We start from the raw sequence: 43465 nt of genomic DNA, 5'->3' as shown, positions 1-43465 counted from the left end.
GCCTACTGCGGCTTGTTCACAGTCAAACTTTCATCAACGCTCCTCCCTAAAAACAGTCCACCGGACTGTTTTCTTTACGGTCGGCTTCAAATCCCTTAGATTTCTTTGTGTTACAAAAAAGCAAAAGACACCACAACTATGGTGTCTTTTATTTTTTTGCCCACCCGAAGTACTTTTTGCGTTTTTTCTACTTTCCACCTCGCCTACTGCGGCTTGTTCACAGTCAAACTTTCATCAACGCTCCTCCCTAAAAACAGTCCACCGGACTGTTTTCTTTACGGTCGGCTTCAAATCCCTTAGATTTCTTTGTGTTACAAAAAAGCAAAAGACACCACAACTATGGTGTCTTTTATTTTTTTGGCCCACCCGAAGGGATTTGAACCCCCACTCTCCAGAATCGGAATCTGTTGCGTTATCCAATTGCGCCACGGATGGATATAAGCCGCATTTTTCATACGGCTGTTTTTTATTATCAAATACAATCAATCAGAGAGTTCTTCCCAAATTGCGTACTGCTCTTCCTGCTCGTTTTGGAGATCCTCAAGCTTTTTGGTAAGTTCAATCAGCTTTTCGTAATCTGCCGCTACATCTTCGCTTGAAAGCAACTCCTGAGTTTGAGCAATCTCTTCGTCAAGTCTTTCAATAGCCTCTTCTGCCTTTTTAAGTCTTGTCTGTCTTTTTCGCTCCTCGCTCTGTCTTTGCTTTTGCAGGAAATAATCATTCTGCGGTTTTTCTTTCTTTACCGCAACCTCTGCTTTAGCCTCTGTCTGCTCTGTTCTTATATGCTCAACATAATAATCATAGTTGCCGAGATATTCGGTTATACCGTTTTTATCGAGCACAAGCACTCTGTCGGCAAGTTTATTGATAAAGTAACGGTCATGACTGATTATAAGCAAAGTGCCGCTATAATCGGCAAGCGTTTTTTCAAGTTCTTCTCTTGATGCTGAGTCAAGGTGGTTTGTCGGCTCGTCAAGCAAAAGGAAATTACTGCCCTTGAGCATAAGTTTTGCAAGAGAAATTCTTGCTCTTTCGCCGCCGCTCATCTTTGAAAGCGGTTTAAACACCTCGTCCCCTCTGAAAAGGAATGAGGCAAGCGCACTTCTTACCTCGGTTTGCGTCATTTGTGGGAAAGTATCCCATATTTCGTCTACGGCTGTATTCTCCAAATTGAGATTTTGCTGTAACTGGTCAAAATATCCCACAGTAACATTTGTGCCATATTCATATTCGCCTGTATCTTGCGGACATTTTCCTGTCAAAATTCTAAACAGGGTTGTTTTTCCGCAACCGTTTCCGCCGAGGATAAACACCTTTTCGCCCTTTCTGATATGTATGTTTACATCAGAAAACAGCTTTTTATCACCAAAGGCTTTAGAAAGATTACTGCACATCAAAACATCGTTGCCGCTCTCAATCTTCGGAGTAAAGTGCATTTTAACGGTATCAAGCTCGCTTTCGGGTTTAACAAGCTGAGCCTTTATGCGGTCTGCCTCTTTCTGCTTGCTTGCGGCGGTGATAAAGTTTCTCTCTCTGCCCCAGCGCTTTTGCTGTTCAACAATGCCTTCGATTCGCTTTATCTCGCTCAAGTCATTCTCATATTTATTCTTTAAAGACTCGTTATATGCCTCTTTTTTCTTAATAAATTCGGAATACGAACCCTTGTAGCACATTGTTTTGCAATGCTCAAGTTCAATCGTCTTATTCGTTACATTATCAAGAAAATATCGGTCATGGCTAATGATTATCATTGCGCCCTTAAAATCACGCAAAAAGCTCTCAAGCCAATTTACTGCGCTTATATCAAGGTGGTTTGTCGGCTCATCGAGCAAAAGAAAATTGCTCTTAGAAAGCAACAGCTTTGCAAGGCTGAGTTTTGAGCGCTGACCGCCGCTTAAATTACCGACAGGCATATCAAGCTCGGATTCCATAAATCCAAGTCCGAGCAATGCCGAGCGTGTGCGGCTTTTGTATGTAAGTCCGCCGAGCCTTTCAAACTCGTCAATAAGCCTTGTCTGTCGCTCTACAAGCGCATTTAGGTCGCCGTCCTTATTTTCTATTGCGTTAGTTACCTCGGCTATCTCCTGCTCCATATCGGTGAGATAATCAAACACCGACAAAAGCTCGTTATAGATGCTTATTCTCGGATTGTTGCAGGCGTGCTGTTCCATATAGCCGACAACGGTATCCTTTGCAAATACAACATTGCCCGAGGTAGGTGAAATTTCACCGTCCAATATTTTAAAGAGAGTTGTTTTGCCCACGCCGTTTGCACCGATAAAGCCGATTTTATCTCTCGACTCCACTTCAAACGATACATCGGTAAACAGGTTTCTCTCTATAAATGTCATTGTAAGATTACTTACTGATAAAGCGGGCAAAAACAACACCTCCATTTTTACTCATACTTTATTATTTTACATTAAAATACGAAAAAGAGCAATACAAAATTGAAAATATGCCAAAGATTTACGAGCATGTATATAGAAATGCCCACATACAGCATTATGTTTATTACACGACTGTCGCCTGCATTTGCCCATTTATTCACCAGACAGCACACCAAAATGACCGCAAGAGGAATCACTCCTTTAATTATGACGGTTTGCCAAAAATTATTCAGTACAGGCTGCATTACAGGATTTGCCTCTGCAAAACATCCGCTTGCAAGCAAAGCCTCGGTGCATATCCAATCTGTAATATTTAAAAAATACAGAAAAAATATTTTCTGATAAAATGTAAATTTTATCCTTTTTTGCTTTGCTGTCTTTTGGGCGGCTATGTTAATTGCCTCTGACATTAAAAAATCACCTCACAACTATTATTTGCTGTGAGGTGGTTAAATATTACGATTTTTTCCATGCAGACGGTGCAAAAAGGAGCAAGAGCGGGTAAATCTCAAGTCTGCCTGCCAGCATATCGAAAATAAATACTATCTTTGACAAAATGCTGAAATCGGCATAATTTCCTACAGGGCCAACAGCACCAAGGCCCGGGCCCGTATTGTTAAGATTTGCCGCTACCGCCGTAAAACTTGTTGTAAAGTCCATATTGTCTATGGAAACAAGCAAAAAGCTAATGGCAAACACACCTATATAAAGCACCAAATACATTGAAGTGGTACGCATAATATCGTGATTTACTGCCTTGCCGTCCATTTTTACGAGTTTAACATTTCGTGGGTGTACAAGGAGAGAAAATTCCTTTCTTACCTCCTTAAAAAGCAGGATAATACGGGAAATTTTAAATCCGCCGCCCGTACTGCCTGCCGACGCACCTATGAATGTAAGAATTATAATAATGGTTTTGGAAAGTTCAGGCCATTTGTTCACATCTGTAAGTCCAAAACCTGTTGTTGAAATAATAGAGGTCACATAGAAAAAGCTCTGATGAAAAGCGTCATACGGCTTGTAAATAGAGCTGATATTAAACGCAATAATTGCAGTTGAAACCGCTACTATTCCGAGGTATATCCACAATTCCTCAAATTTAAGCGACTGCTTAAATTTTCTTGCGATAAGGCAAAGATAAACTGAGAAATTCACACCGAACAAAAGCATAAATACAGCGATTACCATTTGCACATAGTAGCTGTCAAAAGCCGCTGCGTTGCTGTTGTAAATACCGAAACCGCCTGTACCTGCGGTTGAAAAGCTCGTGTTTATCGCCTCAAATACATTAAGTCCGCCAAACAATAGCAAAATAAACTCAAGTGCGGTAAGAGTAATATAAATGCCGTAGAGCATAGTGGCATAATTTCTCATTCGTGGCACTGCCTTGCCGATAATCGGACCGGGGCTTTCTGCTTTCATAAGAAAAATATTCTGCTGTCCGCCGAGTTTAGGGATTATTGCGAGCAAAAAGACGATAACACCCATACCGCCTAACCAGTGAAGAAAACTTCTCCACATAAGCATACCTTTGCTAAGCGCCTCTACATCATTGAGAATTGTTGCGCCGGTTGTAGTGATGCCCGATACGGTTTCGTAAAAAGCATCTATAAAAGACGGGATTTCTCCGCTAAGCCAAAACGGCATACAGCCTACAAGCGAAAGCAAAATCCAACTAAGCGCCGTTGATGCAAAACCTGCTTTTTGGTAAAGCACCATATTTTTAGGCTTTTTAACCTTTATAGCAAGTACACCGAGTATTGCGCTTACAACACCGGTAAGCACAAAATACCACGCCTCTTTTTCACCGTAAATTAAAGATGTAATTGTGCCTATCTGCATTGCAACGGCATCAACTATAAGCACCCAACCCAAAATATAAATAATACTTCGTTTATTCATAGTTATTTAACCTCAATGCTTTAAAATATCATCAAGGTCGCTAAGGCCTTTATGCTTAGTAATTACAACTACGGTATCGTCACACATAATTTTATCGCTGCCTTGCGGAAGTATAATTTTTCCGTGACGATTAATGCTGATAACCTGCAAGTTATCTTTTAAATTAAGTTCCTGCAAAGGAATACCCGTTACTCTTGATGTACTGCGCACTCTGAATTCAAGCGCCTCTACAGCGTCATCATTGAGTTTGTACAATGTTTCTACATTACTGCCGAGTGAATTCTGCATTGCACGGATATAACTTGCAATATACTCGCCCGTAAGATTTTTAGGGTGAATAATTGTTTTTATTTTCAAGCCGTGAAGAATAGAGTCAAAAGAAGTATTATTTACCTTAGTAATAACCTTTGCCTTTGACACGCTCTGAATATAAAGAGAAATAAGGATATTCTCTTCATCATAGTCCATAAGTGCAGCCACACCGTCGGCGTGTTCAACACCTTCGCTTAAGAGAAGATCCTGATCCATACAGTCACCTTGAATAACAACGGCCTCGGGAAGTATGTTTGTAAGTTCCCAACAGCGATCAGAATTTTTTTCAATAATTTTTACGCTTGCACCCGAAGCAATAAGGTTTTTTGCAAGATAGAACGAAATCTTACCTCCACCAAGCAAAATCACATCTCGGCTTTTACCGATTGATACGCTGATACGCTTAAAGAATTTTGCCGCCACATCGGCCTTTGACGCAACAGAAATTCTGTCACCACCAAGCAGCACAAAGTCACCGTTAGGAATAAATACCTCGTCACCTCTTTCGACAAGGCAAATTCTGACTTTACCTTTTAAAATATCAATCTGGCTTATCTTTTTATTCGCTATTGAAGAATTCTCGGGAAGAGCGACTTTTATAAGTTCAACCGAGCCTCTGGAAAAAGTGTCGATTTCAAGAGCACCCGAAAATCTGAGAAGTCTGCTCATTTCTTTTGCCGCCGTAAGCTCCGGATTGATAGACATTGAAAGACCGAGAGTATCTTTAACACGGTGAATATCCGCCGCATATTGCGGATTTCTTACTCTTGCTATAGTGTGTGTTGTACCCGCAGCTTTTGCCATAAGGCAGGTATAAAGATTTACTTCATCGAGAGCCGCCGCCGCAATAACAAGGTCAGCCTTTTCCGCCCCTGCCTCCGCAAGCACCTCATACGATGCACCGTTACCCTCTATTCCCATAACATCAAGGGAATTAGAAAGATTTTGCACAGCGTTGCGGTCAATATCCACTACAACAATGTCGTGCCCCTCCGCATTAAGCTGGGACGCTATAGATGTGCCGACTTTACCGCATCCGACAATTACTATCCTCATATTATTACCTCATAAAATTAATTGGACAAAATATGTCAATTATAATTCTAACTAATCATACACCAATTAAATATGAAAATCAATACATACTCGGTAAAATCTCTGTTTATTGAAGTTACAAATCCGTTACAAATCAAAAAGCCCTCAAAAGAGAGCTTTTATACTGTTACGGCATTCCTACTATATAATAAACAAGTACAGAAGAAACGCTGAATACCGTTACAAGAGTGTAAATTGCTCCTCTTGCAACAGATTTATATTTTTTGTCTGAAGCTTTGCCTAAACACTGCACCGCAAGTCCCGTAAAGAATGCTCCGAGTATTATAAGCGGTACTGCATATCTTATGTTTTCTGTACATACAAATGGGAATTGGAAACAGAAAATATAATATGATACAAAGAATACTGCATATATCAAAGCAATAAATATTTTATGCGCATTGTTAAGGGCTGAATTTTTCCTTTTACAAAAAGCATAAATCATTGCCGCAAATCCGAATATTCCGATAATAACCGCAGACCAGAACAAAATAATGTTAAACCCTGCAATTTTCGGATAATTGTTTGTATTTATAAGTTCGTCAAACATTGATGTCTTGAACAATGCCACAAGCGGGTTGTACTCATTATATGACGCACCGTAGGTGACAAACTGATCGCCTACATTTGCATACTGATTTAAACCGAAGTCAAACAGTCTTTTTGCATACGGCAAATTTCCGATATACTGGTCGCTTGTAATTGAAAGTGCCGGCACATAGGTAAGCGGTACTCCGAATTTCAAAAGATTTCTTACCTGCCACCACAGTGCAAGAGGTGCACACACAACGCCAAAGCACAGAAATTGAACGAGGTACTTTTTAAAGTCCTTTAAATTCTTAAAGAAAACATATAAAAATACAAACGCAATTGCAGGTGCTACCATCCATACGGAAAGCTTTGTCATCATTCCCAAGCCAACACAAAGAGAAATTGCCATAATTCTCGGGAAAGTCGGATTTTTATACCAATAAAGCGTATTTAAAACAGCCGCAAGCATAAAGGCAATCGAAAGAATATCGTTGTTTACGCTGCCTGCCATTATGTAGAAAGTGGGGCAGAAAGCCACTATTGCGACTGCACATACAAGACCTCTGCCTTTCAAACCCAATTGTCTGAAAATCTTATATGAAAGGACCATACAGATTGATGAATAGAAAAGTGTGAGAATCTGCACATTTTCGCCCGCAGCATAGTAATCTATACCTAAAAATGTCTGCAAACGCATCCATAATGCCGCTATAATATGGTGGAACGGAGGATGATAGAACTGCCAGTAATTTCTTACATCAAAATCAGGCAGATTAAAGTTTTCGTAAAAATATCTTATATATCCGCAATGACCTATTTCCATATCGAAATTTCCGACATCGTGTTGTCTTACCGAAATATCGGTATAAAGCACATAGGCAAGCCTTAACACAAAGCCGAGTGCAAAAATTACAACCACAAAAGCCTTATCCGTCAGTCTGTCTGTACAGGCAAGGTAAATAAGCACAAGCGCCGACACAAGCAAACCGTAATTCAGAATATGAAAAGCCGTTGAGCCTTTCATAAGTATTATTAAAAACAGCCCTATCGCACCTGCAAATGAGGCGACAGACATAAACAAAGCCATCTTTTTTCTGCTGTCGTCATCGATTGTGTTTTTTGAACTGAAATAAATTCCGACAGGAACTCCCGCAAATAATACAACGAGCATAGGAACAATCGCAAATATCGGCAAAAGACTTCCGAATGATGTGCTCGTTGTAATAAACGTGCTTGCAAGGCACAATATTGCAACCGCAATGTACGGATGTGAAGTTACAAATTTTATAAAACCGTTGCAAGGATGATTTTCCCTTTTTACAAGGCTGTGCTCATCCTGCACCAAATGGTTAGGTTTAAATTCCATCAGATTACCTCCAAAACCGATTACTTTGTTTCGTGGTATTCTTTTTCGGTATTTACATTCCAAATTGTGCCCTTGTCTGTTTTGCCTGCCTTTATAGCCTCAGCGGCACGAATAGCGGTAAGCATAGAGTGGTCCATATTATTGTAACGATGCTGACCGTTTCTGCCGACGCAGTAAAGGTTTGTGTATGTATCAAGATACTTGATAAGCTCGTCCATTTGAGCATAAGTATCAAAATAAGCGGGATAAGCCTTTTTGATTTTCTCACGGTGAGAGTCGAGAACTTCGCTTGAACTGATAACGCCCATTGATTCAAGTTCTTTTGTAGCAAGCTTAATGCACTCTTCATCGCTTAAATTCCAGAAATCGTCTCCCTCGGCGCAGAAATATTCAAGTCCGATCCATACTGTATTTTCCGGGTCTTCCACCATATACGGCGACCAGTTGTTGAAAATCTGAATTCTGCCGAGTTTTACGCTGGTTTCCTGAACATAAATCCAGCAATCGGGTACGATATTGTTAAGAGTTTTCATCTTGGTTTCATTCTTAAGGTTAAGTTTATTAACAAGAAGTCCGACCGTAACAAAATCTCTGTAAGGAAGATTCTCTGCAATATACTTAATCTCCTTTGAAGGCTCATCGCCTGTCATACCTGCAACAAGGTCTTTAACAGGCATTGACGATACAAAAATATCGCCCTCAATAGTCCTTTCGCCTTCGGGAGTATTGCAAATAACGGCTGTAATCTTGCCGTCTTTGCATACAATATTCTTTACACTATGATTTTTAAGAAGTTTTGCGCCTCTTTCAATCGCTCTGTCGGTTGCAATCTCCCAAAGCTGTCCCGGACCGTACTTTGGGTACCAGAACTGCTCAATAAGCGAGGTTTCCACCTCTTTTGATGATTTTTTGCCGCCGAATGCCTTTGAGAACATATCCTTTAATACGGCTCTGATTGAAAGTCCCTTTACACGCTGTGAACCCCAGTCTGCCGAAATCTCGCTTGGGTGTCTGCCCCACAGCTTTTCTGTATAGCCCTCAAAAAACATTGAATAAAGTACCTTACCGAAACGGTTAATGTAGAAATTCTCAAGAGAATCTTCGGGCTTTTTGAACATTACGGATTTAAGATAGCTGAAACCTGCTTTCATTGTGGTGAGAAAGCCCATATTTTTAATTGTTGCCGCCGACATTGTAACGGGGTAATCAAAGAAGTGCTTGTTATAGTAAATTCTTGAAACTCTGTCACGCACAAGAATAACCTTGTCGTCCTTTTCGGGGTCAGGGCCGTTTTCAACCAGCGGCTTTTCTCTGCCGAGAATTTTATCGTCAAAAGACGGCTTGCCCTGTACAGGCATAAGCTCGCTCCACCAATTCATTACCTCGTCGCTCTTTGAGAAAAAGCGGTGACCGCCGATGTCCATACGGTTGCCGTTGTAGCGTACCGTTTGAGAAATACCGCCTATACGCTCTGTTTCCTCAAGAATTGTAACATCATATTCGCCTTTTGTATCCTTTAAAAGCTCATTTGCCGCTGTGATACCTGCAGGGCCCGCTCCGATAATAATTACTTTTTTCATTATATTTCCTCTCTATCTGTAACAAAATTATTTTTTGCTCTTATCAAATAAAATAAATTTTCTGCCGCAGAAGTTCCATAAAAATACAACTACAGTAGAAACTATCTTGCCGATGTGGTAATACTGAATACCCCAAAGCCAGAAATACTTTGTTTCGCCGTTTACCACAGCAGATTCACCGCCAAACACAAGACCTGTCGCAAGCGGATTTTGGAAAAGCCAGATAATTGCGGCATTAATTCCGAGACCGATTACACCGATAAGTGCAAAGGCAAGAAATTCCGCAAATCTGTTTTTTATTTTTGAATTTTTAAATATCCAAAATGTACTGAGCAGGTAGTTTACCACAAGTCCGGCAATGAATGAAATTGTCGACGATACAACAGGGTAAACCGAGAACACCTCGGTTAATAATGTCATTACGCCAAAATCAACAACAAAGGCAAAACCGCCTACAAAGCAATACCTGAAAAACTGAATAAAAGTATTGTCGGTATCACCGACAAACAGGTTTTTAAACTTCATAAATAGTTCCTTTCACAACGCAATAACGCTGTATTTTTACGCACTAAGCTATTTATATTATTTTAATTCAAATAGCGCAAAAAGTCAACGATTTGTGTTATTTTTATACAGTTTTGTCGCAAAAATAAATACCGTTACAGAAAAACTGCAACGGTATGTTAATTGTGTAGATTTTTTAGAATTAAAATCTGTTTTGCTCCTTAATGGCACGCTCCATATCTCGTTTTGCAGAGCGTTTTGCCATATCCTCTCTCTTATCGTAAAGTTTTTTACCTTTGCACAGACCCACCTGCACTTTAACCTTGCTGTCTTTAAAATAAAGACTTATCGGTATAAGCGAATAGCCCGTCTGTTTTACAATACCAAAGAGGCGGTTGATTTCTTTTTTGTGCATAAGCAGTTTGCGCACACGCATTGGGTCACGATTAAAAATATTGCCGTGGTCATAGGGAGAAATATGCATTCCGTTTATGAAAATTTCGCCCTCAACTATAGAGCACCAACTGTCCTTAAGGTTTACTCTGCCTGCACGGATTGATTTTACCTCTGTTCCGCAAAGCTCAATGCCTGCCTCAAAAGATTCTTCAATAAAATAATCGTGATGTGCCTTTTTGTTCTGCGCTACTGTTTTTAATGAAGCCATTATATTTCACTCCTGCCTTCAAGAGCCTTTGCAAGTGTGTATTCGTCTGCATATTCAAGGTCGCCGCCGACAGGAATACCATAGGCAAGCCTTGTAACCTTTACGCCGAGCGGCTTTAACAGCTTAGAAATATAAAGTGCTGTTGCGTCGCCCTCAACGGTAGGGTTCGTTGCCATAATGACCTCTTTAACATCATCACCGCTAAATCTTGCCAAAAGCTGTTTTATGGTAATGTTGTCAGGGCCGATTCCGTTAAGCGGAGAAATTGAGCCATGCAAAACATGGTACACACCCTTGTACTCGTGTGTTTTTTCGATTGCTGAGGCGTCACGGGGAGTTTCTACCACACAAATCACTGACTTATCCCTTGTCGGGTTTGCACATACAGGGCAGAGCTCTTTGTCCGTAAGGTTACAACACTCTGCGCAATAGTGAATTTTTGTGTGAGCATCGGTTACAGCCTTTGCAAGTGCCTCTGCATCTGTTTTTGACAGATTAAGCACATAATACGCAAGCCTTTGCGCTGTTTTGTGGCCGATACCGGGCATTCTTTCAAACTGCTCCACCAATACTTCAAGCGGAGCTACATTATATTCAGGCATTATCAGAACATTCCCGGAATGTTAAGTCCGCCTGAAATAGTTTCCATTGTGTCTTCCTTTTCCTTATGAGCAGCTCTTAAAGCCTCGTTTGCAGCTGCAATAATAAGGTCAGAAAGCATTTCTACATCTTCAGGGTCTACAACATCAGGAGAAATCTCTACCTTTGAAAGTTCCATCTTACCTGTAACTGTTACGCTTACTGCGCCGCCGCCCGAAGTAGCTGAATACTCTTTTGCCTCAAGCTCCTGTGATGCCTGCTCCATATCGTCCTGTAACTTCTGTGCCTGACGAGCGAGCTGCTGAATATTGTTTGCGCCGCCGTTGCCGTAGCCCTTTGGTAATCTTGCTTTCATATTAAAAACATCCTTTCAATTTACAAATTATTCTTGTGTTATTTTCACTCCGCTGCCCTCAAGGCTTTGCACCAAAGAGTTTAGCGGATCTGTTTTTTCTTCTTTTTTAGGTGTTGACCTTTTGTAAGGTCCAAGACTGTAATTTTTGCCCGTCAGCTCTAAAAGTGCCGACTTAATCTCTGCTCTTCTGCCGTTTTGCCTAAGCAAATCAAAAGCAAGCTCATTGTTTGTGTCAATCAAAAGATAGTTTCCGCTTTCATATGCGGTTGATCCTGCAAACGCTGCGGCTATTGACCTTGAAACCGACCTTAAGCTGTTTACCACCTCTACCCACCTTGTAAAGGGTACTGCGTTGTCGTAAAGCTCATCAAGATTTACGCTTGCTCTCTGCACAACAGGTTTAACCTCCGGTGCAGGCTTTGCAACAGGTGCTTTCTTGTGCTCCGGTTCGGGTTTTGCAAACGGTTCTTCAACTTCGGTCTGTGTATTCGGTACACTTGCCGATTGCGCAACTTCCGCCTGTACGCTCTGCTGTGCAGGCTGTGCGTAATTTACGGTAATTCCACGCTTTACCGCTTTTTCAAGTGCAGTAACTCTTGCGGTCAATGCCTCTACCGTGCCGTCAAGTTCGGTTGCCGACAGCTTTACAAGAGCCATCTCAAGCTCTGTTCTGTCGCCTGTTCCCCTGCCCATTCGCTGATATGCCCTTGAAAGCACATCCATATAGAAAACTATATCTGCAAGCGAAAGATAATCCGACTGCGTAACCGCCTGCTCAAACTCATCGTCCGACATTATCAGAATATCTCTCGGATTTTTGATTGTTTTAATAAGCATCAATGCTCTGAAATGTTCAACAAGTTCATCACAAAGCCTTGCCATATCCTTTGACTCGGAATACAGCCTGTCTATTATCTCAAGCGACTTTGTGGGATTCTTGTTAATTATAGCCGTTGCAAGTTCAAAAAGATATGTTTTGCTTACAAGTCCCGCTGCATTGCGGACTACTTCCTCATCAATATGAGAACTTACGGCAAGACAACTGTCCAAAAGCGAAAGTGCGTCACGAAGTGCGCCGTCTGCAACAGATGCAAGCATAAGCGCCGCCGACTCGGTAATCTCTGCATTTTCCTGCGAAACCACATACTCTACTCTGTCTGCTATCGCCTTAGGCGGTATTCTGTGAAAATCAAATCGCTGACATCTTGAACGGATTGTCTGCGGCAGCTTGTGAACCTCGGTAGTGGCAAGTATAAAAATTACATGCTCGGGCGGTTCTTCAAGCGTTTTAAGAAGAGCGTTAAAAGCCTCTGTGGTAAGCATATGTACCTCATCGACAATATACACCCTGTATTTGCACTTTGCGGGCTTAAACTGTACCTCGTCAATTATCTGACGAATATCATCAATTTTACGGTTAGATGCGGCGTCCATCTCGACAATATCAAGAATACTTCCGTCATCAATGCCCTTGCAGATTTCACATTCGCCGCAAGGATTGCCGTTTTGCGGATTAAGACAGTTTACAGCCTTGGCAAGAATTTTTGCGCAGGTGGTTTTGCCTGTTCCTCGTGAGCCTGTAAAGAGGTAAGCGTGGTTAAGTCTGCCGGACGAAACCTCGTTTTGCAAAGTCGAGGTAATATGCTCCTGTCCCGAAACATCGGTAAACACGGCAGGTCGCCACTTGCGGTAAAGCACACGGTACATACAAAACACCTCTCTTCAATAAAAAATGCAAGCCGTCAGCCGAATATTATACGGCGTCATGCAAATAAGTGAACGACAGACTTACTGCATCGCATCGGCAATACTGCTTAATGCTGCTCGGTTCCCCGCCTGACATGATTCACAGACCCCAATCGTACAGGGCCTGCCGCTCACTTAATTGCATGCATATGGCTTGCAATTACTTTGTAATTATAGCATAAAATTTTATCAAAATCAATACCTTTTTAATAAAAATGCAAAAGGTCGGCAATTTATACAACTGCCGACCGAATATTTTTACATATAAATGTTATATTCAAATTTTATTTTTTAACTTTTTCCTTATACATTACAGTAAATGCTCTGAAAATAACAGAACCGACTCCGTTTGCAACCGATACTATTAATATGTAAACAAACATCTGCGCAACCTGTTCAAGTGATGACGCTGCATAAGAAAAATAGCAAATATCTGCAATACTATGCTCGAAGCCTGCAAATATAAAAGCAGGAATACCGAGAAAAATACCGAGATATTTACCCAGCGGACTGCTGTTTGTGCTGTAATTTTCAACAACAATATACATAATCATACCGCAAAAAATGCCGAGAATGAATGTCTGCAAAAAGTTCTGCGAAAGTTTGTTTTCTGCAATTACCTTTGCCGCCTCAGTGTACTTTGGACTTGCAAATCTGAGCGGAACTGTTGTTATAAGACAACCGACAAGGTTGCCGAGCCAAATCATAAGACAATTCGGATTATTTTTTGTAGGGATAACATATCCGATTTTACCTGTAAAAAGATTAAAGCCGAATGCGCATATACCAAAAAGTCCCAGACAGAACAAAATTGAACCGAATACCTTGTTTTCTGACGAAATAAAAGCCGTAACGCCCAAGCCGATCATTACGCCGGCAGGTACAGACTTTAAAAATGTGTTCCAATTACTCATATTATAACCCCTTGTTATATACTTTGTATAAATCCGAACTCAAAACGAGAGGTCACAGAAAAAACTCTGCGACCTCCCTAATTGCATTAACCGAAAGGTAATTTATTTATTTAAACCCTCGTAAACTGCAACTGCACATGCAACTGTTGCGCCTACCATTGGGTTGTTACCCATACCGATAAGACCCATCATCTCAACGTGAGCAGGAACTGAAGATGAACCTGCAAACTGAGCGTCACCATGCATTCTGCCCATTGAGTCTGTAAGACCGTATGAAGCAGGGCCTGCACCCATATTATCCGGGTGAAGTGTACGACCTGTGCCGCCGCCTGAAGCAACTGAGAAATACTTAACGCCGTTCTCGATAGCCCACTTCTTGTATGTACCTGCAACAAGGTGCTGGAAACGAGTTGGGTTAGTTGAGTTACCTGTAATAGATACGCCAACATTCTCATGCTGCATGATAGCAACGCCTTCACGAACATCGTCTGCACCGTAGCAGCGAACAGCAGCTCTCTCGCCGTCTGAGAAAGCTCTCTCTTCAACGATCTTGAGCTCTGATGTGAAGTAATCAAACTGAGTCTTTACATATGTAAAGCCGTTGATTCTCGAAATGATGTAAGCTGCATCCTTGCCAAGACCGTTAAGAATAACCTTAAGTGGCTCTTTTCTTGCCTTGTTAGCGTTACGAGCAATACCGATTGCGCCTTCAGCGGCAGCAAAGCTCTCGTGACCTGCGAGGAATGCAAAGCACTTTGTTTCATCTCTGAGGAGCATTGCGCCGAGGTTACCGTGACCACGACCAACATTTCTCTGCTCAGCAACTGAACCCGGGATACAGAAAGCCTCAAGACCGATACCGATGCACTCGGCAGCCTCTGCTGCTGTCTTAACACCCTTCTTAATAGCTACTGCACAACCAAGTGTGTAAGCCCAACCTGCATTTTCAAATGCGATTGGCTGAACGCCCTTAACGATGTCATAAGCGTCAAAACCCTTGCTGTTGCAAAGCTCTCTTGCCTCTTCAAGACTTGCAATACCGTATTCGGCAAGGCACTTCTCAATTTTAGGCATTCTTCTTTCCATACTTTCAAATGTAACTGCCATTATAGTGTCCTCCTACCGAATTATTCTTCACGAGGGTCAATGTACTTAGCCGCATTATCAAAACGACCGTACTGACCGATGTTGTTTTTGTAAGCTTCGTTTGGCTCTACACCGTGACGAATGTCCTCGAGCATTTTGCCGAGCTTTACGAACTGATAGCCACAAACCTCGTCGTTCTCATCAAGAGCTGTCTTGATTACATAGCCTTCAGCCATTTCCATATAACGAACGCCCTTAGCGTTTGTGCTGTACATTGTACCAACCTGTGAACGGAGTCCCTTACCGAGGTCCTCAAGACCTGCGCCGATTGGAAGACCACCCTCTGAGAAAGCTGTCTGGCTTCTGCCGTAAACGAGCTGCTCAAAAATGTTTTTCATAGCTGTGTTGATAGCATCACAAACAAGGTCAGTATTAAGGCACTCGAGTAATGTTTTGTTAGGGAGAATTTCAGCAGCCATAGCAGCTGAGTGAGTCATACCTGAACAACCAATTGTTTCTACAAGAGCCTCTTCTACGATACCGTCTTTAACATTAAGTGTGAGCTTGCAAGCACCCTGCTGAGGTGCGCACCAGCCAATACCGTGTGAAAGACCTGAAATATCCTTAATATCATAGGATTTTACCCACTTACCCTCTTCAGGAATAGGTGCAGGACCGTGTTTTGGACCTTTTGCGACAGTGCACATCTTTTCTACTTCATTTGAATAAATCATGTGTACTTCTCCTTTCGATTATTGTTGAGCCTCTACACTCATACACATTTATTATAATGCGAAATAACGCATTTTTCAAGCATTTTTTACAAATTTTATCCTGCTTTTAATTTGTATATTTTGGATATATGTGTGGCATACTCAACAAAAAAGCACCTGTGCAAAGCAAAGCAATAGTCAAAATTTACTCTGTTATATCAAAAATTTTCACTGGAAATTTTAAAAATATTGCAATTTTAACATAAGTATAAAATATAGTTGAAATAATCAATAAATTATGCTATAATTTATAGTACGAGCGTGTACTCGCACAAAATAATAAAAAAGGCTGATGAGGATGAAAAAATTTTTCGAAAATAAGCTAAATACCGTACTTACCGTTATTCTCGGAGTGCTGATATTCACACTTTTGGGTCACACTGTAATATCTGCGCTTACGCCGCAAACCAAAAGACCTGCCGTATCCACTTCGGATGTGGCACTGAAAAATCGCATAAATCCTAATATTTCAAAGATTGCAACAGCTGATACGGCAACAAGTGAGCCTACCGAAGCTCCTACAACAAAGCCTGCCGCTACTCAGAAAGCAACAACAAAACCCACAAGCAAGCCAACAACAGCGCCGACAACCAAACCAAAGGCTACAAAGGCGTCTACCAAGGCAACAACACAAAAGGCTACTGTTCAGTTTGCAACAGCCATTCCCGTTGCCGAGCCTGCCGACTACAACGAACAGTGGAATGCAGGATATCTTGTAGCCATTGATAATCCCGATAAATCCTACCAATGCGGACAGGTTACTTTAAACGATGCCGACAGAGATTTGCTTGAGCGACTTTGCATGGGCGAATTTGGTTCGGGCGGATTTGTAGGTGCGTCACTTATTGCCCAGTCGGTAAAGGACGCAATGTGCTTTGACGGATTTTCAAGTGTAGCCGAAATCATTAAAGAATATCACTACACAGGCAGTACGGATATTCCTGCCAACGATTCATGCAAGCAGGCAGTAAGCTATATTTTTGATCAAAACCACGATGCGGTTCAGCACAGAATACTTTATATGTATAATCCTTTGCTTGTTGACAGCGAATTTCACGAAAGCCAAAACTATATTCTCACTTATGAAGATGTAAGATTCTTTGACCGTTGGGGATATTGATTTTTCACTCATCATCTTAATTAAATATTTTACTCCCTTTTGCAGATAATAGTGCAGAAGGGAGTTTTTTTATGATACGAAGAATAGGAGGACACACTCTCGGCTTTGAAGAAATGCCGACTATAATCGGATATGCCTCTGTGGCAGGCAAAAAAGAGAGTGAAGGCCCGCTTGGAAAAGGCTTTGACAAAATTATTTATGACAGCTACAACGGCAAAAGCACCTATGAGCAGGCGGAAAGCACATTGCAGTTTACAGCGGTTGAAACCGCTATGCAAAAAGCTGATGTAAAAGCTGAGGACATCGACTATATTTTTGCAGGCGATTTGCTTAATCAGTGCATATCCTCAAGCTTTGGACTGCGTGACCTTAATATTGCTTATCTCGGGCAATACGGCGCTTGCTCTACCATGGCGCAGGGATTGCTGATGACAGCCGTATTTGTTGAAAGCAAGGCGGCAAATATCGCTGCGTGCGTGACCTCTTCACATTTTGCATCAGCTGAGCGACAGTATCGCTTTCCGCTTGAATACGGCGGAGTTCGCACACCTACCGCACAATGGACAGTTACGGGTTCGGGGTGCTGCATTGTAAGCAACGCAAAAAAAGGCGCTTGCATAGCAAGGGCAACAGCCGGAAAAATAGTTGACCTCGGCGTAACCGACGCAAACAATATGGGCGCTGCCATGGCGCCTGCCGCCGCACAAACATTCATTGATTATTTTAACGACACAAACACAAAGCCGTCTGATTATGACGCTGTTTTTACAGGAGATTTAGGTTTGGTGGGCAGTCGCTCGCTGTATGACTTACTTAGCCTTGAAAACATTGACCTTGAGCCAAAGCACTATGACTGCGGTATGATGATTTTTGATTTAGAAGGGCAAGATGTGCACGCAGGCGGTTCGGGGTGCGGATGTGCAGGCTCGGTGTTTTGCTCTGAAATTCTAAATTCCGTAAACAGCGGAAAATACAACAATATACTTTTTATGGCAACAGGTGCGCTGATGAGTCCGACATCGGCAGGACAGGGTGAGAGTATCCCCTCTGTTGCACATTTGCTCAACATAAAATTAAGATAAATTTTATAAAAGCTCTGTTCAAATCAAAACTCTTGTGATATAATAAAGATGTGTAACGATATTGTTCAGCAGTTGGTAATTATTTGCTACTAATATTAACAGCTTTTGGAAATTTAGCAATATCAGCGTTGATTAGGAGTTTTGTTATATGTTCGGACGCATTCAAACAGTTGACAACAAAGTTCTATATAATATCAGCAGAATGCACAAGCCTGCTTTAACCAAGATTATGGTGGCATCTTCAAGGCTGGGCAATGCCGGCTTTGTATGGTGGGCGATCTGCATACCGTTCTTTGTTGTACCGGAGTGGAGAAAAACAGGCTTTAACTTTGTTTTCGCCCTCTGCCTTGCTCACCTTATGGGCGAAATCATTATTAAGCATCTTGTAAAGAGGACACGCCCTTGTCATCTTCTTGAGGACGAGGAGCAGATTATAAACAGACCGAGGTTCTACTCGTTCCCGTCAGGTCACACTACGGCATCATTTGCATTTGCCACAACGGCGCTGTTAAGATGTCAGCCTGCGGCTTGCCTGCCAATTCTTATGCTTGCATTCTTAATTGGCTTTTCAAGAATTTATCTGAGAGTTCATTATCTTACAGATGTAGTCTGCGGTATGTTACTCGGCTCAACCTGCGGTGTTATCTCGGTAATTCTTTTCAACAACATTTTTGTTTAACCAATAAAAAATCGGCACTCTTTGAGTTAATTCTCAAGGAGTGCTTTTTGTTTTGCTATTTTAATTTTAAGTCGGCATTTTTAACGCTTATTAATATATGACAGGGTGCAAAAATCAGTGACATAATAATTAAAGGTACATTCAACAGCATTACTGCGCAAAACAGAAAAAGTACAGACGGAATTACCGAGAGTGCTACCGCCCTGAATAAGCAATTTCTTCTGAAAAATATTACCCATACAAGGCAGTAAGCTGTAACAAGCACTGTGCATACTATTATATATACAGCTAATGCGTTGTCGAACCAAAATCCAATGTAAGTATATGGTATGTTAAATATCATTAGGCCAAAACAACCAAATCTGCCGATTTGCTCAAGTGTTTCCACAATTTTGTTATGCCATAGATTTTCAAATCCATTTTGTATTTTTATGGCAAATACTATATTCGGTATCATTATTAGGGCAATTATTATTAAGCCGTATATGTTAAACCAACCCATTATAATTTCACTCGTTTCTAATGTAAAATTACATGCTTTTTTCTTAAAAATTTTTTCGCTCGGTTCGTCAGAATAATGTCAAAAATTTTAGCTTAAATTTTTATCTTTGCACTTTGCCAAATACAACATATGGTGTTCATAAGCAGACATAAGTTCTTTATCTGCCATTGCTGATTTCAACACTGATTTTATTTGACTTTTTTAGTCCCCCACATATGAATTAATCGCATAAATTTTTTGTTTAATTTTATTACTTGACACTAAAATAATACTATTTGTAATCAATTTCTTTTAACATTCAACTATTAACATTGATGTTGAAAACTTCTGCATTAATTGTTGAATTGTTACATTTCTGTAAAGTATTGGGTGTTACTTGTAAGAGGGCTGTAATTTCAACGGTGTTTTAACATCTGTTTTCACACTTTCCACATAGTTTTCAACATTTATGTTAAAAGATGTGTTAAATACAATTTGTATAATTCACAAATTTCTGTTGTTTTTTCTTTTATCAAGATAATTCTGTAAAATGATAGTTGCGGCAACTTCGTCCACAACATTTTTCCTTTTTTTGCCCCTTGTATTGGTATCGTTCAAAAAGTTGTGTGCGGTAATGGTAGTACCTCTTTCGTCCTGCAAATCCACCTGCAAACCTGTTTCTGTATGAAGTCGCTCGGCAAAGGCTCTTGCATTCTGCGCACTTTCGCCCTCACTGCCGTCCATATTCTTAGGAAGTCCCACAACTACTATTTCAGCCTTTAAATTCACAACGGTTTCTTTCACTTTTTCAAAAAGTTTTTCGGGTGACTTTTCAAAAATTACCGTGTGCGGCGAGGCTAAAAACTCCGTCTTATCGCAAACTGCTATACCTGTTCTTGCTTTTCCCAAATCAACTGCCGCTATTATCATATTAACATCCTTTCAAAAAAGGGAACCCTGCCGAGTTCCCCCTATTCATATTATCGTAACGGTCTTTTTACATTCGATGCAACCTTGAACACATCACTTGATTTGCCAAGCACTACAAGGTGGTCGTTTTCATCAAAGACATAATCGCCGCCAAGGTTCAGATTAAGTTCATTATCATTTTTTACCGCAATAATATTAATGTTATGTTTGCGGCGAACATCAACATCCTCTACCTTTTTTCCAATCCACGATGATACAACGGGAATTTCAAAGATAGAATACTCCGATGTAAGTTCAATATAATCAAAAATATTGTCTGCATTGTATCTTACCGCAAGGTTTTCGGCAATCTCTTTGCTGGGGTATACAACCTCGTCAGCGCCTATTTTCTTTAAAAATTCAACCTGTCTTGACCTTTTAGCCTTTGCAATTACATACTTTGCACCGAGTTCCTTTAAAATGGAAGTAATTTCGAGAGAGGCATAAAAATCCTCACCGATTGTCACAAAGCAATAATCAAAAGTATTAACTCCTATAGATTTCAAAATTCCGTCTGTCGAGCAATCACCGCAAAAAGCATCGCTGAATTCAGGTGAAAGCTCCTGTATGAGTTCCTCGTCCTTGTCTGCAATCATTACTTCATTGCCGAGGTCCTGCATTTTTCGTGCAAGATAAATACCCATTGTTCCCATTCCGATTACAAGTACCGACTTCATAAATATTTCTCCTTAACCGATTAATATCTGTTCTGTAGGGCGCTTTACAGGTGCTTCGGGTTTTCTTTGTCCAAACACAAGCACAAGCGAAAGTCCGCCGATTCGTCCGCCATACATCATTATCATTAATATTATTTTTGAAATTGCCGAGATTTGGTTTGTTATGCCTTTTGACACTCCTACTGTGCCTGCCGCCGAGGCGGTTTCAAACAATACCTGCGACATGCCCAATCCCTCTACGCTGCAAATAATCATTGACGAAAGCATAACCGCAAAGAGATAAATCAAAATAATTACCGCCGACTGCTTAACCACATCAGACGCAATTCTGCGCTTAAAAGTGTTTATATCGTCACCGCCTTTCGCCATTGCAAATACCGCAATCACAACCACCGCTATTGTAGTTGTTTTCAGACCGCCCGCCGTTGAACCCGGGCAGCCGCCTATAAGCATAAGAATAAGCGAAAGCAATGTGCCGGAATCCGAGAGATTTGAAAGGTCAATTGTATTAAAACCTGCCGTTCTCGTGGTTACCGACATAAACATAGCGTTTACAATTTTTTGCGGAACAGTCTTGTCGGCAAGCTCGCCGTTGTATTCAAAAATAAAAAAGCCAAGTCCGCCTGCGACAAGCAAAATTGCCGTTGCAACAAGAACTATTTTAGTATGAAGCAAATATTTAGAAAAATGAAATTTATTTTTTAAAATGTCATTCCACACAATAAAGCCGATACCGCCGATTACAATAAGCGACATTATAATTATGTTTACATAGTAATCATTTGTATAGTAAGTCAGCGAAGAATACGGTTGGCGAAATCCCATAAGGTCAAAGCCTGCGTTGCAAAAAGCAGAAATGGCGTGGAAACAGCTATAATATATTCCCTTTAACATTCCCATTTGCGGACAAAAGCGGAATGCGAGCAATACTGCTCCTATTCCCTCAAATATAAAAGTACCTCCGACTATTTTCTTAACGAGTTTTAAAGTACCGTCAATCTGAGTATTTCCCGATGACTGCATCATCATTTTGCGCTCACGCATATTGATTTTTTTGCGCAGAAATATGGAAACCATTGTAATTATGGTCATAAGTCCAAGACCGCCGATCTGAATCATTGCCAAAATAACAAGCTGTCCGAAAATTGTCCAATGAGTAAATGTATCAAATACAACCAATCCCGTAACGCAGGTTGCACTTACCGATGTGAAAAGTGAATCAATAAAATTTGTCCATTCCCCTGTTTTCGAGGAAATCGGCAGGCACAAAAGGAAAGTTCCAATCAGTATTACAGGAATAAAGCTCAGCGCTATTATTCTTGTGTAGCCGAGCTTAGATATTAACTTGCTTATCATTAAGCATTCACCGCCTTAAATTCTATTGTAACATATTATATAACAATTCACAACAATAAAATGCCCCTGCAAGCATTTTTGCAGGAGCATAAATTCAAAATAAATAATTAAGACGCAATATGAAGTATAAGCGTTACGATTCTGATTGCAAAGAGAGCAGCTGCAACCCACATAACAGGGTGAATCTGCTTGATTTTGCCTGTAACGATCTTGAGAACAACCCAAGAAATGATACCGAACATAATACCTGTTGCGATTGAATATGCAAATGGCATCATAATAATTGCAAGGAAACCGCCAACTGTATCGGCAATGTCAGACTCAAAGTCCATCTGAGTGATGTTTTTGAGCATTAAAAGACCAACGAATACAAGAGCCGGAGCTGTTGCAAATGATGGAATTGCAAGGAAAATAGGATAAAGCGGAATTGCGATAATGAAGAGAACACCTGAGGTCAAAGCTGTAAGACCTGTTCTGCCGCCCTCTGCAACACCTGTGGTTGACTCAACATAAGAAGTTACAGTTGAAGTACCAAGGCAAGCACCTACGCAAGTACCTACGGCGTCAGCCATCAAAGCCTTGCCAACTCGTGGGAGTTCGCCTTTTTCGTTAAGAAGGTTGCCCTGCTGAGCAACACCGATGAGTGTACCTACTGTATCGAAAAGATCTACAAAGAGGAATGCAAATACGATAACAGCGAAGTTTACTACATTCTGAGCCACATAAGCAAAGTCAAACTTAAACAAAGTTTCTGTTGCCATATTCTGAACAGGAGCGAACGCCATATAATTTGAGAAATCAGGAAGAAGTGATGTGCCCTGATACCAGCCGCAAAGCTGAGCAATAATACCTAAAATATAAGTAACGATGATGCCGATAAGGATTGAACCCTTAACCTTGAAGTGCCACAAAGCGGCAACTACAAGAATACCTACAATAGCAAGTACAACATTTGCAGAGCCTAAATCGCCAAGAGTTACGAGTGTAGATGACTGAACAGCTGTACCGTCATAGTAAGCATCGGAAACGATAACGCCTGCACCCTTTAAACCTACAATTGTAATGAAAAGACCGATACCTGCCGAAATACCGAGTTTTAAGTTCTTAGGTACTTTATTAACAAGTGTTTCACGGAATTTGAAAAGTGAAAGGATAATAAAGATAATACCTTCAACAAGGATTGCTGTAAGAGCAACCTGCCATGGATTTGTAATACCCTGTGCTGCAAGCTGTGGAACTACTGTGTATGCAAAGTAAGCATTAAGTCCCATACCTGATGCAAGAGCGACAGGATAGTTAGCAAAAAATGCCATAATAAGTGTTGCAAATGCTGCCGACACCGCTGTTGCGGCAAAGACCGCACTTGAGTCCATTCCTGCGGCACTGAGCATACTTGGGTTTACGGCAAGTATGTAAGCCATTGCAAGGAATGTGGTAACGCCGGCAACAACTTCTGTTTTTACCGTGGTACCGTTTTCTTTGAGTTTAAATAGTTTTTCCACTTAGAAAACCCCTTCATTAAATTTTTTATACAAAAGCCAAAAGGCTATTGTTTACCGCATTAATACTAAAAGTATGACATCTTTCGAGCAAAAAGTCAATGCTTTTGCGATTGGAAAATTTTTTTTGTAGGATACTATAAAATATTCCGTTAATTTTTTAACATTAACACAATAACATATTAATATGATAATTTAATATACTGTATTTCACAAAAATTTTTATCAGATTATGGGCAGCAAAAAATTCCGACCCTTGCAGATCGGAATTTTTATTTTAGCTGATTTTTAAAAATTATAAATCCTTACCGCAGCACTTCTTGTACTTTTTGCCGCTGCCGCATGGGCACGGATCATTTCTGCCAACCTTTTTGCCTTTACGGATTGTCTTATTGGCAGTGTCTGTACCGTCACCGGAAGTTTCTACCGGCTGAGCAACCTGCTCACGCTTTAAAGCAACTTCAATAGGGCTTTCCTGCGGCTCTTCGTCCTCGCCGTTATTAAGTACAACCTGATGTGCAGCCTGAGCCTGCTTTAATGCCATACGCTTTGCAGCCTCGATAGCGTCCTGACGCTTTTTAACCTCATATACTTTTTTAGGCATAATAAGCATCATCTTTACTGTATCTTCTCTGATGCTCTCGATCATCTCGTCAAACATATCAAAGCCTTCAATACGGTACTCAACAACAGGGTCGTGCTGACCGTATGAACGGAGTCTGATACCTGACTTGAGCTGATCCATATTATCAATGTGATCCATCCAGTGTGTATCAACATTCTTGAGGAGATATACACGCTCCATTTCACGAATTGTTTCGGCAGGTAAAAGCTCCTCGTTCTCTTTATAGATAGCTGTTGCATCTTCAATAAGCATATTCTTGATGTCTTCAGGCTCCATATCTTCGAGGTCTTCCAGATCGAAGTCATAGCGGCTCTCATCCCTGATAAGCCAATCCTTGTAGTAGTCCTTAAGGCTCTGGAGATTCCAATGTTCACGAGGTCCTTCAGGGAGATACTGCTTAACGCTTGTTGCGATTGTATCCTCAATCATCTTGTAGATTGTATCGTGTAAATCCTCGCCGTTAAGCACCTGATCACGCTGACCGTAGATAATTTCTCTCTGCTTGTTAAGAACATCGTCGTACTGGAGTACATCTTTACGGATACCAAAGTTACGGAGTTCGATTTTCTCCTGCGAGCTGTCTATGATATTTGAAATCAACTTAGCATCAATCGGAGTGTCCTCTTCAACATTAAGTCGTTCCATAACCATCTTCATTCTGTCACCGCCGAACAAACGCATAAGATCGTCCTCGGTAGAAAGGAAGAACTTACTTACACCGGGGTCACCCTGACGACCTGCACGGCCCTTAAGCTGGTTATCAATTCGTCTTGATTCGTGGCGCTCTGTACCGATAATGTAAAGACCGCCTACTTCTCTTACCTTTTCAGCCTCTTCCTTGATTTCTTCTTTATATTTTGAGTTAAGCTCATCAAATGTCTTTCTTGCGTTGAGGATTTCCTCGTTGTCTGTTTCAGCATGACCTGTTGATTCCTCAATAAGCTCATCTGTAAAGCCCTGCTTACGCATAGATGCCTTAGCCATAAACTCAGCGTTACCGCCAAGGATAATATCGGTACCACGACCTGCCATATTTGTTGCGATTGTAACCGCACCGAGCTTACCTGCCTGTGCTACGATTTCAGCCTCTTTTTCGTGCTGTTTTGCGTTGAGCACATTGTGCTTGATGCCACGCTTTTTAAGCATTCTTGAAAGCTCTTCCGACTTTTCGATAGAAATTGTACCAACGAGTACAGGCTGACCCTTTTCGTGAGCCTCCACAACCTGATCGATTACATTCTTAAACTTGCCCTTTTCTGTCTTAAATACTGCATCGGGGAGATCTTTTCTCTGAACAGGCTTGTTTGTAGGAATTTCCACAACATCAAGCTTGTAGATTTCCTGGAACTCCTCAGCCTCTGTCTGGGCAGTACCTGTCATACCCGAAAGCTTTTTGTAAAGGCGGAAGTAGTTTTGGAATGTGATTGTAGCAAGAGTTTTGCTCTCGTTCTGAATCTTAACGCCCTCTTTTGCCTCGATTGCCTGATGCAAGCCCTCGTTAAAGCGTCTGCCGTACATAAAACGACCTGTAAATTCATCAACGATGATAACCTCGCCGTCCTTAACAACATAGTCAACATCGAGCTTCATAATGCCATGAGCCTTGATAGCCTGATTAACATGGTGCTGAATTGTAAGGTTTTCAGGGTCTGTAAGGTTTTCAATGCCAAAAAATTCCTCGGCTTTCTTAACACCGTTCTGTGTAAGTGTTGCGGTTTTCTGCTTTTCGTCTACTACATAGTCAATGTTGTTTTCCTTGTAGTAATCCTCCATATCCTCTTTAGAGTCAAGCTCCTCAAAGCGCTGAACCTTTAATGTTCTTGCAAACTTGTCAGCCTTTGCATATAAATCGGTAGACTTGTCGCCCTTACCTGAAATAATAAGAGGTGTTCTTGCCTCATCAATGAGGATTGAGTCAACCTCATCGACAATAGCGTAAGCGTGACCACGCTGTACCTTCTGCTCCTTGTAAACAACCATATTGTCACGAAGGTAGTCAAATCCGAGTTCGTTGTTTGTACCGTATGTAATGTCAGCGGCATAAGCCTTTTTTCTGCCGTCATTGTCAAGTGAGTGAACGATAAGACCTGTGCTGAGTCCGAGGTATCTGTAAAGTTTGCCCATCCACTCGGAGTCACGGCGAGCAAGGTAATCGTTGACTGTTACGATGTGTACGCCCTCGCCTGTAAGACCGTTGAGGTAAGCAGGAAGTGTAGCCACCAAAGTTTTACCTTCACCTGTTTTCATCTCGGCGATTCTGCCCTGATGAAGTACAATACCACCGATAATCTGAACAGGGTAATGTTTCATACCAAGCACACGCCATGCGCCCTCTCGGCATACAGCAAACGCATCGGGTAAGATGTCATCTGTGGTTTCGCCGTTTGCAAGACGCTCTTTGAGAACAGCAGTCTGATTTTTGAGTTCGCTTTCGCTCATAGCCGCATACTTGTCCTCAAGTGCAAGCACCTTATCGCAAATCGGCTGAATTCGCTTTAATTCTTTTTTACTGTAATTGCCAAACAAGGCTTTGAGAATATTCATATATTAATGTCCTTTCGGTATAAATTCTATTTTACTGAACAGCGGCTGCGCCAAGTGACTTTGCCGCCTGTATCATTGCCGCCTCAACAACCGGGCCCGCATAGGTAAAGCCAAAGCCGGAATCCTCTACAACGCAGGCAAACGCAAGCGGACAATCCTCGTCCTTTGCATAGCCTACCATCCAGCCGTTAGGGCCTTTATCCTCGCCTACCTCGGCAGTACCTGTCTTTGCGCACACTGTAAGTCCGCCAAACAGGTCATCGCCATAGTAATCGGTCATTGTAAAGCGCATCATATCGTCGAGTGCCGCCGCTGTACTGCCGCTGAAAAGCTCGTTTGTGCTGTCTGAGCCGCCAAGTCCGAGCACTCCAAGAATTGAACCGTCCTTTATCATATACGGTTCTTTTGTTTTGCCGCCGTTTGCGATAGCTCCGCAAATAACAGCCATCTGCATTGGGTTTACCTTGTCATTGTACTGACCGACGCCCGACCAACCGAGCTGGTTGGTGTTTGCATCGCTTACATCGTAATTTCCCTTTGCGGTTTCGTTGTCGTCAACCTTAAAGCTGCTGTTTATGCCGGCTTTATTTGCGGTGGCAGTCATTTTTTCTTCGCCGAGTTCAACCGCAAGCTCTGCATATACAATGTTGCACGAATGTGACATTGCCTCTTTAAAATTGATTGTACCATGCGCCTCAACACAGGTTACATCACTTCCGCCGATATCTTCTTTTCCCGAGCAATACCATGTGCGGTCATAAATATCAGGAAGATTTTCGATAGCGCAGGCTGAAGTAATTATCTTAAAAATTGAACCGGGCGCATAGGTTGAAGAAATTGTGTTGTCAAGATACACACCATCGTAGTCTTTTTCGTTTTCCTCGGTAATTTCGGGAGGCGCTTCCGGATCGTAAGCCTTTGTACTTACGGAACAGATGACCTCACCCGTTTTGTAGTTATATACAACGCAAGCACCGTCTTTGCCGTAGCCTGACAACACATCATAGGCCGCTGCGCAGGTGTCTGCGTCTACTGTCAGATTAATGTCATTGCCCTTTCTGAGCGAATCGGGCATATTCAGTCCCCAAATAAGATTATATCCGATAAGCTGGGAACGGTATCTGCTCTGTAAAGCAGTAGAAATATTAGAAGAATTATCGCCTATTGTGTGCAAAAGCGAAGTTCTGACGCTTTGGTTTTCATTATAAACTCTTTTTCCGTCAACACTTTGAGCAAGAATATTGCCGTTGCGGTCATAAATTGTACCTGCCTTTGCAAGTCCGTCAGTTCCTGCGATGTGGTAGTTATAGTGCTGATCTACCCAATCGCCCGAATTTGCAACGAGCTTGTAGGCGAAAAAGCCCATACCGCCGATAAAGGCTACCGTAACCGCAAATATAAGCGTACTTCTCCGTAATACTCTTTTCATTCAAACACCGTCCTTTCTCTGATTTATTCAGAGGGTACTGCAAAGCAATACCTCATTCGGTTTTGTAAGATTATTTTTTCACCGCATATGTTCTTTCGTCTGCCGCCTTGATAAATGCAATAAGTCCCCAACAGGAAAGCACACTTGAACCGCCACAGCTGATGAACGGGAATGTTACACCTGTAAGCGGAAGAATATCGGTTGCGCCAAAAACATTGAGTGAAAGCTGTATTACAAGCAAACCCGCAGCACAGCAGGCAGAAATAGAATAAAATGTACTTCTGCTTCTTGTTGTGATTGCTCTTGCATATATAACAAGGCAAGCTACCGCAACGGCGAGAGTAATTGCAACAATTACACCCATTTCTTCGGAAACCAAGCCAAAGACGAGGTCACTCTCCGATGCTCCGACGCCCTTTAAAAAGCCGTTGCCTATGCCGACGCCGAAAAGTCCGCCGCTTGCTATATATGTAAGCACATGAGTTTGCTGATAACCTAAGTCATTTGCGTATTCCCACGCATGTCCCCAAGCCTTAAAACGGTCAAGAACATAAGATTTAAAGCGCAACACAATAGACACACCGAATACAGCCGCCGCAATGGCAAGAATTACTGTTTTAAAGTCGCCCGAACGCATAAATGAGATTAAAAGGAAGGTCATAAAGAAAATAAGCGCCGTACCAAAGTCACCCATTAATGCAAGCAATCCTACACAAACAGCCGAGAATATAATAAACTCAAGCAAATTCTTTTTTGTCTGTAATCTGTCAAGTGTGTTTGCACCTATAAATATGTATATAATTTTTACGATTTCCGACGGCTGAATTGAAATTCCGCCAATTCTGATCCAGTTAGCCGCACCGTAAGTAATTTTACCGAACACAATGCTTACGCCGAGCAGTCCTACTGCGGCAATCATAAGTCCGTATCGCAACTTTGTAGATGAGGTTCTGTCGGGATCTTCAATAAACTTTATAATAACGCAAAACAGTGCCATTCCCACAACTGCGGCTATAAGCTGAACATAAGCTGACCGCTCTACCTGCCGCACAAGCAGCATTACGCCCACGCCCGTTAAAAACAGTGCAAGGCTTTCAAGCTCAAAGCTAACTCGCTTGAGCACCTTTGTGGAAACGAAGAAAAATGTCCATTCTGCCACTGCAAGGCATCCGAAAAGTACGAGCGGTGAATACTTGTTGGTACCGTCCTGCCAAAATACCGCCTCTACGCACATAAAGAAATGGAAAAGCGTAATTAAAAGCATAAGTTTCCAAGACTTCATTGCAGGCTTGTCGTTTACCTTTTTAAAGAACCAGCTGTAACGGAGATTTTCGTCATAATCTTCGCCACGCAAAAACTGAAACTGCGAATTGCCGACATTGATAACATCATCAATAAGCACTCTGGTTCTGCCCTCGGCAGCCTCACCGTTTACATAAGTACCGCCTTTAGAGCCTGTATCACAAATATACCAACCGCTTGCTCTTCTCAAAAGAACGCAATGGTTTCTTGAAACGGCAGGATCATCCACAACAATGTCGCTCGACTTACTTCTGCCGATGGAATTTTCCCAAAAAATAACAGGAAGTTTTTGTCCTGTAACTGTATTGTAAAGTGTAACAAGAGGCTTTTCGGGCCTTCTGCGACGACGCATTGCCGCATAGCACTGATATACAATTATAATAGCGTATACAGGCATTAACACTCTCAGCGCAACAATGGCTAAATCGTAAATTACCGTCATATCAAGCACAGGCATCCTCCTTGTAATCATAGCTAAAGTTATACATTTATCATAATACCGCATTTTGGTAAAAAAGTCAATAAAAATTACGGATATTTAGCGGTGCAACGCAATATATCAGTTGTTAATCAGCAATATATTTTTATATTTTAAGTTGATAATTATTTATAAGTTTATAAAAAATCAGTACATATTTGATAATATAACGCAAAGCAAAGCAGGCACAATAAAAATATCGTACCTGCTTTTGCTTACTATTTTTCAGAGATTAAGTTTTGAAAGTTCCTTTGCGGTAGCGTCAACAAGCTGTTCACACTTTTTAGCATTACCACCAAGCATTGAGCCAAAACCGAAAATTCCGTTTGTTAAGGAATCAAGAGCCATATTCTTAGCTGTGTTGCCAAGCCCTGCCTCCTCCGATTTTTGTATGGAAAACTTTTGAGATTCCTTTGAAAATCCGCTTTTCATTATCCAAACCTGATTTTGACTGTCAAGTGCCGGAAATGTAATAATAGTGGCAGCTCCGTGCTTAGTTAATGACGGTTTGCCCGCCGTAAACTCTACATCTTTGATAGCCTCGTAAAGACTCTCAATAGTATAGGAATTATTAGTTTTAATGTTTTTGATTTTTACTCCTAAAGCCATCGGTAACTCCTTTCAGCTATGTATAAAATCAGTTTGTACCCCAAACATTGCCGTTTTTGTCGGTATATTTGCCCATAATAACCATTATAAAGTCAATAAGCCAGCCGATACCGCAAACGCCGCCTGTAAGCAGCCAAATTATGCCTGTGCCGATTTTGCCTGTTAAAAATCTGTGAACACCTAAACCTCCAAGGAAAAATGTGATTAAAATTGCTCCTGCTTTACTCATAAATAAATACCTCATTTCTTGAATTTTGATTACAGTTAATATAATACATACTAAAAGCAATAAATGCAACAATTTGGCAAAAAGGTCGATTTTCGGGCAAGAATGGCATAAATCTGATATTATTTCAAATATTGACAATCGTAACTTATGTAATATATAATTTTTTATATATATAACGATAAGTGATGTTTATTATGAGAATTGCATTGGCACAAATGGCTATGAGCAAAAATATTGACAGTAACCTTCAAAAGTAGCTTGATTTTTGCGACAAGGCAAAGGATTGCGATTTGCTGTTTTTCCCCGAAATTCAGCTTTCGCCGTTTTTTCCGCAATACGAAAAATCGGATGTAACAGAATATGCAATGAATACAAATTCCTTTGAAATTATAAAGCTTGCCGAAAAAGCCAAGGGAAACAGCTTTTATCTCTCGCCTAACATTTATCTTGAACAGGACGGAAAGTTTAGCTTTTTCTTTACTTTGTTACCCGACCGATAATTTTCTAAACTCTAACCCCAAAAACTTTGACAAATAATAAAAAGCCGACAAACATAGTACAAAACTAAGTTTGTCGGCTGAATTTTTATATCATATTATGCTGTTTCGGACAATCACATTCTTGGTTCTTTAACTTCAAATGTAAATGTTTCCTGTGCGGTTTTGCCGTCTGCATCCTTTACTTCTACAAGTACAGTGTGCTCACCTATTTCTAAAGATTTGCCCTGTTTTTTAAGTTCAGACATCTCAATAGTGAAATCGGCACTTTCGGAATAATCCTGAACTAAAAATCCGTTGTCAAGTGTGAACTTGTACTGATACGGCGCTGTTCCAAAAATTGCGTTTGCAGATATTGTAAGAGAATATTCATCATAACCTATATAATCGACATCTGTATGAATACCCACAATAACAGGATCTTCACTTTCATATGCGTCAACTACCGTATAATTATACAGGGTTTCCTCTGTGCAATCATCAATAGCGTTATAACTCCTTACCGAAACATCATAGCTGCCACTTTCACTAAATGTATAGGTAAATGTGTTTGACTCTGATTTTTGCTGAACAACCTCGCCGTTAATCAAAAATTCATAGCTGAACGGTGTAACGCCCGAATCCATTGTTGCGGTAAATGTTACAGGAGTGCCTGTCATTGCCTTTCCGGAATCATAATCGGCGCAAAAATTACGGATAATGTGTTCCAAATTAGTACTTTTTCTCTCAAATTCATACTTTCCGGCAATATGTAATTGAATAAGCGTAACATCTTCAACATTGGTTACACCGTTAAAATTAACATCGCCTGCATAATTTTGACTTTTATCAATTTCTGCACTTCCTGCCAGCGCATTCTGAAGAAGTGTTACATCGTTTACATCTACTTTAGAATTCCAGTCAACATCACCTGTAATTATAGGTCTTATCATCGCAGAAGTTGAAAAGCACTGCGCAGCAAGCATACCCATTACAAGTGCGCCCGACAAAGCCGCTTTTATAATTTTTTTCATAATCCTCAAATCCTCTCTGATTTAACTTTTTATTCAAAACTATTAAAATATAATAATTTTATATCAAAATTATATCATAATATTTTCAATATTATAAGTGCATTTTTAGCTGAAAACAATTTTGTGTTTTTGTGCATTTTTATTAATATATGTTAAAAATGCATTATAAATATATTTGTTGTGAATATGTATCACTTAATTTTTTGAGTTAATAGAATATGTTTAATTACGCAACTATTCTTTACATCTCTTGTATAATTTAGTTGGTTGTTTATGTAAATTTGCTGTGCTATACTTAGGCTATGAAAGGTGTGAAAAATATGATTGGTATGAATTTAAAGGCGCTGCGCAAGGCAAAAGGATATTCGCAGGAAGAAGTCGCTGAAAAAATGAATGTATCCCGTCAATCGGTAGCTAAGTGGGAAAATGACGAGAGTATCCCCGATGTTATAAAATGCAGTGAACTTGCCAATCTTTACGGAATTTCGCTTGACGAGCTTGTTCATAATAAAATATCTGTTGATGAGGAACAGGCAAACGGCGAAGAGGGCAAGTATGTGTTTGGCATAGTTAAGGTTGGTGAAAGAGGACAGATTGTTATTCCGAAACACGCAAGAGATGTTTTTGACATTAAGCCCGGAGATAAGCTCCTTGTGGTGGGCGATGTAAAGCGTGGCTTGGGAATCGGCAAGCTCAGCCGTTCTATTGCAAACGATTTTGTATTTGAGGAATGAGGCGGTATTATGTCAGCAATAGTAACTAAAAATCTTACGAAAAAATATAAAGATAAAATTGCGGTAAACTCCATAAATCTTTCTATAAATGACGGCGAAATGTACGCTCTGCTCGGAGTAAACGGTGCAGGAAAATCAACAACAATAAAAATGCTCTCCTGCCTGATAAAGCCTACAAGCGGAGATGCACTCTTAAACGGCAACAGCATAGTAAGCGACAGCGAAAAGGTTAAAAGAATAATAAATGTGTCGCCGCAGGAAACCGCAGTTGCCCTTAACCTTACCGTAAGAGAAAACCTTGAATTAATGGCGAGAATTTACGGATTTGGCAATGAAAATACAGTAAGCAAAGCTCAAAAAATGATAGAAGATTTTGAATTGAGCGATATAGCCAAATCAAAGGCAAAAACCTTGTCGGGCGGCTGGCAAAGAAGATTGAGCATTGCAATGGCACTCATAAGTGATCCTGAAATTTTATTTCTTGACGAGCCGACTTTGGGACTTGATGTTTTGGCAAGAAGAGAATTGTGGAATAAAATCAGCGCTTTAAAAGGTAAGATTACGGTAATCCTTACAACTCACTATCTTGAAGAGGCGGAGTCGCTGTCAGACCGCATAGGTATTATGGTAAAGGGAAATCTTGTGGCTGAGGGTACGGCTGACGAACTTAAAAACAGCGTTAATGCCACATCTTTTGAAGACGCTTTTGTAAAAATTGCGGAAGAGGGTAAATGATTATGAAAACTTTAGCTTTTGCGTCAAGAAATGCAAAGGAATTGCAGAGAGATGTTTTAACATCAATTTTCGGTATTGCTTTTCCTATTGTATTGCTTGTTTTGTTGTCGGTAATTAACTCAAGTATTCCGAAAGAGGCACATATGACCTTGTTTGAAATAAAAAGTCTGACAGGCGGAATTTGTGCGTTCGGACTTGTGTTTTTGTCGCTTTTCTCTGCCCTTTTGGTAGCAAAAGACAGATGCACAGCCTTTATTATCAGGCTTTACGCCTCGCCGTTAAAGCCGAGCGGATACATAATCGGCTACACACTTCCGCTAATTCCTATGGCTGTATTGCAAACACTTGTTACCTCGCTTTCTGCGCTGATTTTCGGACTTGAATTTTCGGCAAATATTTTACTCGCCTCGGTTGTAAGCATTGTGCCGGGATTTTTATATATTTCAGTCGGACTATTGTGCGGTACGGCATTTAGTGATAAAATGGTAGGTGTATTATGCGGTGCGGTACTCACAAACCTTTCGGCATGGCTTTCAAATATATGGTTCGATATATCGCTTGTTGGCGGTGCATTTGAAAAAATCGCAGGATTTCTTCCGTTTATTCATTGCGTTAATGCGCTGAGAGCGGTGTTTGAAAGCGATTACTCGCAAATAATCCCCGAATTGCTTTGGGTGGCAGGATATGCTGTTGTAATTTTTGCTTGTGCTGTTTTACTGTTTAACCGCAGAATGAAACAGGATAAGTAAGGATTTTGCTAATGATTAAGGATACTCTGAAAAATAAAAAACGATATGAACTCATCGACTCGATTCGTGGCTTTGCAATCATAAATATGGTTATTTTTCACACATTGTACGATATATTTATGATATACGGCGACGGTTCGTTCTTCACAAGTCCATGGTGTACGGTGTGGGAAAGATTCATTTGCGTATCGTTTATTATTATTTCGGGAGTATCCTTTAATTTTTCTCATCATACGGTAAGAAACGGAATTATCGTAAGCCTTTGCGGATTTCTCGTCACGATTGTAACTGCCTTGGCTATGCCGGAACAGGCTGTATGGTTTGGCATACTCAATCTTTTAGGTATATCAATGCTGATTTGCTCGGCACTGAAAAATTTAATAAATGCCGTTCCTCCTGCTTTGGGAGCAACAGCAAGTTTTTTAGTCTATGCCGTTACCTACGGAGTGCAAAACGGATACATAGGATTTCTAAACGCATCTATTTTTGAACTTCCGCAAGCCTTATACAGTTACAAATACCTCTCGTTCATAGGCTTTCGCTCAAGTGACTTTGTATCAAGCGACTATTTTCCAATTATCCCATGGATATTCCTATATATATTTGGAATCTTTTTATGGAAAATTATTAAGAACAGTAATCTTGAAAAATATTTTTACTTCAAAATTCCAATTCTTAATACAATAGGCAGATATAGCCTCGTAATCTACCTCGCCCACCAGCCTGCAATTATGCTGATTATGAATGTAATCTTCGGATACTAAAAAACAACCCCAAGTGTATGTTCTCCTGAACCTGCACTTGGGGTTTTATTGTAAATGGCTATATAAAAAGTGTATAAAGCACAACACTGCAACAGAGGATAAGTAATCTTTCGCAAATATATTGAATATAAACTTTAATCTGATTTATGTAACTGTTTTGCCGTTATGCGGAGTTGACCAAAGCATTGCTACATAATAGAATATAATAGAAAAATATACATATAGGATTGGCTTATTTTGACATTTTTCTGCATTATGTTAATTGTAATCACAACAGTGTTGTGTTAAAATATGTAACAAGATACAAATGGAGGTTTATTATTATGAAAATAAGAACAATTATAATTACAGCGGTACTTACTTTATCTATGGTTGCGGGCATGGCAGGATGTGCAGGCGGAAACGGCTCTGTTTCAGATACAAGTTCAGTTTCTCAGGTTTCGCAGGAAAACGGTTCGAGTTATTCAGATGACAATGACACCAAGGTTTTACAGATGCTTGATAAGGTCACGCTCAACGGAAAACCAGTTGTTCTTCCATTTAAATTGAGTGATTTAGGGGAAGGATATAGTTTTGATAAAAATGATGTTAGTGTTTACGAAAAAGACGGAAACACATATGCCTATACTGATTTGTTATATAATAACAAAATGATTACAACAGTATCTTTGTTTGAGTATGCTGAAGGTCAAAAAACTGAAGATTTCATTGTTGATATGATATCATATTCTTATCTTGACGATGAAAGTGTAAGTGAAATAATTAAGGTTGATGATATATCAGGTAAAAATAAAAAAGAAGATGTATTAAGTAAATTTGGAGAACCTACAAACAGAGAAACTCTTGATACAGGAAGTGAAATAATAACTTATGAAATGAACAATAATGATAACTCATATGTTGAATTCTGGTTTACCAAAGATAATATCATTAGTACAATAATGATTAAAAACATTTAATTAATTGTAGATTTATATGGATAACAATTTCGTTTTTGATACAACAAAATTTGTTTTAGGTGAAGTAAAAAAAGAGGCTTTAAAAACTGCAATGGAGGAGCTTGCCGAGTTGTTCGGCGACAGAACATACCTGAAAAACGGAAATTATGCAAATTCAGGTTTTCAGGCTCTGGCTGAATATCAGGATAAACGCAGGGATTTCTTTGCGTTTTTTATTTTGTCTGATTTATGTAACTGTTTTACTGTTATGCGGAGTTGACCAAAACATTGCTACATAATAGAATATAATAGTAAAAACATACATATAGGATTGCCTTATTTTGACATTTTTCTGCATTATATAAATTGTAACCACGACAGTGTTATGTTAAAATATGTAACAAGATACAAATGGAGGTTTATTATTATGAAAATAAGAACAATTATAATTACAGCGGTACTTACTTTATCTATGGTTGCGGGCCTGGCAGGATGTGCAGGCGGAAACGGCTCTGTTTCAGATACAAGTTCAGTTTCTCAGGTTTCGCAGGAAAACGGTTCGGGTTATTCAGATGACAATGACACCAAGGTTTTACAGATGCTTGATAAGGTTACGCTCAACGGAAAACCAATGAAGATACCTTATAAACAAAGCGATTTGCCGGAAGGGTTTTCGTTTGATGATGATGTGTCAGTATATGAAAAAGACGGCAATACATATGCATACGGTACTTTATTGTTAAATGGTAAAAAAGTTTCAAGCATGAATATAAGTAATTATAAGGAAAACATCACTCCCGATGAAATTGTTGCGTCCTCTTTAGATTATACTTTTTTAAAAGAAGATTATGCCGGTCTGGTCGAAATTGACGGTATAAGCGGAAAAAGTAAAAGGGGGGAAATACTGAGCAAATTCGGAGAGCCTTCGAGAATAGAAACTTTTGATGACGGAAGCGGAGTATTATATTACGGAATGGACAGCAATGATAATACATATATAGATTTCTGGTATAATGAGGACAGTACAATCAACACAATATCCATTGTAAATGAAATATGATATGGAGGAAAAAATGAGCAACGGATTTTCTTTTGATACAACCAAATTTGTTTTAGATGAAGTAAAAAAAGAGGCTTTAAAAACTGCAATGGAGGAGATTGCGGCTTTGTCAATAAAAGTGTGTAAGTTTTTTTAGAAAATAGATAATTGATGTTTTTGTACACCTTTGGAGTGGAGCGGAGCACAACGAAAAAGGCGTACAAAACGGCGTCAGATTAAGTGCTCGTATTTTTCAATACGGGCTTTAATTTTGTCGTTTGTCACAAGCTGATTTCTGACCATTGCCCAATTTTGTACCTTGCTTCCGTTCCATTTTTTGTAAAGCTCCGTTATCCTGAGATAGAGCAATTTGAGCAATGCATTTTCGCTTGGAAAAGCACCTTTTTGGTGACCTTTCTAAAGCTCGAATTGATGCTTTCAACCGCATTTGTTGTGTACATAATTTTTCTAACAGCACTTCCGTAATCGAAAAGCTGCTCTATATGGTTGAAATTTCGCTTCCATACATCTACTGCTCACGGGTATTGCGACCACTCCTGACAGAACTGCTCAAAGGCTTTTCGAGAGGCTGTACGGCTCGGTGCTCCGTACACTTTCTTTATGCTTTGTGTGAATTTTTTGTAGTCCTTGCTTGGCACATATTTAATTGAATTTCGAATTAAATGTACGATACAACGCTGCACGACAACATCTTTAAATATCGCTTTTGCACCGTCTTCAAGACCGGAAACGCCGTCCATACAGATAAACAATACATCCTCCACACCTCGTCCTTTTAGCTCGTCAAATATTTGCATCCAAGTGTGTTTACTTTCGCTTTCATTAAGCCACAAGCCTAAAATGTCCTTTTGTCCGTCAATATCATAGCCTAAAATTGTATATACTGCATAATTCTTGCTCTCATATTCTTTTCTGATAGTGACATACATACAATCGACAAACAGAAATGTATATATCCTTTTTAGAGGTCTGTTTTGCCAATCGTTAAGTTCATCCAATACGCAGTCGGTAATTTGAGATACCATTTCGTGTGAGATTTCAAAGCCATAGATATCCTCAATAGTATCAGCAATATCTCTCTGGCTCATTCCTCGTACATACATAGCCAGCACCTTTTCCTCTATTTTAGATACATCCTTTTGCCGCCTTGGCACAAGCTACGGTTCAAAGCTTGAATCTCTGTCACGAGGCACTTTGATTTCAACCTCACCGGCGCTCGTTTTGACTTTTTTATTTGTATAACCGTTGCGACGGTTATCAGTCGATTTTGCACCGTGATCGTTACTTTCATATCCGAGGTGGCTATTCATTTCGCCCTGCAACATCGACTCAAACATCGGTCCGAAAATGTCTTTCAAGGCGTCCTGCATATCTGCAACGCTTTTCGGTTTGTACTGTTCGATGATCTACTTTGCGAGGTTCTCGCCCGGTGTGATTTCCTTTTTCTTTGCCATTTCGTTCATTCCTTTTCTGTCCTTTCTTTCATTGTAGCACACTTTTTCCCAAAAGCAAAAAGTGTGCAAGTTATTTTTCTAACTTACACACTTTATTTTACAAGCTCAATCGGATAGGCAGTCAATTTTCCATTGATTGCCTATCCGATTTTTAATTATTTACTACATCAATTATAATCCTTGCACCCAACCGAAAGTCGTTCAGGAATATCTCTCGCTCACTGATTTCAGAAATTTCACGATTGCAATCCTTGTATTTTTCAAAGGTTTCTTTCTGCGCCTCAGTCAGGGTTGCCTCAAGCTTTTCTTCATTTCTTTTGAGCAGTTTCAATAGTTCCTTAACCTCATCGTCAAGCTTCGCACATTTTTCATGAGGGAATAAATTGCCATAATATAAATCTTCAAGTATATCCATATCTTATGCCACCTTTCGTAGAACAAACATATCCCACATAACTTTGCATAAGTCCTGATATACTTACCTTTATTACTTTACAAAAAGCAATACAAGAAGTATAATAAATATCAAATAATTTCCAGTTAAAATATATAATAGGAATAGGGGCATACAAATGAAAAGCAAAATCTTATCAGCAATAATATCCATCGTGCTTATGATTTCACTTGTAGGATGTCAGCAGAATAATACCATTATTAAGCCTTATGTAGAAACAAAAATGGTCACGGAAAACAGCCAATTAGATTTAGTAACCTTTACATTTGAGTCGCCCGACAGTTGGACATCTGTAGCCGCAGATAAAGATTCACTTATTTGCAGGAGTCCATCATCAAACGAATCGGAGGAATATAAAAACTATATTTCTCAGGATTATTTAGTTATTTCAAACTATACTACAAATGATATTTTGCCGGTATCAGACGAATACAAACAGGGCTATGAAGATTTGTTCAAAGGAACATATGACGGAATAGAAAAAATCATCAGCGACAGCATTGAACACATAAATATAAGCAAATATTTGGACAGCTTACCTGACGGAGAAACCGGCTCGAAGTACAGTTTTTCAGATTTATTGAATATTCTTTCAGATCCTGACAGCTTTCCTGATTATGAAATTCCTGATTCCCTGCGCAACAAAACGTGGGCATCTGATTTTAAATATTCAGAATATCAAGGGAAAGACGGTAAAATTATTACTGTAGAATATTCATACTTGGTTGATGATATTACGCATAAAGCTATTAATTGTTACAGAGATGATAATTACTCAGTATGCGGTGCTTTTGATGATAGCAACGAGATTTCTTCAGGAGATGTTGCTTTATGGGTTGCAAATACCCTTGAGGTTTCTGAACATTACAAAATTGATGACGGAGCGGTATTAATAGAAGGAAAAGACTATTAATTATTAAATTTCCAATAGTGATATAATTACAGCCGAAGCATTTCAAATTACCGTGGTGTTAATATTTGTATTCAATTTCTAAACTCTTTCATATCATCAAGGCGGCGGAGGACAGGCTCGGTTTTGCCGTCTGCTGCGCCCATATCAATATCGAGCCAAGTTCTCGTTTTGATTATTTTGTTACGATATTGCTCGCCATAATTCATTGTCGGCGTATGACCTAAAACGGTTATAATATCATCAAAATATTCATCAGCAAGATCAAGCCAAGCCCAAATGAAAGCGTCGGCAGGATAGTCGCTGATTTTTTTGCCCTTTTCAAAATCATCAATGCCACTGTGACAAAGGAAATAATCCTTACCACCTGCCGTAACAGCTTCGTACAAAGGGCAGTCACGCAGATAATCAAGAATATTTGCAACGGTTTCGGGCGATTCTTTGTTAAGTCCTGCAAGGGCTTTCAGCGTAACATCACCGCCGTTTAGCTGATAATTTGATAGAATTTCTATTTTTTCACTGTCAAAATCAGCAATGCTGTCGTCCGTGATTTCTTCAAACAAAAATGCACAAGCAAGAAGCATCGCCTCGTGATTTCCGAGAATGAGCTGAACATTAGGCCGGGAGAGCAGCCACCGCAAAATCGCAACGCCACCATCACCATTTCGGTCAATCACATCACCAAGTATGTAAAGAAAATCATCCTCGCAAAACCCAGCCTTTTCAAGCAATATTTTTAATTTTTCAATCGAGTAACCGTGTAGGTCAGATATTACATAGGTCATATTTCGTTTGCTTTCATAGGATATTTAGTATATGACGGATGATAAATATCAAATATAGTTATTCCGTTAATTTTTACAAACCTTTTTCTGACATTAGATTTTCTGTATATGATATTTGATGACTCTGTTTTGTTCGGGTCTATGTTATTCATTTCACATATTGCTTTGAAAATATCATTACAGGTAAAAACATATCTTACTTTGCCGTCACAACAATTTAAAATGTCAAGAAATTTACTATATTTATTAGAGTTGCTAAGTTCTTTATATTTTTTGCTTGTATAATTTTCTCCATCTGATGGGCAAATGTTAGCATAGGCGGAACCCGATAATTTATAATTTCCTTCTAAATATCCAAGATAAATATTAAATTTGTTTTTGTAAAGAGTGAAACTTCTTTGTGTACTGTTGTTTTCTAAAGATTTTTTAAACCAAAATTCTGTTTGCTTAGGTGCATTTGGCTCACGCAAAAGAAAAAGTACACCGTTAAAATGCTCCTTGTCCGATAAAAAGCCCTCTATATATTCATTATTATACTTTTTGAATTCATTATTGCTCATAATTAAATCCCCCTAAATCAATCGTTGCTTTCTATTCTAATAAATAAGTTTCTCAATAAAACAATATGCGTGTACGATATTATTTTTCGAGTCAAACCCTTGGCGGAATATTAGCGTGCCGTTAAATTCTGCTTTAGTATTGCAATACATTTCTGCCAACTATTTTGCAATTAGCAGAGATGATATGTATTCTTCTGAATATTCTTGAAAATTTTCTGTTGTGGCATAACTTTTAATCAGCGAAACGATTTTGGCGTAATCAAACAAAAAAGCAGGATTTGAATTATTCAAATCGTTAGTAGATAAATTATATGATGTTATAATTTCTCTTAGGTAATTATATGATTGCTTTATAAGGTCTGTATAATCGTCATAATCAAAATCATATTCTCGAAAGCTATGATATTTTTATTTGCAATATAATCGTCTACCCATCTTTCGCATAAATCTCTGAATATTATTGAATCTATGTAACCGTCAAATAAAGCACACCTTGACTCCGAAGGAAAGTGTCAAATTCAATAAATATTGCCTGAAAGCATATCAAGCACTTGTTTGTAGCCGTAATTCATTTTTCTGCGAAGCTCGCTGTCACTCATATTGTCGCTTTCGTCAAAGACATCAGATATGTAATACACAAAGGCTTCTGCGACAGGCTCGTTTTCACGACACATTTTTGCATATCTTTGTATTAAGTGATAATTGAAATCACAGTCTAAATCAAAGCGGCTGTCTTTCAAGCTCAGCTTCATTAAAGAGATTAAGCTGTCCGTAATCCTCGGCTATCTTCTCGGCTGAAGAACCATAAATTTTCTTCTTGCTTAATTTCAGCTGTTCCAGAATCCAGTTGTAATTTGCGATTAATTCTTTATTCTGAAGTGTAAGATTTTTAATTTCAGATTGTGCTTTTTCATTTTGATTTTCGAGATATTTTACCTGCTTTTTCAGAGCGGAATTCTGCGCAAGAAGTTCTTCATATGTAGGCATATTTTTCAAAATAATCACGCTCCGAAATCAGTTTTTTACTGTCTTAATTATACCGCAAAAAAGCGCATAAAATCAAGAAAAACACCCGTTTTACCGAGCGTTTTTAAGTGAATTGTATTTATGAATTTCTTCTGTTTTCAGTCCGTGCAAAAGCCACGAAAGTTCTTCCCGAGTTACTGTGTATTTATCAGTTGTAATACCTCTCAGAAAGTGGAATTTGCCGTGTTCTATTCTTTTATACATCAGGCAGAAACCGTCACTGTCCCAATACAGAATTTTCACCTTGTCGCAGTGCCTGTTGTGAAATACAAACATTGCGTTACTGAACTGATTAAGTTTGAAATTCTGCTCTACAATCGCAGACAAGCCGTCTATACTTTTTCTCATATCAACATTTGCAGAGGAAATATAAATCTTTTCAGGGTGGATAGTCAGCATTTATTTTCACCGCCCAATACCAATTCAGAAAAATATACTTCTTTCCCGTTGGCAAGCTCGTCAGCACGTTCTATCCAGTATCTGAGGGTACTGCGTTTTATGCCGTTTTCACGGCATAATTTCCGTCCGCTCAGTTTGCTGTCCGTAAATTTTCTGACTAACAAAGCACCTTCCTGTTCTGTCACCATAACCGCCTCCTTTTGCGTTTTCTGTTATTGTATCGCTTTTCGGGCGGTTTGTGTAGGTGTGCTTTATTTGACGGTTACGTAATTTAGATAAGATTTTGAACAAAGAAAAACAGAGTAGGTAAAAACTACTCTGTTATGGCTCCCCCAACTGGGCTCGAACCAGTGACATCATGATTAACAGTCATGCGCTCTACCGACTGAGCTATGGAGGAATATAAGACAAAACACCCTACTGGGTGATTTGCTTGTGTTGGCATCTCCCTATTTTTCCAGGCCGTCACCAGCCAAGTATTTTCGGCACC

At 39.9% G+C, this 43465-nt stretch carries 45 protein-coding genes, 2 tRNA genes, 1 other RNA gene and 1 pseudogene; 13 read left to right on the top strand and 36 right to left on the bottom strand.

Going from position 1 to position 43465, the window contains the following annotated elements:
* Positions 1-358: 358 nt before the first annotated feature.
* The 16 genes from DXC23_RS12080 to DXC23_RS12005 form a co-directional block, all read right to left on the bottom strand.
* Positions 359-435 (bottom strand) — tRNA-Arg (locus DXC23_RS12080).
* 47 nt (positions 436-482) lie between these two features.
* Positions 483-2381: a ribosomal protection-like ABC-F family protein gene (gene abc-f / locus DXC23_RS12075; protein ID WP_117706767.1), complete on the bottom strand. Its 1899-nt coding sequence runs from the start codon at positions 2379-2381 to the stop codon at positions 483-485.
* 41 nt (positions 2382-2422) lie between these two features.
* A complete protein-coding gene (locus DXC23_RS12070) occupies positions 2423-2800 on the bottom strand; it encodes a DUF5658 family protein (RefSeq protein ID WP_117706765.1) in 378 nt (125 codons plus the stop codon).
* A gap of 46 nt (positions 2801-2846) precedes the next feature.
* Positions 2847-4292, bottom strand: coding sequence for a TrkH family potassium uptake protein (locus tag DXC23_RS12065; protein WP_117706763.1), 1446 nt, complete (start codon positions 4290-4292; stop codon positions 2847-2849).
* A gap of 12 nt (positions 4293-4304) precedes the next feature.
* Positions 4305-5660, bottom strand: coding sequence for a Trk system potassium transporter TrkA (gene trkA / locus DXC23_RS12060; protein WP_117706762.1), 1356 nt, complete (start codon positions 5658-5660; stop codon positions 4305-4307).
* A gap of 166 nt (positions 5661-5826) precedes the next feature.
* The gene (locus tag DXC23_RS12055) at positions 5827-7596 is read right to left on the bottom strand and encodes a glycosyltransferase family 39 protein (protein WP_117706759.1); all 1770 of its coding nucleotides are present in this window, start codon (positions 7594-7596) and stop codon (positions 5827-5829) included.
* 20 nt (positions 7597-7616) lie between these two features.
* A complete protein-coding gene (locus tag DXC23_RS12050; RefSeq protein WP_117706757.1) occupies positions 7617-9176 on the bottom strand; it encodes an NAD(P)/FAD-dependent oxidoreductase in 1560 nt (519 codons plus the stop codon).
* Between the two features lie 27 nt (positions 9177-9203).
* Positions 9204-9701, bottom strand: coding sequence for a GtrA family protein (locus DXC23_RS12045; RefSeq protein WP_117706755.1), 498 nt, complete (start codon positions 9699-9701; stop codon positions 9204-9206).
* Positions 9702-9882: 181 nt separating this feature from the next.
* The gene (gene smpB / locus DXC23_RS12040; RefSeq protein WP_022235212.1) at positions 9883-10344 is read right to left on the bottom strand and encodes an SsrA-binding protein SmpB; all 462 of its coding nucleotides are present in this window, start codon (positions 10342-10344) and stop codon (positions 9883-9885) included.
* Positions 10344-10946: a recombination mediator RecR gene (gene recR / locus DXC23_RS12035; RefSeq protein WP_117706753.1), complete on the bottom strand. Its 603-nt coding sequence runs from the start codon at positions 10944-10946 to the stop codon at positions 10344-10346. The genes smpB and recR overlap by 1 nt, the downstream gene beginning before the upstream one ends.
* Before the next feature lie 2 nt (positions 10947-10948).
* Complete coding sequence (locus tag DXC23_RS12030; RefSeq protein WP_117706751.1) at positions 10949-11299, bottom strand: YbaB/EbfC family nucleoid-associated protein; 351 nt, start codon at positions 11297-11299, stop codon at positions 10949-10951.
* Positions 11300-11326: 27 nt separating this feature from the next.
* A complete protein-coding gene (dnaX, locus tag DXC23_RS12025) occupies positions 11327-13006 on the bottom strand; it encodes a DNA polymerase III subunit gamma/tau (protein ID WP_117706749.1) in 1680 nt (559 codons plus the stop codon).
* A gap of 70 nt (positions 13007-13076) precedes the next feature.
* Positions 13077-13175, bottom strand: an RNA gene (ffs, locus tag DXC23_RS12020) — signal recognition particle sRNA small type.
* Between the two features lie 154 nt (positions 13176-13329).
* A complete protein-coding gene (locus DXC23_RS12015; RefSeq protein ID WP_117706747.1) occupies positions 13330-13959 on the bottom strand; it encodes a formate/nitrite transporter family protein in 630 nt (209 codons plus the stop codon).
* Positions 13960-14061: 102 nt separating this feature from the next.
* Positions 14062-15066, bottom strand: coding sequence for a GGGtGRT protein (locus DXC23_RS12010; protein ID WP_022235207.1), 1005 nt, complete (start codon positions 15064-15066; stop codon positions 14062-14064).
* Between the two features lie 20 nt (positions 15067-15086).
* Positions 15087-15779: a hypothetical protein gene (locus DXC23_RS12005; RefSeq protein WP_117706745.1), complete on the bottom strand. Its 693-nt coding sequence runs from the start codon at positions 15777-15779 to the stop codon at positions 15087-15089.
* Between the two features lie 337 nt (positions 15780-16116).
* On the opposite strand from DXC23_RS12005, the gene DXC23_RS12000 reads away from it, so the two are divergent.
* The 3 genes from DXC23_RS12000 to DXC23_RS11990 all read left to right on the top strand — a co-directional run bounded on the left by DXC23_RS12000 (position 16117) and on the right by DXC23_RS11990 (position 18699).
* Positions 16117-16938: a hypothetical protein gene (locus DXC23_RS12000; RefSeq protein ID WP_117706743.1), complete on the top strand. Its 822-nt coding sequence runs from the start codon at positions 16117-16119 to the stop codon at positions 16936-16938.
* A 71-nt stretch (positions 16939-17009) separates the two neighbouring features.
* The gene (locus DXC23_RS11995) at positions 17010-18020 is read left to right on the top strand and encodes a stage V sporulation protein AD (RefSeq protein ID WP_117706742.1); all 1011 of its coding nucleotides are present in this window, start codon (positions 17010-17012) and stop codon (positions 18018-18020) included.
* A gap of 148 nt (positions 18021-18168) precedes the next feature.
* The gene (locus DXC23_RS11990) at positions 18169-18699 is read left to right on the top strand and encodes a phosphatase PAP2 family protein (protein ID WP_117706740.1); all 531 of its coding nucleotides are present in this window, start codon (positions 18169-18171) and stop codon (positions 18697-18699) included.
* 55 nt (positions 18700-18754) lie between these two features.
* Here the strand turns inward: DXC23_RS11990 and DXC23_RS11985 are convergent, their stop codons facing one another.
* The 10 genes from DXC23_RS11985 to DXC23_RS11940 form a co-directional block, all read right to left on the bottom strand.
* A complete protein-coding gene (locus tag DXC23_RS11985; RefSeq protein WP_242997517.1) occupies positions 18755-19201 on the bottom strand; it encodes a hypothetical protein in 447 nt (148 codons plus the stop codon).
* Positions 19202-19684: 483 nt separating this feature from the next.
* Positions 19685-20110, bottom strand: coding sequence for a Holliday junction resolvase RuvX (gene ruvX / locus DXC23_RS11980; RefSeq protein ID WP_117706736.1), 426 nt, complete (start codon positions 20108-20110; stop codon positions 19685-19687).
* Between the two features lie 50 nt (positions 20111-20160).
* Positions 20161-20826 carry a TrkA family potassium uptake protein gene (locus DXC23_RS11975; RefSeq protein WP_117706734.1) on the bottom strand — a complete coding sequence of 222 codons (666 nt, stop codon included), beginning with the start codon at positions 20824-20826 and terminating at the stop codon, positions 20161-20163.
* Positions 20827-20838: 12 nt separating this feature from the next.
* On the bottom strand, positions 20839-22182 hold the full coding sequence (locus DXC23_RS11970) for a TrkH family potassium uptake protein (RefSeq protein ID WP_117706732.1): 1344 nt from the start codon (positions 22180-22182) through the stop codon (positions 20839-20841).
* Positions 22183-22289: 107 nt separating this feature from the next.
* Positions 22290-23684: an NCS2 family permease gene (locus DXC23_RS11965; protein ID WP_117706730.1), complete on the bottom strand. Its 1395-nt coding sequence runs from the start codon at positions 23682-23684 to the stop codon at positions 22290-22292.
* Between the two features lie 292 nt (positions 23685-23976).
* A complete protein-coding gene (gene secA, locus DXC23_RS11960) occupies positions 23977-26850 on the bottom strand; it encodes a preprotein translocase subunit SecA (protein ID WP_117706728.1) in 2874 nt (957 codons plus the stop codon).
* 31 nt (positions 26851-26881) lie between these two features.
* Positions 26882-28279 (bottom strand): penicillin-binding transpeptidase domain-containing protein, encoded by a 1398-nt coding sequence (locus tag DXC23_RS11955; protein WP_117706726.1) that lies wholly within the window; start codon positions 28277-28279, stop codon positions 26882-26884.
* 70 nt (positions 28280-28349) lie between these two features.
* Positions 28350-30023 carry an FtsW/RodA/SpoVE family cell cycle protein gene (locus DXC23_RS11950; protein ID WP_117706771.1) on the bottom strand — a complete coding sequence of 558 codons (1674 nt, stop codon included), beginning with the start codon at positions 30021-30023 and terminating at the stop codon, positions 28350-28352.
* Between the two features lie 261 nt (positions 30024-30284).
* A complete protein-coding gene (locus DXC23_RS11945) occupies positions 30285-30668 on the bottom strand; it encodes a hypothetical protein (protein ID WP_117706724.1) in 384 nt (127 codons plus the stop codon).
* A gap of 28 nt (positions 30669-30696) precedes the next feature.
* Complete coding sequence (locus DXC23_RS11940; protein ID WP_117706722.1) at positions 30697-30897, bottom strand: TM2 domain-containing protein; 201 nt, start codon at positions 30895-30897, stop codon at positions 30697-30699.
* Between the two features lie 290 nt (positions 30898-31187).
* Here DXC23_RS11940 and DXC23_RS11935 point away from each other — a divergent pair, with 290 nt between their 5' ends.
* Positions 31188-31397: a hypothetical protein gene (locus tag DXC23_RS11935; RefSeq protein WP_117706720.1), complete on the top strand. Its 210-nt coding sequence runs from the start codon at positions 31188-31190 to the stop codon at positions 31395-31397.
* 113 nt (positions 31398-31510) lie between these two features.
* Here DXC23_RS11935 and DXC23_RS11930 read toward each other — a convergent pair whose 3' ends face one another.
* Positions 31511-32407: a PKD domain-containing protein gene (locus DXC23_RS11930; protein WP_117706718.1), complete on the bottom strand. Its 897-nt coding sequence runs from the start codon at positions 32405-32407 to the stop codon at positions 31511-31513.
* 320 nt (positions 32408-32727) lie between these two features.
* On the opposite strand from DXC23_RS11930, the gene DXC23_RS11925 reads away from it, so the two are divergent.
* The 8 genes from DXC23_RS11925 to DXC23_RS12795 all read left to right on the top strand — a co-directional run bounded on the left by DXC23_RS11925 (position 32728) and on the right by DXC23_RS12795 (position 37523).
* The gene (locus tag DXC23_RS11925; protein WP_117706716.1) at positions 32728-33141 is read left to right on the top strand and encodes a helix-turn-helix domain-containing protein; all 414 of its coding nucleotides are present in this window, start codon (positions 32728-32730) and stop codon (positions 33139-33141) included.
* 9 nt (positions 33142-33150) lie between these two features.
* Entirely contained in the window at positions 33151-33876 is a 726-nt protein-coding gene (locus tag DXC23_RS11920; protein ID WP_117706714.1) for an ABC transporter ATP-binding protein, read from the top strand.
* Between the two features lie 2 nt (positions 33877-33878).
* Positions 33879-34625, top strand: a complete 747-nt coding sequence (locus tag DXC23_RS11915) for an ABC transporter permease (protein WP_117706769.1) — start codon at positions 33879-33881, stop codon at positions 34623-34625.
* A gap of 11 nt (positions 34626-34636) precedes the next feature.
* Positions 34637-35389, top strand: a complete 753-nt coding sequence (locus DXC23_RS11910; RefSeq protein WP_117706711.1) for a heparan-alpha-glucosaminide N-acetyltransferase — start codon at positions 34637-34639, stop codon at positions 35387-35389.
* Positions 35390-35712: 323 nt separating this feature from the next.
* Positions 35713-36348 (top strand): hypothetical protein, encoded by a 636-nt coding sequence (locus DXC23_RS11905; RefSeq protein ID WP_117706709.1) that lies wholly within the window; start codon positions 35713-35715, stop codon positions 36346-36348.
* A gap of 16 nt (positions 36349-36364) precedes the next feature.
* Entirely contained in the window at positions 36365-36607 is a 243-nt protein-coding gene (locus DXC23_RS11900; RefSeq protein WP_117706707.1) for a hypothetical protein, read from the top strand.
* A 147-nt stretch (positions 36608-36754) separates the two neighbouring features.
* Positions 36755-37387, top strand: a complete 633-nt coding sequence (locus tag DXC23_RS11895; RefSeq protein WP_117706705.1) for a hypothetical protein — start codon at positions 36755-36757, stop codon at positions 37385-37387.
* 13 nt (positions 37388-37400) lie between these two features.
* Entirely contained in the window at positions 37401-37523 is a 123-nt protein-coding gene (locus DXC23_RS12795) for a hypothetical protein (RefSeq protein ID WP_278286554.1), read from the top strand.
* Positions 37524-37597: 74 nt separating this feature from the next.
* Here the strand turns inward: DXC23_RS12795 and DXC23_RS11890 are convergent.
* Positions 37598-38793 (bottom strand): annotated as a pseudogene (locus tag DXC23_RS11890) (IS256 family transposase).
* Between the two features lie 199 nt (positions 38794-38992).
* The gene (locus DXC23_RS11885) at positions 38993-39256 is read right to left on the bottom strand and encodes a DUF6809 family protein (protein ID WP_117706703.1); all 264 of its coding nucleotides are present in this window, start codon (positions 39254-39256) and stop codon (positions 38993-38995) included.
* A 157-nt stretch (positions 39257-39413) separates the two neighbouring features.
* Here DXC23_RS11885 and DXC23_RS11880 point away from each other — a divergent pair, with 157 nt between their 5' ends.
* Entirely contained in the window at positions 39414-40208 is a 795-nt protein-coding gene (locus DXC23_RS11880) for a hypothetical protein (protein ID WP_117706701.1), read from the top strand.
* Positions 40209-40279: 71 nt separating this feature from the next.
* Here the strand turns inward: DXC23_RS11880 and DXC23_RS11875 are convergent, their stop codons facing one another.
* The 7 genes from DXC23_RS11875 to DXC23_RS11850 form a co-directional block, all read right to left on the bottom strand.
* A complete protein-coding gene (locus DXC23_RS11875) occupies positions 40280-40990 on the bottom strand; it encodes a metallophosphoesterase (protein WP_117706699.1) in 711 nt (236 codons plus the stop codon).
* Complete coding sequence (locus DXC23_RS11870) at positions 40987-41550, bottom strand: hypothetical protein (RefSeq protein WP_117706697.1); 564 nt, start codon at positions 41548-41550, stop codon at positions 40987-40989. Before DXC23_RS11870 ends, DXC23_RS11875 begins: the two co-directional genes overlap by 4 nt.
* Positions 41551-42068: 518 nt before the next feature.
* Positions 42069-42224: a hypothetical protein gene (locus tag DXC23_RS12470; RefSeq protein ID WP_158552585.1), complete on the bottom strand. Its 156-nt coding sequence runs from the start codon at positions 42222-42224 to the stop codon at positions 42069-42071.
* Positions 42225-42270: 46 nt separating this feature from the next.
* The gene (locus DXC23_RS11865) at positions 42271-42537 is read right to left on the bottom strand and encodes a hypothetical protein (protein ID WP_242997518.1); all 267 of its coding nucleotides are present in this window, start codon (positions 42535-42537) and stop codon (positions 42271-42273) included.
* A 90-nt stretch (positions 42538-42627) separates the two neighbouring features.
* Complete coding sequence (gene tnpB / locus DXC23_RS11860) at positions 42628-42975, bottom strand: IS66 family insertion sequence element accessory protein TnpB (protein ID WP_117706694.1); 348 nt, start codon at positions 42973-42975, stop codon at positions 42628-42630.
* The gene (locus DXC23_RS11855) at positions 42969-43163 is read right to left on the bottom strand and encodes a hypothetical protein (protein WP_117706692.1); all 195 of its coding nucleotides are present in this window, start codon (positions 43161-43163) and stop codon (positions 42969-42971) included. Before DXC23_RS11855 ends, tnpB begins: the two co-directional genes overlap by 7 nt.
* Before the next feature lie 136 nt (positions 43164-43299).
* Positions 43300-43375 (bottom strand) — tRNA-Asn (locus DXC23_RS11850).
* Positions 43376-43465: the final 90 nt, after the last annotated feature.

Source organism: Eubacterium sp. OM08-24, from assembly GCF_003438075.1.
GTDB lineage: Bacteria > Bacillota > Clostridia > Oscillospirales > Acutalibacteraceae > Ruminococcoides.
This window is presented reverse-complemented; position numbering and strand designations above follow the sequence as displayed.

Coding starts and splice junctions, on each gene's coding strand:
- DXC23_RS11905 (WP_117706709.1), top strand. CDS start 35,713: ATGAAAATAAGAACAATTATAATTACAGCGGTACTTACTTTATCTATG.
- recR (WP_117706753.1), bottom strand. CDS start 10,946: ATGCCTGAATATAATGTAGCTCCGCTTGAAGTATTGGTGGAGCAGTTT.
- DXC23_RS11955 (WP_117706726.1), bottom strand. CDS start 28,279: ATGAAAAGAGTATTACGGAGAAGTACGCTTATATTTGCGGTTACGGTA.
- DXC23_RS12470 (WP_158552585.1), bottom strand. CDS start 42,224: ATGTGTCGTGAAAACGAGCCTGTCGCAGAAGCCTTTGTGTATTACATA.
- DXC23_RS12030 (WP_117706751.1), bottom strand. CDS start 11,299: ATGAAAGCAAGATTACCAAAGGGCTACGGCAACGGCGGCGCAAACAAT.
- smpB (WP_022235212.1), bottom strand. CDS start 10,344: ATGGCTTCATTAAAAACAGTAGCGCAGAACAAAAAGGCACATCACGAT.
- DXC23_RS11885 (WP_117706703.1), bottom strand. CDS start 39,256: ATGGATATACTTGAAGATTTATATTATGGCAATTTATTCCCTCATGAA.
- DXC23_RS12015 (WP_117706747.1), bottom strand. CDS start 13,959: ATGAGTAATTGGAACACATTTTTAAAGTCTGTACCTGCCGGCGTAATG.
- DXC23_RS12070 (WP_117706765.1), bottom strand. CDS start 2,800: ATGTCAGAGGCAATTAACATAGCCGCCCAAAAGACAGCAAAGCAAAAA.
- DXC23_RS11875 (WP_117706699.1), bottom strand. CDS start 40,990: ATGACCTATGTAATATCTGACCTACACGGTTACTCGATTGAAAAATTA.
- tnpB (WP_117706694.1), bottom strand. CDS start 42,975: ATGCTGACTATCCACCCTGAAAAGATTTATATTTCCTCTGCAAATGTT.
- ruvX (WP_117706736.1), bottom strand. CDS start 20,110: ATGATAATAGCGGCAGTTGATTTGGGAAAAGCAAGAACAGGTATAGCA.
- DXC23_RS11975 (WP_117706734.1), bottom strand. CDS start 20,826: ATGAAGTCGGTACTTGTAATCGGAATGGGAACAATGGGTATTTATCTT.
- DXC23_RS12050 (WP_117706757.1), bottom strand. CDS start 9,176: ATGAAAAAAGTAATTATTATCGGAGCGGGCCCTGCAGGTATCACAGCG.
- DXC23_RS11855 (WP_117706692.1), bottom strand. CDS start 43,163: ATGGTGACAGAACAGGAAGGTGCTTTGTTAGTCAGAAAATTTACGGAC.
- DXC23_RS11870 (WP_117706697.1), bottom strand. CDS start 41,550: ATGAGCAATAATGAATTCAAAAAGTATAATAATGAATATATAGAGGGC.
- DXC23_RS11865 (WP_242997518.1), bottom strand. CDS start 42,537: ATGCCTACATATGAAGAACTTCTTGCGCAGAATTCCGCTCTGAAAAAG.
- DXC23_RS12795 (WP_278286554.1), top strand. CDS start 37,401: ATGAGCAACGGATTTTCTTTTGATACAACCAAATTTGTTTTAGATGAA.
- DXC23_RS11900 (WP_117706707.1), top strand. CDS start 36,365: ATGGATAACAATTTCGTTTTTGATACAACAAAATTTGTTTTAGGTGAA.
- DXC23_RS11995 (WP_117706742.1), top strand. CDS start 17,010: ATGATACGAAGAATAGGAGGACACACTCTCGGCTTTGAAGAAATGCCG.
- DXC23_RS11910 (WP_117706711.1), top strand. CDS start 34,637: ATGATTAAGGATACTCTGAAAAATAAAAAACGATATGAACTCATCGAC.
- DXC23_RS11940 (WP_117706722.1), bottom strand. CDS start 30,897: ATGAGTAAAGCAGGAGCAATTTTAATCACATTTTTCCTTGGAGGTTTA.
- DXC23_RS11985 (WP_242997517.1), bottom strand. CDS start 19,201: ATGGGTTGGTTTAACATATACGGCTTAATAATAATTGCCCTAATAATG.
- DXC23_RS11925 (WP_117706716.1), top strand. CDS start 32,728: ATGATTGGTATGAATTTAAAGGCGCTGCGCAAGGCAAAAGGATATTCG.
- DXC23_RS11895 (WP_117706705.1), top strand. CDS start 36,755: ATGAAAATAAGAACAATTATAATTACAGCGGTACTTACTTTATCTATG.
- DXC23_RS11880 (WP_117706701.1), top strand. CDS start 39,414: ATGAAAAGCAAAATCTTATCAGCAATAATATCCATCGTGCTTATGATT.
- DXC23_RS11950 (WP_117706771.1), bottom strand. CDS start 30,023: ATGACGGTAATTTACGATTTAGCCATTGTTGCGCTGAGAGTGTTAATG.
- dnaX (WP_117706749.1), bottom strand. CDS start 13,006: ATGTACCGTGTGCTTTACCGCAAGTGGCGACCTGCCGTGTTTACCGAT.
- DXC23_RS12005 (WP_117706745.1), bottom strand. CDS start 15,779: ATGATTTATTCAAATGAAGTAGAAAAGATGTGCACTGTCGCAAAAGGT.
- DXC23_RS11920 (WP_117706714.1), top strand. CDS start 33,151: ATGTCAGCAATAGTAACTAAAAATCTTACGAAAAAATATAAAGATAAA.
- DXC23_RS11990 (WP_117706740.1), top strand. CDS start 18,169: ATGTTCGGACGCATTCAAACAGTTGACAACAAAGTTCTATATAATATC.
- secA (WP_117706728.1), bottom strand. CDS start 26,850: ATGAATATTCTCAAAGCCTTGTTTGGCAATTACAGTAAAAAAGAATTA.
- DXC23_RS12010 (WP_022235207.1), bottom strand. CDS start 15,066: ATGGCAGTTACATTTGAAAGTATGGAAAGAAGAATGCCTAAAATTGAG.
- DXC23_RS11945 (WP_117706724.1), bottom strand. CDS start 30,668: ATGGCTTTAGGAGTAAAAATCAAAAACATTAAAACTAATAATTCCTAT.
- trkA (WP_117706762.1), bottom strand. CDS start 5,660: ATGAGGATAGTAATTGTCGGATGCGGTAAAGTCGGCACATCTATAGCG.
- DXC23_RS11970 (WP_117706732.1), bottom strand. CDS start 22,182: ATGATAAGCAAGTTAATATCTAAGCTCGGCTACACAAGAATAATAGCG.
- DXC23_RS11915 (WP_117706769.1), top strand. CDS start 33,879: ATGAAAACTTTAGCTTTTGCGTCAAGAAATGCAAAGGAATTGCAGAGA.
- DXC23_RS11930 (WP_117706718.1), bottom strand. CDS start 32,407: ATGAAAAAAATTATAAAAGCGGCTTTGTCGGGCGCACTTGTAATGGGT.
- DXC23_RS12045 (WP_117706755.1), bottom strand. CDS start 9,701: ATGAAGTTTAAAAACCTGTTTGTCGGTGATACCGACAATACTTTTATT.
- DXC23_RS12065 (WP_117706763.1), bottom strand. CDS start 4,292: ATGAATAAACGAAGTATTATTTATATTTTGGGTTGGGTGCTTATAGTT.
- DXC23_RS12055 (WP_117706759.1), bottom strand. CDS start 7,596: ATGGAATTTAAACCTAACCATTTGGTGCAGGATGAGCACAGCCTTGTA.
- DXC23_RS12000 (WP_117706743.1), top strand. CDS start 16,117: ATGAAAAAATTTTTCGAAAATAAGCTAAATACCGTACTTACCGTTATT.